Origin of the sequence: Laribacter hongkongensis DSM 14985 (genome assembly GCF_000423285.1) — a bacterium.
Lineage (GTDB): Bacteria > Pseudomonadota > Gammaproteobacteria > Burkholderiales > Aquaspirillaceae > Laribacter > Laribacter hongkongensis.
In genome coordinates, this window is sequence record NZ_AUHR01000004.1 from 111,165 (window position 1) to 168,085 (window position 56,921).

The window sequence follows — 56,921 nt, forward strand, 5'->3', positions numbered from 1 at the left end:
ACCAGCCAGTCTGCGGCCAGCGGCTGGCGCACTTCCGGCAGATGCTGGGCCAGCAATTGCAGGCACAGGCCGGACACCAGCTCGAACGTGGTCAGGCGGTCACCGAAACGCCGTTGCAGGCGACGCAGCCAGCCGGTGGCTTCGGCCGGCGAGGCGACGGCCATCATGGCCGTGGCCCGGGCCTCGGGCAGCGGATAGAGCTTGAGGGTGGCGGCGGTGATCAGTCCCAGCGTGCCTTCGGTGCCGATCAGCAGCTGTTTGGCATCCAGCCCGACGTTGTTCTTGCGCAGGCCCTTGAGCTGGTGCAGCACCCGGCCGTCAGGCAGCACGGCTTCGATGCCTAGCGTCAGCTCGCGCATGGTGCCGTAGCGCAGGACGGCCAGCCCGCCGGCGTTGGCGGCCAGGTTGCCGCCGATCTGGCAGCTGCCTTCGCTTGCCAGCGACAGCGGAAACAGCAGGCCGGCCGCCGCCGCCACCGTGTGCACGTCGGCGAGGATGCAGCCGGCTTCCACCGTGATGGTGGCGTTGTCCGGGTCAAGTTCGCGGATGTGGTTGAGGCGGCGCAAGGCGATGACCAGCTCGCGGCCGCTGTCGTCCGGCGTGGCGGCGCCAACGGTGCCGGTATTGCCGCCTTGCGGGACAACGGGGATGCCTGCATCGCGGCACAGGGCGACCAGCGCGGCCACTTCACCGGTGGAACCGGGCAGGGCCACGGCCAGCGGCCGGCCGTGATAGCGCCCGCGCCAGTCGGTGGCAAAGGCCGCCATGTCGGCAGGATCGGTCAGCAGGTGTGCCGGGCCGACAAGGGCGGCGGCGCGGTGCAGGAAATCGTTCATGGCGTCAGCGCTGCCAGAAGGTTTTGACGTTAACGAACTCATATAGTCCGAATTCCGACAGCTCGCGGCCGTAGCCGGAGTCCTTGACGCCGCCGAACGGCAGGCGCAGGTCCGAGCTGGTGTGGCGGTTGATGAACACGCTGCCGACTTCCAGCCGGGCCGCCAGCCGGGCCGCCCGGTCATCGTCGGCGCTGTAGATGGTGGCGCCCAGCCCGTACGGGGTGTCATTGGCCACGCGGACGGCATCGGCTTCATTGTCGACACGGTACAGGCTGGCGACCGGGCCGAAGGCTTCTTCGCGATACAGGCGGGCCGCGGGCGGAACGTTTTCCAGCACGGTGGCCGGGTAGTAGAAACCGGCGCCGGCGGGTAGCCGGCCCCCGCACAGCAGGCGGGCGCCGTGTGCCACGGCATCCTCCACCTGCTCGTGCAGGGTCTGGCGCAGGTCGGCACGGTGCATCGGGGCCAACTGGGTGGCCGGGTCGCACGGGTCGCCGGTGCGCCGGCGGGCCACTTCGTGCATGAAGGCTTCGATGAAGGCGTCGGCAATCTCGGGCACCAGGATCATGCGCTTGGCGGCATTGCACGACTGGCCGGCATCACGGAAACGGCTGGTGGCGGCTTCGCGGGCCGCCAGCTCCACGTCGGCGTCCTTGAGCACGATGACCGGATTGCTGCCACCCAGTTCCAGCACGCTTTTCTTGAGGTGGCGGCCGGCGAGGGCGGCCAGATGGCGGCCGGTGGCGGTCGAACCGGTAAAGGCGAGGCCGTTGCTGGCAGCGATGGCGGCCTCGGCGTCCGGGTTGTCGATCCAGGCGAGGTCGAATACGTCAAGCCCGGCATCCCGAGCCAGCTCCAGCAGCAGGTGGCTGGACTGCGGCACGGTGGGCGCCGGCTTGACCAGACAGGCATTGCCGGCGGCGAGGGCCGGTACGGCAAAGCGCATGGCCTGCCATACCGGGTAGTTCCACGGCATGACGGCAAACACCAGCCCCAGCGGTTCAAAGCTGACGCCTGAGCGGCTGGCCGCGGTGGGAATGGACTGCGGTCGCAGCAGCGGTGGAGCCAGGTCGGCGTAGTAATGGCACAGGCGGGCGGTTTTCTCGATTTCGGCGTCGGCTTCGGCTAGGAGCTTGCCAACCTCCAGCGTGATCAGCGGCGCCAGCGTGGTGCGGGCTGCCAGCAGACCGTCGCCCAGGCGGCGCAGTCGTTCGCAGCGGGCCTCCACGGGCAGGGCATGCCAGCGTGACTGGGCCTGGCGCAGGGCATCAAGACAGCCGGCCAGCCGGTCGGCAGACCAGCTGGCGCGGGTATGGACGACCTCGCCGGTCGCCGGATTGCAGCTGTGGTAGTTCATGGACGCGGAATCATTGCGGGCGGAACGGCATCACGTCCGGCTGCCGGGTGCAGTCGGGCGTGCGGAGAAGAAGGCACCGGTGCGGCACCGGTCAGGCGGCCGGCGGGCAGGTGTCGGCAAAGCTCGGACGGGTCATCAGGCGCTCGTAGTGTCCGGTCAGCGCCGGATACTGGCGCCAGTCCAGCCATGGCAGGCGCAGGTCCAGCCATCCCAGGGTGCAGCCGACGGCAATGTCGGCCAGGGTGAAGCCGTTGCCGTGACACCAGGTGCGGTCGGTCAGGTCGGCCGCCATGAGGGCCAGCCCGGCAGTGAGCTTGTCATGCTGGCGCCTGAGCCAGCCGGCATCCTGGCGTTCGGCCGGACGCCGGCGTTCGAGCATGATGGCGACGCCGGCATCAAGCAGGCCGTCGGCGAGAGCCTCCCAGCGCTTGATCAGCGCGGTGCCGCGGGCGCCGTCGGCCAGCAGCTTGCTGACCGGCGAGATGCTGTCGAGGTAATCGACGATCACGCGCGAGTCGTACAGGGCCGTACCGTCGTCGAGCATGAGCACCGGCACCTTGCCCAGCGGGTTGACCGCCGGCAGCGGACTGTCGGTGTCCCACGGGTTGACCGGCTCCAGCTGGCATTCGATGCGTTTTTCGTGCAGGACCACCCGCACTTTGCGGGCGTAGGGACTGGTCAGCGAGGCGTACAGCTTCATGGCAGGATCGTGGTCGGGCCCGACAGGGACAGTGGTTGGAATGAGTCAGGCATTATGTACCAAGCGGGCGGGCTTGCGTGACTGCCGGGCCTTAACGGGACGGCAGCAGTTCGATCCTGCCGCTGGCCTGTAAGGAGAGTTCGCTTTCGCCTTCTGCGATGGGCATGCTGTCGGCCATGCTGGCTGCCTGGGCAAAGCGCAGGTTCTGGACCGGCATTGGCATGCCGCCGCCGTTGAGCGAGATTTCCACGATGCGCCATTTCGAATAACCCAGTGCCTGGGCACTCAGCCGGGCACGCTCTTCAAACGCGGTCATGGCTGCCGGGATCAGGGCGTTTTCGGCTTTCTGGCGGGTGGCACCGGAAGGCTGGAAGCCGAGGCTGGCCAGCCGCAGGCCGGGTTGCAGGGCGGCCACCAGCCTGGCCAGTGCCTGGCTGTCGAGGCTTTCCAGCCGCCATTCGGCGCGTCCGCGCCAGCCGGTGGGCTGGTTGCGGTGTTCCTTGTCATTGGGGTCATAAACCGGCCAGGTGCTGCGGTTGCCGCTGGCGATGCGGACCTGCCTGTAGCCTTTGGCGATGGCAAGGGCACGCTGTCCCTGCCGGTTGAGTTCATCCACGACCTGCTGGGGATTGGCGCTGCTGGCTTCGGCGTACAGCACGGCCAGTGCCTGGTCGTTGGCAACGGTCTGGCGGGCCTGGGCCGACAGGCTGATTTGCGGGCCGGCAACCGGCTCGGCAGCCAGTACGCAGGCGGAATAGGACAGCAGGCCGATCAGTGCGAAAGAGAGCGGGCGACGCATGAGGAGGACTCCATGAAACGGCATCGGTGCAGTGCATGCTAGCGCATATGCGGCGGGTTTGATCGAGCAAGTCAAATGCCCATGACAAACTGTTTTCCCTGTCTGGCGGAATTCAAGCACAATGCCCTGCGATCCCATGGCAAAAAAATTTGCATATGTTTTATTCCTCCCTGCCTGAATGTGAAAACGGAGTGTGGTGGCTGGCAGCCAGCGGTGAAGTCCTGCATGCCAACGATGCAGCGGCTCGCCTGACCCGTGGCTGCTACGACCATCCGGCATTCGGTCAGCTGGCAAATATGCATTTGTCAAGCGGTAGCGAGCGGCTGGCCTGGATGCTGCCGCAGGCCGGGGGCGGGGAGCAGACCGTATGGGTGCAGGTTGACCGGTTGCCGGATGGCAGCCTCATGGTGCACCAGCTGGGAACCACATCCCTGGACCCGGTCTATTGCATCAACGAAGACCGGTTCCGTTACTGCTTCGAGCACTTGCCGTTCGGTCTTCTGGTGTTTGACCAGACCGGGCGGGTCATGGTCTGCAACCGTCATTTCGACACCATGATGGGCCTGTCCGAAGAGGCCGTTCATGGCTTGGACCTGACTGCCATGCCGGTCCCGGGGTTTTCCCGGGCCGTGCGCCAGGCGCTGGCGGGCGATGTAGGCCATTTTTTCGGCGAGATTCCGGTTGCGGGCGGGACGCGGCAACTGGGGGTGCGGGCCGTGTTCGCTCCTTTGCGTACCCCGTCGGGCCAGGTGCCGCGCGGTGTGGCGATCCTTGAGGATGCGCTGGACAATCCGCGCTGGCAGGACGAATTGCTGGCCGGCCGCCGCCGCCGGCAGCTGTTTCTGGACCAGTCGGTGCTGGCAGCCATCGAATGGGATGACGGTTTCTGCGTCCAGGAGTGGAACCGGGCGGCCGAGCGCATGTTCGGCTTCTCGCGCGAAGAGGCCATCGGCCAGCATGCGTTTTTCATCCTGCCGTCCGAGGTGCGCGCCACGCTGGATCGCGAAGTGCTGCAAAGCCTGATGCGGCAGGAAGGGGGCTGGCACTCCGTCAACGTGAACCAGACCCGGGATGGTGCCCTTATCCAGTGTGAATGGTTCAACACCACGCTGGTGGACAGCAACGGCAAGTCGCTCGGGGTGACGTCGCTGGTTCTCGACATTACCGAGAAGCAGGCCCGCGAGGACGAGTTGCGCGTTGCCGCCCAGGTTTATGAACAAAGCCGTGAAGGCATCCTGATTACCGATGCACAGCACCGCATCGTGATGCTGAACAGCCGGTGCTGCGAGCTGACCGGCTATACCCAGGGCGAAGTGGTCGGTACCACGCCGGAATGGATGTTTTCGGAGTCGCAGGTCAGCACGCCGGGGTTTGTCGAGCTGTGCAGCCATCTTGACGAGCAGGGTGGCTGGGCCGGAGAGCTGCTGCTGCGCCAGCGTAACGGCCAGCTCTTTCTGGCCTGGCTGACATTGCGGACCGTGCGGCTGGGTACGTCCACCTACCACGTCTGCATGTTCGGCGACCTGAGCGACCGGCAGGCTGCCGAGCGGCGCATCCAGTATCTGGCGTACTTCGACACCCTCACCGGACTGCCCAACCGGGCCCTGCTGACCGACCGGGCCAACATGGCGCTCCGCGGTGTCGAGGGCGATGCCGCACCGGCGCTGGCCTTGCTGCTGCTGGACATTGACCACTTCAAGCACATCAATGACACGCTGGGACACTCTACGGGTGACCAGCTGCTGCAAAGCGTGGCCAAGCGCCTCCAGGCTACGGTGCGCGAAGGGGATACCGTATCGCGCCAGGGCGGCGACGAATTCGTGGTATTGCTGCCGGACGCCAATGCCAGCCGGGCCGCTTCGGTGGCACAGGAAATCCTGCGCCGGCTCGGTTTTGTCTGCCGTATCGGCGAGCACGACATCAGCGTGTCGGTATCGATCGGGATTGCCATGGCTCCCGATGACGGCACGGATTTTGCCACCCTGTCCAAATGTGCCGAAATCGCCATGTACCGGGCCAAGCAGGAAGGCCGTAACACCTTGCGCTTCTTCTTTCCGGAAATGCAGGAACGTACCTTGCGGCACGTCCAGCTCACCGGGGCACTGCGCGGCGCCGTGGAGCGCGGCGAAATGCAGCTGCACTACCAGCCGCAGGTTGACCTGCAGACCGGCGAGCTTTCCGGCGTCGAAGCATTGCTGCGCTGGACGCATCCCCTGTTCGGGGCGGTGTCTCCGGGAGAATTCATTCCGCTGGCCGAAGAGAGCGGCCTGATCGTCCCGATCGGCGACTGGGTGCTGCGTACGGCCGCGCGGCAACTGGCAGACTGGCTGCGTGACGGCCTGCCGCCGATGGTGATGGCCGTCAACCTGTCGGTCCTGCAATTCAATTTACCGGGGCTGGCGCAACAGATCGCCAGCATCCTGTCCGAGGCCGGCGTGCCGCCGGCCCTCTTCGAGGTCGAGCTGACCGAATCAATGGCCATGACCGAGCCGGAGGCCGCCATTGCCACCATTGACGAACTGCATTCGGTTGGTGTGCAGGTGTCGCTGGACGATTTCGGCACCGGTTATTCTTCGCTGGCCTATCTCAAGCGTTTCCGGCTGGACCGGCTGAAGATCGACGGCTCGTTCGTGCGCGATGCCGACAGCGATCCGGAAGACCGGGCCATCGTTGACGCCATTGTCGGCATGGCCGAATCGCTGGGCCTGGCCACCGTGGCCGAGGGCGTGGAAACCTCGGGACAGCTGGAGGTGATCCGGGCGCTGGGCGGGGATGCCGTGCAGGGATACTGGATTTCGCGGCCACTGCCGGCCGCCGGGCTGGTGGCGTGGCTGGAGGGCTGGCAGCAGCGCAAAAGTGCCTCGCCCTGCTGCGCGGGACAGGTATAATCCGCAGCCGCCGAGGGGCGCTGCAAGGTGAAGGTTTACCCCAGGCTCGGCTTGAATTTGCAACGGCGCTCACCCACAACCCCGTAAGACTCGGGGGGAGCGGTGAGCCGCACCCGCCCGGTCGCACCGTCAAGGACTCCTTCATGAACGCTGTGACTGACACTTTTTCCGATTATCTGGTAGCCGACATCAAGCTCGCCGACTGGGGCCGCAAGGAACTGGCCATCGCCGAAACCGAAATGCCCGGATTGATGGCGCTGCGCGAAGAATACAAGCACACCCAGCCGCTGCGCGGTGCCCGCATTGCCGGCAGCCTGCACATGACCATCCAGACCGGCGTACTGATCGAGACGCTGGTGGCACTGGGTGCCGAAGTGCGCTGGGCCTCGTGCAACATTTTCTCGACCCAAGACCACGCTGCCGCCGCCATCGCTGCGGCCGGCATTCCGGTGTTCGCCTTCAAGGGTGAAAGCCTCGACGAATACTGGGAATTCAGCCACCGCATCTTCGAATGGCCCGAAGGCCAGCCGGCCAACATGATCCTGGACGATGGCGGTGATGCCACCCTGCTGCTGATGCTCGGCAGCAAGGCCGAAACCGATCCGAGCGCCATCAGCCGTCCGGGCAACGAGGAAGAAGAATCCCTGTTTGCCGCGATCAAGCGCCACCTGGTTATTGATCCGCACTGGTACTCCAGACGTCTGGCCCACATCAAGGGCGTGACCGAAGAAACCACGACCGGCGTGCATCGCCTGTACCAGATGCAAAAGGACGGTGTGCTGCCGTTCCCGGCCTTCAACGTGAACGATTCGGTCACCAAGTCGAAGTTCGACAACCTGTACGGTTGCCGCGAATCGCTGGTGGACGGCATCAAGCGCGCCACCGATGTGATGGTGGCCGGCAAGGTGGCCGTGGTGCTGGGCTATGGCGATGTGGGCAAGGGCTGCGCCCAGTCGCTGCGCGGCCTTGGTGCGACCGTTTGGGTGACCGAGATCGACCCGATCTGCGCCCTGCAGGCCGCCATGGAAGGCTACCGCGTGGTACGTATGGACGAAGTGGCCGGCGAGGCCGACATTTTCGTCACCTGCACCGGCAACGTCGGCGTGATCACCCATGACCACATGAAGGCCATGCGCAACAACGCCATCGTGTGCAACATCGGCCACTTCGACAGCGAAATCGAGGTCGCCAGCCTGCGCCAGTACCGCTGGGACAACATCAAGCCGCAGGTCGACCACATCATCTTCCCGGACGGCAAGCGCATCATCCTGCTGGCCGAAGGGCGTCTGGTGAACCTGGGCTGCGCCACCGGCCACCCGAGCTTCGTGATGTCCAACAGCTTTACCAACCAGGTGCTGGCCCAGATCGAGATCTTCATCAACGGCAGCCAGTACGGCAAGGAAGTCTATGTGCTGCCCAAGCATCTGGACGAAAAGGTGGCCCGTCTGCACCTTGAGCGCATCGGTGCCCGCCTGACCTCGCTGTCCGACCAGCAGGCCAACTACATCGGTGTGCCGAAGGACGGCCCGTACAAGCCGGCCCACTACCGCTACTGACCGGTCTGGCCGGATTGCCGGCAACAAAAACCCCATGTTTCAGGCATGGGGTTTTTTGTTGCCGTCAGCAGCAGATTCCTGGTGCAAGCTGGCTGCTGTTTTCATGTCCTGTACGTTTTTCTTAATGAAACATGAAAATGTGTCGAATTAAACAAAGGAAATTTAATTTGTATAAAAAAATGACAATAGGGTAATTTTTGTGACGTGAATTAAGGCAGCAAAACCCTGTGCAACAATTCCAGATGACATTCGGTCCCAACAGGAGGAAACGCTCCTGCCACCGGTTGTTTTTGCGCCTCTGGCGCCTGTCTGCAAAGGGAGCTGTTACACATGAAGTCCGTGAAGGAACTGTTGCTGTGGGGGGGCGTCGGCATTCTCGGCGCGTTTTCCCTTGCCACGGTGGCGCTCAACCGGGGAGAGTCGATCAACGCCGTCTGGCTGGTGGTGGCGGCTGTCTCGTGCTATTTCATCGCCTATCGTTTTTACAGCCGCTTCATTGCTGCCACGGTAACCGGGCTGGATGCCCGCCGCCGTACGCCGGCTGAAATCCACAACGATGGCATGGATTACGTGCCGACCCCGAAATGGGTGCTGTTTGGTCACCATTTTGCCGCCATTGCCGGCGCAGGCCCGCTGGTCGGCCCGGTGCTGGCCGCGCAGATGGGTTATCTGCCGGGTACGCTGTGGATCGTGTTCGGGGTGATTTTCGCCGGTGCGGTGCAGGATTTCATTATCCTGTTCCTGTCGGTGCGCCGCGACGGCAAGTCGCTGGGCGAGATCATCCGCATGGAGCTGGGCGACACCGCCGGGACCGTGGCCTCGATCGGCATCCTGATGATCATGGTCATCCTGCTGGCGGTGCTGGCGCTGGTGGTGGTCAAGGCGCTGGCGGGCAGCCCGTGGGGCACGTTCACCATCGCCATGACCATCCCGATCGCCTTCTTCATGGGCATCTACATGCGCTACATCCGGCCGGGCAAGATCGCGGAAATCTCGGTCATCGGCTTCGTGCTGCTGATGCTGTCGATCGTCTACGGCGAAAACGTGGCCCGCAGCGAACTGCTGGCTCCGTGGTTTACCCTCGACGGCAAGGCGCTGGCCTGGGCCCTGATGATCTACGGCTTCATCGCCGCCGTGCTGCCGGTATGGCTGCTGCTGGCTCCGCGTGACTACCTGTCGACCTTCCTCAAGATCGGCACCATCGTCGGTCTGGCGCTGGGCATCGTTATCGTGGCTCCGCACCTGCAGATGCCGGCCGTGACCCAGTTCATCGACGGCACCGGTCCGGTGTTTGCCGGCAACCTGTTCCCGTTCCTGTTCATCACCATTGCCTGCGGGGCCATTTCCGGCTTCCACAGCCTGGTCAGTTCGGGCACGACGCCCAAGATGCTCGACAACGAGCAGAACGCCCGCCTGATCGGCTACGGTGCCATGCTGATGGAATCGTTTGTGGCCATGATGGCGCTGATCGCGGCCAGCGTGCTGGACCCGGGCGTGTATTTCGCCATGAACGCACCGGCTGCCGTGATCGGCAAGACCGCTGCCGAGGCGGCCCAGGTGATTTCGAGCTGGGGCTTCGTGGTGACGCCCGAGGCGCTTGAAGCCATGGCTGCCGACGTGGGCGAGGGCAGCATCCTGTCGCGTGCCGGCGGTGCGCCGACGCTGGCCGTGGGCATGGCCTACATCCTGCACCAGGTGATCGGTGGCCAGGCCATGATGGCGTTCTGGTACCACTTTGCCATTCTGTTCGAGGCGCTGTTCATCCTGACCACGGTGGATGCCGGGACGCGCGTGTGCCGCTTCATGATCCAGGACCTGCTGGGCAGCTTCATCAAGCCGCTGGGCAATACCGACTCGTGGCCGGCCAACCTGTTTGCCACTTTCCTCGCTGTCGGTGGCTGGGGCTACTTCCTGTACCAGGGGGTGGTGGATCCGCTGGGCGGCATCAATACCCTGTGGCCGCTCTTCGGCATCGCCAACCAGATGCTGGCCGGCATGGCGCTGATCCTGGCGACCGTGGTGCTGGTCAAGCTCAAGAAGGCCCGCTACGCTTGGGTTACCGCCGTGCCGTGCGCCTGGGTGCTGCTGACGACGCTGTACGCCGGCTGGCTCAAGCTCTTCTCGCCGGACCCGAAGATCAGCTTCGTGACCCACGCGCAGAAATTCAGCACTGCGCTGGCCCAGGGTGAAATCCTGGCGCCGGCCAAGAGCGTGGCCGACATGCGCCAGATCATCTTCAACGACTGGGTGGATGCGGCGCTGTGCGGCGGCTTCATGCTGGTGGTGCTGATGATGCTGGTGCTGGGCCTGCGTGCTGCATTCCGGGCCATGGCTTCCGACCGTCCGACCGCCTGCGAAATGCAACCGCAATTCCGCGAGGAGACTGCCCGTGCTTAACCTGCGTCTGGTCGGCAAGCGCATGGCACAGACCGCACGCCTGATGGTCGGGGTGCCGGACTATGCCAACTATCTGGCGCACATGCGCGATCATCATCCTGACCATCCGGTCCTGTCCGAAGCCGCGTTTCACCGCGCGGCCATCGAGGCACGTTATCCCGGGCGTTCGGGCAAGATCAGCAAATGCCCGTGCTGAGTCCGGCCTGACCCGGCAAGACCACAGCCCCGCCTTGTGCGGGGCTGTTTGCTGACATTGGCATGGGACTCGACGCCGCTGGCGTGCGTCCGTAGTATTGGGCGTTTTCCGCCCCGCCGCCCGTCAAGAGGCTTGCCGCAATGAATCCCCTGCTTGCGCGTCTGCAACCGTATCCGTTCCAGCGTCTGCGTGAATGTTTTGCCGACCTGACGCCTCACCCCGAATTTACCCCGGTCAACCTGTCGATCGGCGAGCCCAAGCACCCGACGCCGGCCCTGCTGAAAGACGCGCTGGCCGGAGCACTGGAAGGGTTGGGCGAATATCCGGCCACGCTGGGCGGCCTGCCGCTGCGCGAGGCCTGTGCCGGCTGGGTGGCCAGCCGCTACCAGGTGGACAAGCCGGATCCGGCGCGGCAGATCCTGCCGGTGCTGGGCAGCCGGGAAGCGCTGTTTTCACTGGCACAGGCCGTGGTGGATGCCAGCCACGGAACACCGGTGGTGGTGTCGCCCAACCCGTTCTACCAGATCTACGAAGGGGCGGCGCTGCTGGCCGGTGCCGAGCCGTATTACGTCAATTGCACGGCGGAAAACGGTTTCAAGCCCGACTGGTCGTCCGTACCTGCTGAAGTGTGGGCCCGCACGCAGCTGGTGTATGCATGCAGCCCCGGTAACCCGACCGGCGCGGTGATGACGCTGGAGGACTGGCGGCTGTTGTTCGAGCTGTCGGACCGCTACGGCTTCGTCATTGCCTCGGACGAGTGCTATTCGGAAATCTGGTTCGATGCGCCGCCCCTGGGCGGGCTGGAGGCTGCGGTCCGGCTGGGGCGCAGCGACTATCGCAACCTGGTGATGTTCACCAGTCTCTCCAAGCGTTCCAATGCTCCCGGACTGCGTTCCGGTTTTGTCTGCGGTGATGCGGAGGTGCTGGCAAAATTCCTGCTCTACCGCACCTATCACGGCAGTGCCATGTCGGCCGTCGTGCAGGCTGCCAGCCGTGCAGCGTGGCAGGACGAGGCGCATGTGGCCGACAATCGCCAGCGCTACGCCGACAAGTTTGCCGCCGTGCTGCCGATCGTCGGCAAGGCGCTGGATGTCGCCCTGCCGCAGGCCGGCTTCTACCTGTGGGCGCGGGTGCCCGGTGGGGACGACATTGCCTTTGCCCGCGACCTGTTCGCCCGCTATCACGTGACTGTGCTGCCGGGCAGTTTTCTGGCGCGCACGGCGCATGGCGTCAATCCGGGAGCCGGCTATGTGCGCATCGCACTGGTCGCGCCGCTCGAAGCCTGTGTTGAAGCCGCGTGGCGCGTGGTTGACTGTGTGCGTACCCGCAACTGAATTTTTCTGTTTTCATTCGTTTTTAAAGGTAGATTCATGACTCCGATCCAAGCCCTGATCGAAGACGCTTTCGAGCGCCGTGCCGACATCACTCCGGCAACCGTGACGCCGGAAACCAAGGCCGCCATTGATGCCGTGATTGCCGACATCGACGCCGGCCGTCTGCGCGTGGCCGAGAAGATTGCCGGTGAATGGGTGACGCACCAGTGGCTGAAAAAGGCCGTGCTGCTGTCGTTCCGCATTCGTGACAATGCCGTGCTGGACGATGGCGTTAGCCGTTATTTCGACAAGGTGGACACCAAGTTCGCCGACTGGGACGCCGCCCGCTTCCAGGCCGCCGGTTTCCGCACCGTACCCGGTGCAGTGGTGCGCAAGGGCTCTTACATTGCCAAAAACACCGTGCTGATGCCGAGCTTCGTCAATATCGGTGCTTTCGTGGACGAAGGCACCATGGTGGACACCTGGGCGACCGTGGGCAGCTGCGCCCAGATCGGCAAGAACGTGCACCTTTCCGGTGGCGTGGGCATTGGTGGCGTGCTGGAGCCGTTGCAGGCCAACCCGACCATCATCGAGGACAACTGCTTTATCGGTGCCCGCTCGGAAATCGTCGAAGGCGTGATCGTGGAAGAAGGCTCGGTGATCTCGATGGGCGTTTACATCGGCCAGAGCACCAGGATTTTCGATCGCGAAACCGGCGAGGTCAGCTACGGCCGTGTACCGGCCGGTTCGGTGGTAGTCAGCGGCAACCTGCCGTCGAAGGATGGCAGCTACAGTCTGTACTGCGCCGTGATCGTCAAGAAGGTGGATGCCAAGACCCGCGGCAAGGTCGGCATCAACGAGCTGCTGCGTGGCATCTGAATCCCGCTGGCTGGCATGAAATGATGGACGGCAGGCAATCAGGCCTGCCGTTTTTCATTGGTGGTCAGTGGCCGTAGCCGCTTGTGTTAGAGTGCCGTTTTTGCACCGCCACATGGATTTTGCATGTCGCAGCATGTCTTTTCTCCGGGCCAGAATGCCAGCCTGTCGCCACAGGCGTGGTACGACCAGCTTGCTGGCGCTGACGGTTTTTTTCATGACCCGGCGCAGGCGCAGGCCATCGCCCATCTGGAAACCCTCTACCAGCAGCTGCTGCTGTTCAAGCGCAAGCGCGGCCGTTTTCTGGGCAAAAGCCTGCGCAGTCCCGATGTGCCGCGTGGCCTGTATTTCTGGGGCGGCGTCGGGCGTGGCAAAAGCTTCCTGATGGATGCGTTTTTTGCCTGTGTGCCGTACCGGCGCAAGCGGCGCATCCACTTTCATCACTTCATGATGGAAGTCCACAACGAACTCAAGACCCTGACCAGCGCGACCGATCCGCTGGTGACCGTGGCCGAGCGGATCGCCGCCCGTACCCGGCTGTTGTGCTTCGACGAGTTCCACGTGTCGGACATCGCCGACGCCATGATCCTGGGGCGCTTGCTCAAGGAACTGTTCGAGCGTGGCGTGGTGTTCGTCATGACCTCGAATTACCCGCCGGACGGGCTGTACCCCAACGGTTTGCAGCGGCTGAACTTCCTGCCGACGATCGCGCTGATGCAGCACTGGCTGACCGTGGTCAATGTCGACGGCGGCCAGGATTACCGCCTGCGCGAGCTGACACGAGAGCCGCTCTACATCACGCCGCTGGCAGGTGCCGACGACAAGATGGAGGCCATCTGGCAGCGGCTGGCGCATGGCGCCAGCCAGCCGCGCACCATCGAGATACTGGGGCGGCCGCTCCGGTGCCGCCGTCACGTACCCGGCGCGATCTGGTTCGATTTCCGGGAGCTGTGCGGCGGGCCGCGGGCGCAGACCGATTACGTTGAACTTGCCCGTGAATATCACACGGTGTTCCTGTCGGACATTCCGCGTCTGGGCAGCCGTCAGGCCAGCGAGGCGCGCCGGCTGACCTGGCTGGTGGACGTGTTCTACGACAGCCGGGTCAAGCTGGTGATCTCTGCCGAGGTCGAGGCAGACCTGCTCTACACCGAAGGCGTACAGGCCAGCGAGTTTTTCCGCACGGCAAGCCGGCTGACCGAAATGCAGTCCAGCGCCTATCTGGCGCTGGCGCACCGGCTGGCCGAGGAAAGCGAGCCGGCAGCCTGAGCCGGGCCCGAGAGACCGGGGTATCTTGCATGTAATACAGGGTGCGATATACGCGCCCTGTATTGTTGGTGCGGAAGCAGCGGAAGGTGACTGCAAGGCGCCGGACAGACCCGGCTTTGCGGCCGGCGCTCATGCGACCATGAGCGCTAGGGCGGGTCGTCGGCCGTCAGCCGCCGTTGGCGGCCAGCATCGGTGACAGTCCCATGTCCTTGAGTTTCTGCATGGCTTCTTCGGCTTCGGCACGCGTCTGGAACGGGCCGACCGATACCCGGGTTTCACTACGGACCGGAATGTCGGCGGCTTTGAGGCGCTGGATCAGTGCCGTGGCGTTGCCAAGGTTGCTGAACAGGCCCAGCTGTACGCGATAGCCCTTGGACGTGCCCGCAGGCTGGGCCTCGGCCGGAGCGGCAGCAACCGGCGGCGGGGCTTCCTGTTTCATGACCACCGAGCGTGCCGGGGCAGCCGGAGCGGGCTCAGGCCGTGCAGCTGTTGCCTTGGTCGCCGGAGCCGGATTTGCCGCCGGTTCTTTGGCGGTCCTGGCCGGCGCCGGAGCGGCCGCAGGCTTGGAGGCCGGTGCCGGGCCATGAGGCAACCTGGAAGCTGGTTCTGTGGTGGCGGCCGGACTGGGGGCAGGTTCCGGTTCGGCCGTGGTGGCAGGCGTCTGGCCGGCTGGCGGGGCGTCGGCAGCCGGAGCCGGGGCCTCGGCAATCTTGCCGCTGACGCTGGGAGCAATGGTCGGCACGCTGCGTGCCGGCTCGGGCTCGTTGCCGGACTGGTAGATAGCCCAGCCCAGGAGGGCAACCACGACGGCGGCGGCGGCCATCAGGAGGGGGCGGCGCGAACGCGGGGATGATTCTTCGGGGCTCTGCGGCTCGTTGGATGAGGTCATGGACTGGCCGTAACGTAATGGGTCGGTAAGGACGGCGAAGCAACAAGGCTGTTAGAATGCCCGGTTTACCGCTGGATGCTTTGTCCGGCGGTAGAGGTTTTGCATCCCAACTCTCTGGAGGTTTTTATGGCAATCGAACGCACCCTGTCAATCGTCAAGCCGGACGCCGTGGCCAAGAACGTGATCGGCAAGATCTATGATCGCTTCGAATCCAACGGTCTGAAAATCGTTGCTGCCAAGATGAAGCACCTGTCGCGCCGTGAAGCCGAAGGCTTCTACGCCGTGCACAAAGAGCGTCCGTTCTTCAACGATCTGGTCGAGTTCATGATCTCCGGCCCGGTGATGGTGCAGGTGCTGGAAGGCGAAAACGCCGTGCTGAAGAACCGCGAACTGATGGGCGCCACCGATCCGAAGAAAGCTGACGCCGGCACCATCCGCGCCGACTTCGCCGAGTCGATCGACGCCAACGCCGTGCATGGTTCGGACAGCCTCGAGAACGCCGCGATCGAAATCGCCTACTTCTTCTCCGCTACCGAAGTCTGCCCGCGCTGATTTCACTCAGGCCTGTCCTGAACCGCGCCGGTCCCGCGACCGGCGCGCTTTGATTCCGAAGTGTGTGTATGAAGACCAACCTGCTCGACTTTACCCTGCCGGCCCTGACCGAACATTTTGCTGCCATGGGCGAAAAGCCTTTCCGCGCCAAACAGGTCATGCGCTGGATGCACCAGATGGGGCAAAACGATTTTGATGCCATGACCGATCTGGCCAAATCGCTGCGTGCCAAGCTGCACGACACTGCCACTGTCACCGTGCCCAGCCTGATGCTGGAACAGGCGTCGAGCGATGGCACCCGCAAGTGGCTGCTGGATGTCGGCACCGGCAACGGGGTGGAAACCGTGTTCATTCCCGAAGACGACCGCGGCACGCTGTGCGTGTCGAGCCAGGTCGGCTGCGCACTGGAATGCACCTTCTGCTCGACCGGCCGCCAGGGCTTTAACCGCAACCTCAGCACCGCCGAGATCATCGGCCAGCTGTGGTGGGCGAACAAATCGATGGGGGTGACGCCGAAGAACGAACGCGTCATCTCCAATGTGGTGATGATGGGCATGGGCGAACCGCTGGCCAACTACGACAACGTGGTGGCGGCCATGCGCATCATGCTCGACGACCACGGCTACGGCCTGTCGCGCCGCCGGGTCACGCTGTCGACCTCCGGGCTGGTGCCGGCGATGGACCGCCTGCGCGAGGATTGTCCGGTGGCGCTGGCCGTGAGCCTGCATGCGCCGAACGACCGCATCCGCGACGAGATCGTGCCGATCAACAAAAAGTATCCGCTGCGCGAACTGCTGGCGGCATGCGAGCGATATCTGGAAAAAGCCCCGCGCGACTTTGTCACGTTCGAATACGTGATGCTCGACCAGATCAACGACCGTCCCGAACACGCCCGCGAACTGGTGGCGCTGGTGCGCGACGTGCCGTGCAAGTTCAACCTGATCCCGTTCAACCCGTTCCCGAATTCCGGCTACGGTCGTGCCAGCAACAATGCCGTGCGCGCCTTCCGCGATATTCTGGCCGAGGCCGGTTACATCACCACCGTACGCAAGACCCGGGGTGAGGACATCGACGCGGCCTGCGGGCAACTGGCCGGACAGGTGCAGGACAAGACCCAGCGCAAGGTGCGCTGGCTCGACAAGGGCGGCAGCACAGAGGCCGGCGTCTAGCACCAACTTCCCGCGAGGGGGCTGCGTGCCGGCGCGATCGCGGTTATCCTTCAGCATTTCATGATGTTTGGCTCGCCCTTGTGCGAGTGAAGCGCAGGGCGGCCGGATGCCGCCGCCCCTCACCCTCATACCCAGCAGGCGACAGATTCGAATGAGCAGCGAAGTCAATCCGCAACCCAGTTCTCCGCTTCAGTCAGCGGGGGTGGTGCTGTCCAACGAGCGTATCAAGCGCGGCATTTCCATCCAGGAAGTCGCAGACCAGATCAAGCTCTCGCGCAAGCAGATCGAGGCCATCGAGGCTGATGCCTACGACCGTTTGCCCGGCCCGACCTTTGCCCGGGGATTCGTGCGCAACTACGCCAGGTTTCTCGGCCTGGACCCGGTGCCGCTGCTGGCCTGGATGGACCAGAACCTGCCCAGTACCGCCGTGGCAGCCCATCCGGAACCTGTGGCTCCGGTCGAGCCTCAACCGGAAATGCCGCAGCGCCCGGCGCCCGGCAGCAGCAAGCGCGGTAGTGGCCGGCTGATCGGCGGACTGGTGCTGCTGGCAGCCATCGGTGCGGCCGGCTGGGCGCTGTTCGGAGCCATCCGCCAGCCGTCCATGCCGCAGGCTGCCCTGGTTCCGTCCGAGGCCACGGCCGAAGCCGAGCCGGCGCCGCCGACCGAAGAAGCCGCTGATCCGCAGGTCGAGGCCGCCGTGACCGAACCGGCAGCCCCGGCACCAGCAGAACCGGCCGCAGCGCCGGCTGAACCGGCTCCGGCACCTGCTGCCAGTACACCGGCCAGCGTGGATACTGCCAGGCCCACCACGACCGACAGCGCAGCTGCCGGCATTCGTGTGCAAGCCAGGCAGAATGCCTGGGTGTCGATTACCGATGCCAATGACGACAAGCTGGTCTACGGCGAAGTGACCGCCGGCAGCGAACGCAGCGTCAGCGGCAAGCCGCCGTACCGGATCGTGATCGGCAATGCCCAGCATGCACAACTGTTCTTCAACGGCCAGCCGGTGGATCTTGCCAGCAAGACCAAAGGCAGCACGGCCAAACTGACGCTTGAGTAATCACATGAGTTCCACGGGTCCGGGCCGCCGTGTCTGCCGTCAGGCACGCATTGGCCATGTGCTGATGGGCGGGACGGCTCCGGTCGTCGTGCAGTCGATGACCAATACCGATACGGCCGATGCCGCAGCGACTGCCTTGCAGGTATTCGACCTGTGGCAGGCCGGCAGCGAGGTGGTGCGCATCACGGTGAATTCGCCGGAGGCCGCCGCGCGCGTGGCGGAAATCCGCCAGCGGCTGGACGACATGGGCTGCACGGCCCCGCTGGTGGGCGATTTCCACTTCAACGGCGACCGCCTGCTGCGCGATTACCCGGATTGCGCCCGGGCACTGGCCAAGTACCGCATCAATCCCGGCAATGTCGGCAAGGGTGCCAAGGGTGACGACAAGTTCGCCTTCATGATCCGGCAGGCCATCGAATACGACAAGGCCGTGCGCATCGGCGTCAACTGGGGCAGCCTTGACCAGACCTTGGCCAACCGGCTGATGGATGAAAATGCCCGGCGTCCTCATCCGTTGCCGGCCGAAGCCATCATGCGTGAAGCGCTGATCATCTCGGCGCTCGACAATGCCGAAAAGGCTGTCGGGCTGGGCCTGAGTCCGGACCAGGTCATCCTGTCGTGCAAGGTCAGCCATGTGCAGGACCTGATTGCCGTTTACCGCGAACTGGCCCGCCGTTGCGATTACGCCCTGCACCTGGGGCTGACCGAAGCCGGCATGGGCTCCAAGGGGATCGTGGCTTCGACGGCTGCGCTGTCCGTACTGTTGCAGGAAGGCATTGGCGACACCATCCGCGTATCCCTGACACCGGAGCCGGGAGAATCCCGCACCAAGGAAGTGGTGGTGGCGCAGGAAATCCTCCAGACCATGGGGATCCGCTCTTTTACTCCTCTGGTGACGGCCTGTCCGGGTTGCGGCCGGACGACGTCCACGTTTTTCCAGGAGCTGGCGCAACGCATCCAGGGTTATCTGCGCGAGCAGATGCCGCTGTGGCGGGCCGAGTATCCCGGCGTGGAAATGCTCAACGTGGCAGTAATGGGATGTGTGGTCAACGGGCCGGGAGAAAGCAAGCTGGCTGATGTCGGCATCAGCCTGCCTGGCACGGGCGAGGTGCCCGTGGCTCCGGTGTATGTAGACGGTGAAAAGACCGTCACCCTCAAAGGGGAACGCATCGCGGAGGAGTTCCAGGCCATCGTTGATGCCTATGTCCGCAAAAACTACGGTGAAGGGGGCGCAAAACGCCGCCGCGTGATTGCGGTCAGGCCGGCCTGACACTGGCCTGAAAGCATGCCCGCAGCGCCGGAAGGGGCGGGCATGGTACCCTTGTGCCAAAAACCGGCACCGTTTGCTGCCAGGCTGGCAGCCATGACGGTGCCTGCATGACAGAGTGAAGCGAATCCATGGCAGAAAAAATACAGGCGATCCGCGGGATGAACGACATCCTGCCGGCCGAATCGCACCAGTGGGAATACTTTGAAGGCGTGCTGCGCGGGCTGCTGGCCGACTATGGCTACCAGAACATCCGTACGCCGATCGTTGAATCAACACCGCTGTTCATCCGCTCGATCGGTGAAGTGACCGACATCGTCGAGAAGGAAATGTACACCTTTACCGACAGCCTGAACGGCGACAGCCTGACGCTGCGTCCGGAAGGTACGGCCGGTACCCTGCGCGCGGTAGTCGAGCACAACCTGCTTTACAACACCACCCAGAAGCTCTGGTATACGGGGCCGATGTTCCGGCACGAGCGTCCGCAAAAAGGTCGCTACCGCCAGTTCCACCAGATCGGCATCGAAGCACTTGGCTTCGCCGGGCCGGACATCGATGCCGAAATCATCCTGATGACCGCCGACCTGTGGAAGCGTCTGGGCATCAGCGATTTCGTACAGCTGGAAATCAATACGCTGGGTAACAAGGAAGAACGTGCGGCCCATCGTGAGGCGCTGATCAAATATCTGGAAGGCCATGTCGACATCCTCGACGAGGACGGCAAGCGGCGCCTGTATACCAACCCGTTACGGGTGCTGGATACCAAGAATCCGGCCATGCAGGACATGGCCAACCAGGCACCGCGCCTGATCGACTACCTGGGAGCCGAGTCGCGGGCCCACTACGACGGCTGGAAAGCCATGATCGAGGCCGTGGGCATCCGCTATGTGGAAAACCCCCGTCTGGTGCGCGGGCTCGACTACTACAACCAATCGGTGTTCGAGTGGGTGACCACCGAGCTGGGCGCCCAGGGCACGGTTTGTGCCGGCGGGCGTTACGACGGCCTGACCGAGCAGATCGGCGGCAAGCCCGCCCCGGGTATCGGCTTTGGCATGGGAATGGAGCGCGTGCTGTTGCTGCTGGCTGACAAGGACTTGCTGCCCGCCCGCAAGGCGGCAGATGTCTACATTGTCCAGCAGGGCGAGGGAGCACCGGTCTACGCCATGCAACTGGCGCAGGACCTGCGGGCTGCCGGCCTGTCGGTCATCCAGCATCTGGGTGAGGCCAGCTTCAAGTCGCAGATGAAAAAGGCCGACCAGAGCGGTGCCCGCTGGGCGCTGGTGGTGGGTGAAAACGAAATTCGCCAGCAGCAGGTAGCGGTCAAGCCGCTGCGCGACGGTACCGAGCAGCAGACCGTTGTCCGTACCGACATTGTCAGCCATCTGGCTGGCCGCATGGCCTAAGGGGAGAGCATGGCTTTCGACTTGCAGGAACAGGAACAGATCGACGCCGCCAAGGCGTTCTGGCAGCAATGGGGCAAATGGATCAGCCTGGCGGTCATCGTGGTGGCGCTGGGCTATCTCGGTTATCAGGGCTGGAAGTATTACCGCAGCCATCAGGCCGAACAGGCCGCACTGCTGTATGCCCCGGTGGAAACGGCCGTGACCGAAGGCGATGCAGGCAAGCTGGTAGCCAGTGCCAAGGCACTGCAGGATGCTTATCCGAAGTCCGGCTATGCCGCACGGGCCAGCCTGCTGGCAGCCCGGGTTGCCTTTGACAAGGGAGACACCAAGACGGCCGAGCAGGAATTGCGCTGGGTTGCCGGCAATGCAGCCGAGCCGGCAGTCAAGGCCGTGGCGCAGCTGCGGCTGGCCGGGCTGCAACTGGATGCAGGGCAGACCGATGCTGCGCTGGCCGAGCTGGCCAGGCCGATCGATGCCACATTCCTGCCGCAGCAACTGGAATTGAAGGGTGATGCCTTGCTGGTCAAGGGGGACCGCCAGGGGGCGCGTGTCGCTTATCAGGAGGCCATCGCCAAACTGGCGCCGGATGCTCCGCAACAGGCGCTCCTGAACGTCAAGCTGGATGCTCTCGGAGGAGAACAATAAATGATGACCCGCCTGCGTCTGACCTCGCTGTCCCTTGCTGCCGGTCTGGCCCTTGGCCTGACCGGGTGTGCCTCGTGGTTCAGCGGTAGCAGCAGCAAACCGGAGCCGACGCCGCTGGCCCCGATGCAGCAGTCCCTGGTACCGCTCAAGACGCAATGGACCGCGTCGGTCGGCGATGCCGAGGGGTATGCCTTCCGGCCCGCGTATGATGGCACGCGGATTTTTGCTGCAGATGCCAGCGGGCGGGTCAGCATCGTGGATGCCACGACCGGGCGGGATGCCGGGCGGGTGGATTTCAAGGCACCGCTGACAGCCGGTGTCACTGTCCAGGATGGTCGCCTGCTGGCCACGACCCGGCAGGGTGAACTGGTGTCGATCACCACGTCGGGTGAGCCGCGCTGGAAAGTCCGGCTGTCCAGCCAGGCGCTGGAAACGCCGCAGACCGATGGCAAGACCGTCATCGTGCGGACGGTTGACGGCCATGTCACCGCATTTGATTTTGCCAGCGGCCAGCAGCTGTGGGTTTACCTGCGACCGCAGCCGGCCCTGACCGTACGTTCCAGTGGCAATACTGCGCTGGTGGGCTCGGAAGTGGTGCTGGTCGGTGAATCGGGCGGCAAGCTGTCGGTGCTCAACCTCGCCAGCGGTGACCTGCTGTGGGATGCCAATGTGGCACTGGCACGCGGAGCCACCGAAATCGACCGGGTGGTCGATGTAGCCAGCCCGCCAGTGTTTGACCGCGGCCAGATTTGTGCAGTGGCCTATCAAGGGCGGCTAACCTGCTTTGACGCCCGGTCTGCCGCACCGATGTGGTCGCGCGAGGTATCGTCCAGCCGCCCGGTGGCACTGGATGCCGCCAATGTCTACGTGACGGCCGAAGACGGTACGGTCTGGGCATTCAGCCGGACTGACGGCAAGACCGTATGGCAACAACCAGGACTCAAGTGGCGGACCGTCAGCGGTCCGGCCATGCTGGGCCGCTTTGTCGTCGTGACCGATGGCGAAGGCTGGGCCCATCTGCTCTCGAATGAATCGGGCGACCTGCTTGCCCGCACCCGTACCGGTGTGACCGGAGAGCCGGTCGCTGCCGGCAATGCCTTGGTGGTGCAGGGTGACGGGCGACTTGCCCAACTGGGACTTTGATTATTGTGAAACCAACCGTAGTTCTGGTCGGCCGGCCCAATGTCGGCAAATCGACCCTCTTCAACCGGCTGACCCGCTCGCGCGATGCGCTGGTCGCGGACCAGCCGGGCCTGACCCGCGACCGCCATTACGGCCATGGCCGGGTCGGCGGCAAACCGTATCTGGTTGTGGATACCGGCGGCTTCGAGCCGGTGGTTGACAGCGGGATCATGCACGAGATGGCACGGCAGACCCTGCAGGCCGTGGACGAGGCTGACGCAGTCATTTTCCTCGTGGACGCCCGGGCCGGCCTGACGCCTCAGGACAAGATCATCGCCAACCAGTTGCGCCAGATCGGCCGGCCGGTATTCCTGGTGGTGAACAAGGCCGAAGGCATGAGCCGCGCCATGGTGGTGGCCGAGTTCTACGAACTGGGGCTGGACGAGCCGTGGAGCATCTCCGGTGCACATGGCGAAGGTGTGCGCGAGCTGATGGACGAAGTGCTGGCACCGTTTCCGGACGAATCGGAAGAAGAAACCAGCCGCCATCCCAAGTTCGCCATCATCGGTCGCCCCAATGTAGGCAAGTCGACGCTGGTGAATGCCATCCTGGGTGAGGAACGCGTCATCGCTTTTGACCATCCTGGTACGACGCGCGACTCGATCTATATCGATTTTGAGCGCGAAGGCAAGACCTACACCATTATCGATACAGCCGGTGTCCGTCGGCGGGCCAAGATCGACGAATCGATCGAGAAGTTTTCCGTCGTCAAGACGTTGCAGGCCATCGAGGACGCCAATGTGTGCGTGCTGGTGCTGGATGCGGCGCTGGACGTGTCCGACCAGGATGCAACGCTGGCCGGATTTGCGCTGGAAGCCGGGCGGGCGCTGGTAGTGGCAGTCAACAAATGGGATGACTGCGACGAAGAGCAGCGCATCAACATCAAGCGCAGCATTGCCCGCAAACTGCATTTCCTTGAGTTTGCCAAGTATCACTACATCTCGGCCCTGAAGGGGCAGGGTGTGGCCGATCTGTTCAAGTCGATCGATCAGGCATACCACGCTGCGATGATCAAGATGCCGACACCGAAGTTGACCCGCGCCTTGCAGGTGGCCATCGAACGCCAGGCGCCACCGATGATGGGGCTGATTCGTCCGAAGATGCGCTACGCCCACCAGGGCGGGATGAATCCACCGGTTGTGGTCGTGCACGGCAATGCGCTCGATAAGCTTCCCGACAGCTATACCCGATATCTTGAGCACAGCTTCCGTCGCATGTTCAAGCTGGAAGGAACACCGCTGCGCGTACAGTACAAATCGACGGACAACCCTTATGCCGAGCGGCCTGCTCCGGTGAAGTCGCGTACCAAGCCCAAGGCCGTGCGCTACGGACGACAAAAATAAGTGGCGACCCGGCGATTTTCCGCGTAGAAAAAACTAGACGCTATCCCGAGCGAATTACAACATTTCATAACTGAATTCGGAGATTAAAAAATGAGCGCAAAAGGGCAAATGCTTCAGGATCCCTTCCTCAACATTCTGCGCAAGGAACACGTTCCGGTTTCGATCTATCTGGTCAACGGCATCAAGCTGCAAGGCCAGATCGAGTCGTTCGACCAGTATGTTGTGCTGCTGAAGAATACCGTGACGCAAATGGTGTACAAGCACGCCATTTCCACCGTGGTTCCGGCCCGCCCGGTCCAGGTGCCGCATGAGCACCCGGCGCCGGCTGCCGGTACTGCCGAGATTTGATGTCCGAACCTGAAAACGTGGCGGTGAGCGCATGCGCCATCGCCACTTTCCCTGTCTGCGGGGTTGATCCCATACGTGTTTGATCGTCCTGATTTTGGTGACCAAGCGGTCGTTGTATGCCTGAATTTCGGTGAGCCTGATTTTGCCGAAAGCGTTGAAGAATGCGTCGAACTCGTCAAGGGCGCGGGCGTTGCTGTGCTGGACGTCGTGCTGGCCAAGCGGCAAAGGCCAGATGCGGCACTGTTTGCCGGCAAGGGCAAGGTTGAAGAAATCGCCATGGCGTGCAAGACGCACGACGCCAATGTGGTGATTTTCAATCATGCTCTTTCCCCGGCCCAGCAGCGCAACCTTGAGCGTGCGCTGGAATGTCGTGTCGTAGACCGCACCAGTCTGATCCTTGACATATTTGCCCAGCGTGCACGCAGCCATGAGGGCAAGTTGCAGGTCGAACTGGCCCAGCTTGAATACCTGTCCACGCGTCTGGTGCGAGGATGGACCCACCTCGAGCGGCAAAAAGGTGGTATCGGCCTGCGTGGCCCTGGCGAAACCCAGCTGGAAACCGACCGCCGGCTGCTGGGCAACCGGGTACGCCTGCTGAAGGAACGTCTGGCAAAACTCGAGCGTCAGCGTCATGTACAGCGACGCAGTCGCGAGCGTGGCGGCGTATTCAGCGTATCGATCGTGGGCTATACCAATGCCGGCAAATCGACTCTCTTCAATGCGCTCACCAAGGCGCGTGCCTATGCTGCCGACCAGCTATTTGCCACGCTGGATACGACCAGTCGTCGCCTGTACCTTAACGAGCAGCTAAGTGTGGTGCTGTCTGATACGGTCGGTTTCATCCGGGATTTGCCGCACTCTCTGGTGGAGGCCTTCAAGGCCACCCTTGAGGAAACCGTGCGGGCCGACCTCCTTTTGCATGTGGTCGACTGCGCCAGCGACACCCGTGAAACCCAGCTGGCCGAGGTCAACAAGGTTCTCAAGGAAATCGAGGCTGATGGCATCGACCAGCTGATCATCTGGAACAAGTGCGACCTGAAGGGGCTGTCTCCCGCGATCGAGCGGGACGAAACCGGACGAATCGTGGCTGTACGTCTTTCTGCGCTGAAGGGCGAAGGTCTGGACCTTCTCCGTCAGGCGCTTGTCGAACGCGCTGACATACCCACATACTGACAGCGTATCAAACCAAGAACCGGGACACTGATCCATGGCACAAAACGACCCGCAATGGGGCGGAGGTCGACGCGGAGACGGACCGCCCGATCTCGACGAACTCTTTCGCCGGCTGAACCAGAAACTGTCCCGCCTGCTGGGCGGCGGCAAAGGCAATGGCCCGTCTGGCGGTCCTGCGGTACCTTCCCCTTCGCCGCGCGGCATCAAGGGCGGAGCCATCGCTCTGGTGGGCGTGCTGGCAGCCTTGTGGCTCGGCAGCGGCTTCTTTGTGGTCGATGCACGGGAAGAGGCCGTGGTCCTGCGTCTGGGCAGCTACGACCGGACAGCAACTGCCGGCCTGCAATGGCACATTCCCTATCCGTTCGAGAAAGTCGAGATCGTCAACATGACCGAAGTGCGTTCGGTCGAAGTTGGCTATCGCGGCAATGCCAAGAACCGGATGCCCGACGAATCGCTGATGCTGACCGAAGACCTCAACATCGTCGATGTCCAGCTGTCGGTGCAGTATGACGTGCAGGATGCCCGCGCATTCCTGTTCAACAACGTCTACACCGAGCCGGGTGGCCAGGGCATCGTCAAGTCGGTGACCGAGTCGGCCATCAGCCAGGTGGTCGGCCAGAACAAGATCGATTTTGTCCTGAATGAAGGCCGTACCAAAATCGCCAGCGATACCCAGACGCTGATCCAGAAAATCCTGGACCTGTATGGCATGGGGCTGCGTGTGATCAAGGTCAACATCAACAACGTCCAGCCGCCCGACCAGGTGCAGGCTGCATTCGAAGATGCCGTCAAGGCCGGACAGGACAAGGAAAAATCCCGCAACGAGGCACAGGCCTACGCCAACGATGTCGTTCCGCGTGCAACCGGTATGGCTGCCCGCCTGATCGAAGAAGCCCAGGGTTACAGCCAGCGGGTGGTGGCCAGCGCCGAAGGCGAGGCCTCGCGCTTCAAGGCCGTGCTGGGTGAATACCAGAAGGCTCCGGTCGTAATGCGTGACCGCCTGTATATCGACACCATGCAGCAGATCCTGCAAAACACGACCAAGGTGCTGGTGGATGGCAAGAATGGTCAAAACCTGCTCTATCTGCCGTTTGACAAACTGATGGACATCAACAAAAAGCCTTCGTCCGGTACTGTATCGGCACCTGCCGCACAGGCTGACACGCCGCCGCTTGCATCCGAACCTCCGGTCCGGGTGGTGACGCCGTCTGCCAACGGCCGGCCTACCGAACGCGCTGAACGTGGCGGTCGCAACCTGCAGGGAGGCCAGTAATGGAACGCCTGATTCCGAAACTCGTCGCCCTGGGGGCCGTGCTGATCCTGGTCAGCATGTCGTTTTACATTGTGGGGCCGCGCCAGAGTGCGCTGGTGTTCCAGTTTGGCGAGGTCGTGCGCATTGCCAACAACCCGGGTGTCCATTTCAAGGTCCCGTTCCTGCAGAACGTGCGCTTCTTTGACCGTCGCATCCAGACCATTGACCCGGATAATCCCGAGCTGTTCAACACCCGCGAAAAGATGAACCTGCTGGTCAACAGCTTCGTCAAATGGCGGATTACCGACGTCGAGCAGTTCTACAAGGCTGTCGGTGGCAACGAAGCCGCTGCCGTGACCCGTCTGCGCCAGCAGGTCAACGACGGCCTGCGGGCCGAGTTCGGCCAGAAGACGGTCGAGGACGTGATTGCCATCCAGCGGGCGGCCATTCTGGACGTGGTTCGCCAGCGTGCCGACCAGGATGCGCGCAAAATAGGCGTACAAATTGTCGATGTCCGCTTAAAGCGCGTGGATTTTCCGGATAAAATCTCCCAGTCGATCTATGACCGCATGCGGTCCGAGCGTCTGACGGTTGCCAACCAGCTGCGCAGCGAGGGGGCGGCTGATGCCGAGCGGATCCGTGCCGAAGCCGACAAGGAGCGCGAAGTGGTCCTGGCCAATGCCTACAAGCAGGCCCAGGAAATCAAGGGGGCGGGGGACGCCAAGGCCGGTGCGATCTATGCCGAAGCCTTTGGCAAGAGTCCGGAGTTTTACGCCTTCTACCGCAGCATGGACGCTTACAAGAAGTCGTTTGATTCCAAGAACGATCTGTTGGTACTTGACCCAAGCTCGGCTTTCTTCAAGTACCTGCAAGATCCCAAGGCACGTGGCCCGGTGGCACCGAAGCAGTAATTCGGGTGGGCTGCAAACCTGACAAGGCGGGGTAACCCCCCGCCTTTATTACGTTTTACGAAAATACATGCACAACTGGCTGCTTCCCGAACACATAGCCGACATATTGCCCGCCACGGCGCGGCAGCTGGAGTCGGCCAAAGCCGCGATGCTCGAACGGTTCCGCCGTTATGGTTACGAACTCGTAAGTCCACCGCTGATCGAATATACCGACTCGCTGTTGACCAATGCCGACCCGGCGCTGGACATGCAGACCTTCAAGCTGGACGACCAGCTTTCCGGTCGCCAGCTGGGTTTGCGTGCAGACATGACGCCGCAGGTGGCACGGATTGACGCACACCTGCTGGCTCACCGGCAGGGCGTGACACGCCTGTGCTATGCCGGCAGTGTGGTACATACCCGGGCCAGCGGACTGATGCGCTCGCGCGAACCGTTGCAGGTCGGTGCCGAGCTGTATGGCTGTTATGACCTGGCGGCCGACATCGAAATCATTGAACTGATGCTGTCGACCCTGGCCGGCGTGGGTATTGATGCCGTCACGCTCGACCTGGGGCACTTGGGGGTATACCGCGCGCTGGTGCGCGAAGCCCAGTTGGATGGTGAAACCGAGCAGGCACTGTTTGCTGCCTTGCAGGCCAAGGATCGCGCTTCGGTCGAAGCGCTGACCGCCGACGTGCGCGAGCCGTTCTGCTCGGCCTTTCGCCATCTGGTTGACCTGTATGGCCCCGAGGCCATCGGCAAGGCGCGAGCCCGTCTGCCGGGTCTGCCAGGCATCCGGGCGGCCCTGGACGATCTCGAGCGGCTGGCACAGATCTTTGCTTCCCGCGCCCGCATCAGCTTTGACCTGACTGAACTGCGCGGTACGCACTACCACACCGGGCTGATGTTTGCCGCTTATGCCGAGGGCTGGGCGGAAGAGCTGGCCCGCGGCGGGCGGTACGACAACGTCGGGCGCCGCTTCGGCCGTGCCCGGCCGGCTACGGGCTTCAGCCTTGACCTGCGCGACATGATCCGCGTGCTGCCGCAGACGCATCCGTCCAAAGGCATTCGCGTACGGGCTGCCGATCTCTCCCGGCTGGCTGACGAAGTGGCACGCCTGCGGGCTGCCGGTGAGGTGGTGGTTGTCGATTATCTGGGAGAAACGGCCGCTGATCTGCATTGCGACCGTGAACTCGTCTGCCGTGAAGAAGGCCAGAGCCTCGAAGCGGCACCGGCCCATCCGTAAATTCTGAAATCTGTTTGAAAGGTAACAACATGGCCAAGAATGTTGTCGTGGTCGGGACCCAGTGGGGTGACGAAGGCAAAGGCAAAATCGTTGACTGGCTGGCGGATCACGCCAAGGCCGTGGTGCGTTTCCAGGGTGGCCACAATGCCGGTCACACGCTGGTGATCGGCGGCAAGAAGACCATCCTGCGCCTGATTCCGTCCGGTATCCTGCATCCGACCATGACTTGCTACATCGGCAACGGTGTCGTGCTGTCGCCCGAAGCGCTGCTGAAGGAAATCGACGAGCTGGAAGCCGCCGGTATCGATGTATGCAGCCGCCTGAAGATCTCCGAAAGCTGCCCGCTGATCCTGCCGTACCACATCGCGCTGGACCATGCCCGCGAAGCCGCCAAGGGTGCCAACAAGATCGGCACGACCGGTCGCGGCATCGGCCCGGCCTATGAAGACAAGGTGGCCCGTCGTGCCATCCGCGTGCAGGATCTCTTCAATGCCGGAAAACTGGCCGAGAAGCTGAAGGAAAACCTCGCCTATTACAATTTCCAGCTGACCGAATACTTCAAGCAGACACCGGTCGACTTCGAGAAGACGCTGGCCGATACCCTTGCGTACGCCGAGCGCATCAAGCCGATGGTGTGCGACGTTTCCCGCACCCTGTACGACCTCAACAAGGCCGGTGAGTCGATCCTGTTTGAAGGCGCCCAGGGAACCCTGCTGGACATCGACCACGGTACCTACCCGTTTGTCACCTCGTCCAACTGCGTGGCCGGTGCGGCCGCGCCGGGGGCCGGCGTGGCACCGCAGATGCTCGAATACGTGCTGGGCATCGTCAAGGCCTACACCACCCGCGTCGGTTCCGGTCCGTTCCCGACCGAGCTGGAAGACGACATCGGCATGGGCCTTGCCCAGCGCGGCAACGAGTTCGGTTCAGTGACCGGTCGTCCGCGTCGCTGCGGCTGGTTTGACGCGGCACTGCTGAAGCGCTCGATCCAGATCAACGGTGTGTCCGGCCTGTGCGTGACCAAGCTCGATGTTATGGACGGCATGGAAGAAATCAAGCTGTGTGTCGGTTACCGCATTGACGGTGTCGAATACGACATCTTCCCGGTCGGTGCCGACAAGGTTGCAGCCTGCGAGCCGGTTTACGAAAGCTGGCCGGGCTGGAATGAAACCACTTTCGGTGTCAAGAAGTTCGAAGAACTGCCGGTCAATGCCCAGAACTACCTCAAGCGCATCGAGGAATTCTGCGGTGCACCGATCGCCATCATCTCGACCGGTCCGGACCGCGAGGAAACCATCGTGCTCAAGCACCCGTTCAAGGGCTGAGCCGGTTCCCTGCCCGGGACAAGAAAAACGCCAGTCTGACCGACTGGCGTTTTTTTTCATGGATGGTCGCGTGCGAGCGCATGACGACCAAGGGCAGGCATCAGCGCAATTGCTGTTCCAGCTTGGGCAGGATGGCGTTGACCAGCTTGCCGTCAAGCGCTTCGCCCTTGTCGCCCTGGACGGTGACACGGCTTTCCTTGTCGCTGACCTGCTGCACCACGATCCGGTAACCCGGTTGCTCGGCAGCCGTCTTGCCTTCCTTGTCGCGCCAGAATGCGAGGCTCGACCAGAAGCCGCCTTCGTCCACTTTCTCGGTTTCGCTCTTGGCCGGACGTACGAAGTAGGTACCGGAAGCGCGGTTGCGGTCCACTACCACCAGACCGGTACGGTCCAGCGCCAGACCGGTACGGCGCCATGCACGGTCGAAGGCATCGTCGACGACGACTGCTCCGTTTTCGATGCGGGCGCGCCGTTGGGCCACCGGTACCGGCTGGGCTGCATCTTCCTTGGCCTGCTTGGCCTTGGTTTCATCAACCCCGAGGGCCAGCATCAGGCGGCCGAGAAACTCGGCTTCGAGTTCCGGATCGTCGGCACGCGGCTGCCATTTGGTGTCGTTCTTGCCTTCGGTAAAGCTTTCCACCATGCCGCGGTGGCTGATGTAGATCTCGACATTACCGTTGGGGCTGCGCTCGAAACGGGTTCGGAACTTGTCACGCTCGGGCGTGGCGTAGAGTCCGTCCAGACCGACCGTGGCCAGGAGCTTGCGCACGCCGTCCTGCGGAATCTTGGCGCGGTTTTCCGCCCAGTCGGTTTCCATGATGCCCAGCTGCGGTTCGTCGCGCTTCAGCACGAAACCGTTGTCCTGCCAGAATTCGCGGACCAGCGGCCACAGCTGTTCGGCGCTCTTGCCGCTGACGCTCAGCCAGCGCTGGCCACCGGCGCGTTCCAGGCGGACGGTGTCGGAGGCTGCGGTAGCCACCTGGGCCGTGCCGGCGCGAATGGCCGCCTGCTGGCCGGCCTGGTCTGCCTGCTGTTGTGCCATCAGCTTGGCGCTGACGCCGCCGGCAGGCATGGCATAGGAGTTGGTCAGTTCGGGGGCTGTCAGGTCGGGCGGCACTTCCAGCGTACGCTTGGGCGCTTCGGCCGACTTGTAGGCGATCTTGCTGTCGTCAGACGTCGAGGCGCATGCCGCCAGACCGGCAACGGCCACGACGGGGAGCAGATGGCGAAGGGATTTCATCCAGACTCCGTTGGGTAAGAAATCAGATCAGGTTGGCAGCCTTGAGTGCAGCTTCGACCTTGGATTGGCCGGCGTCACTCAGACGGGTCAGGGGCAGGCGGATGCCGGCCGGGATGCGGCCCATGCGTTCGAGCGCCCACTTGACCGGAATCGGGTTGGCCTCGCAGAACAGGTCCTTGTGCAGGCCCTGCAGCGGGTCGTTGATGCGGCGGGCGGCCTGCACGTCACCGGCGATGGCCGCACGGCAGAGTTCGGCCATCTGGCGCGGTGCGACGTTGGCCGTCACCGAAATCACGCCGTGGCCGCCGCACAGCATGAAGGCCATGGCAGTAGCGTCGTCGCCGGTATAAAGGGCGAAATCCTTCGGGGCGCGCTTGACGAGATCGCAGCAGCGGGCGAGGTCGGCAGTGGCATCCTTGAGACCGATGATGTTGGGGATTTCGGCCAGACGCAATACGGTGTCGTTACACATGTCGGCCACGGTGCGGCCCGGCACGTTGTAAAGGATGACCGGAATGTCGGTCGATTCGGCAATGGCGCGGAAGTGCCGGTACATGCCTTCCTGCGTCGGCTTGTTGTAATACGGCACGACCGACAGGACCTGGTCGGCCCCGAGGCGGCGGGATTCGCGCGTCAGGTCGATGGCTTCGTGGGTCGAGTTGGCGCCGGCGCCGGCGATGACCTTGATGCGGCCGGCCGCGCGCTTGACCACTGCAGCCACGACCTGCAGGTGCTCTTCGACCGCGAGTGCGGCCGATTCGCCCGTCGTGCCAACAGCAACGATGCCGCTGGTGCCCGACTCGATATGAAAATCGACCAGACGGTCCAGTGCTTCAAAATCAACACTGCCGTCTTCCAACATGGGGGTCACAATCGCGACCAGACTTCCGGTGAGCATGTGCGTGCCTGTGAACGAAACAAGAAAATGGAAATTTAGCGGGAGATTGTAGCCCAATTCCTCAAATGCAGCGTGAATGCGCTGGGGGCCGGGTTTGCCGGTCATGCTGCCGCAGGCTGTCATGCCGGTCATGCCGGCGGCCTGCCAGCTTCGCGGGGCAGTGAGGGCCGGCTTTGGAGGGCGTGACTGTCCCGCTCGCCGCCTGCCTGCTGCGGCTGTGCTAGAATCCGCCATTTTCCGTTTACCGGACAATCTGTTAGCCAAGGATTTCCCGCGTGATCACTACCGCGAATATCACCATGCAGTTCGGCGTCAAGCCGCTGTTTGAAAATGTTTCCGTCAAGTTTGGCGAAGGCAACCGCTACGGCCTGATCGGTGCCAATGGTTCGGGCAAATCCACCTTCATGAAGATTCTGGGGGGGGACCTGGAGCCGACTTCCGGCAATGTGTCGGTCGAGCCGGGCATGCGTCTGGGCAAGCTGCGCCAGGACCAGTTTGCCTACGAAGACCAGCGCGTACTCGACGTGGTGCTGCAGGGACACGCCGAAATGTGGGCCGCCATGAGCGAGCGTGACGCGATTTACGCCAACCTCGAGGCCACCGAGGACGACTACATGCATGCGGCCGAGCTGGAGGCCAAGTTCGCCGAGTACGACGGTTATACCGCCGAGGCGCGCGCCGGCGAGCTGTTGCTTGGCGTGGGCATCCCGCTGGAACAGCACAACGGTCCGATGAGCGAAGTCGCACCGGGCTGGAAGCTGCGCGTGCTGCTGGCCCAGGCCCTGTTCTCCAATCCGGACATCCTGTTGCTGGACGAGCCGACCAACAACCTCGACATCAACACCATCCGCTGGCTGGAGGACGTGCTCAACCAGCGCAACTCGACCATGATCATCATCTCGCACGACCGCCACTTCCTGAATGCGGTGTGCACCCACATGGCCGATCTCGACTACAACACCATCACCGTATACCCGGGCAATTACGACGACTACATGCTCGCCGCTGCCCAGGCCCGCGAGCGCCAGCTGTCGTCCAATGCCAAGGCCAAGGAACGCATCCAGGAACTGCAGGAATTCGTGGCCCGCTTCTCGGCCAACAAATCCAAGGCCCGTCAGGCCACCAGCCGCCTGAAGCAGGTCGACAAGCTCAAGGGGGACATGGTCGACGTCAAGCCTTCGACCCGCCAGAACCCGTTCATCCGCTTCGAGATGGACGACAAGATGAAGCTGCACCGGCAAGCCGTGGAAGCGCAGGGCATCTCCAAGGCCTACGAAGACAAGGTGCTGTTCCGGAACCTGTCGTTCATCCTGGAGGCCGGCCAGCGCATCGCCATCATCGGCCCCAACGGCGCCGGCAAATCCACCCTGGTTAAGCTTCTCGCTGGTGCCTTCAATCCGGCCTTCTCGGCCGGCGTGACCCCGGATGCCGGGCAGATCAAGTGGGCGGAAAAGGCCCAGGTCGGCTACTTCGCGCAGGATCACGAAGCCGCATTCGACAGCGACATGGACCTGGCCGAATGGATGCGCCAGTGGACGCAGGAGGGCGACGACGAGCAGGTAGTGCGTGCCACGCTCGGTCGCCTGCTGTTCGGCAGCGACGACGTGACCAAGTGCGTGCGCGTGCTCTCGGGCGGGGAAAAGGGGCGCATGCTCTATGGCCAGCTGATCCTTGAGCGTCCCAACGTCATGATCATGGACGAACCGACCAACCACATGGACATGGAGTCGATCGAGTCGCTCAACATGGCGCTGGAAAAGTACAAGGGCACGCTGATTTTCGTGTCGCACGACCGCCAGTTCGTCAGCTCGCTGGCCACCCAGATCATCGAACTGGACGGCGAGGGCGGGTTCGAGCATTACATGGGCAACTACGAAGACTACCTCGCTAGCCGCGGCCTGCTGTAATCCTGCAATTCCGCGTGGCTCCGGCCCGAACAACCCGCCTGGATGGCGGGTTGTTCTTTTGGCGGGATTCCATGTCGCAATCCCGATAGTTGATTACCCAAGGTTTTTTGACCTGTTTAGGCGTATGGGATATAGTCCGCAGCGCTTGGGTGCGTTGCAACATTCTGTCGGCTCACCTGGCCAAAGAGCCTGTAAATGACATAAATAGAACAAGGCTATCTACGGATTTTGCATTGCAGCAATCCGTGATGCTCGTCGCTGCCGGCCATTCCGGATCTCCTGTGCAGCGGAGTCGGTACAAACCCAAAGGAAATCAGCATGCGTTTGCAAGGGAAAGTCTCCATCATCACCGGTGCCGCCAGCGGCATTGGCCGTGCCACCGCCCTCAAGTTTGCCCGCGAAGGCGCCATTGTTGCCGTCTGCGACCTGAACCAGGGCGCGATTGACGAAGTGGTCGCCGAAATCAAGGCCGCCGGTGGCCAGGCTGTCGGCTACATCGTCAACGTGACCGACAAGGCACAGATCGCCGACATGGTCGGCGGCCTCAAGGGCCAGTTCGGCCGCATCGACGTGCTGGTGAACAACGCCGGCATCGTGCAGGATGCCCAACTGATCAAGATGACCGAAGACCAGTTCGACAAGGTGATCGACATCAACCTCAAGGGTGTCTACAACTGCACCCGCGCCGTGGTCGACACCATGGTCGAGCAGGGCAGTGGTGTCATCCTCAACGCCAGCTCGGTGGTGGGCGTGTACGGCAACTTCGGCCAGACCAACTATGCCGCCACCAAGTTCGGCGTCATCGGTTTCGTCAAGACCTGGGCCAAGGAACTGGGCAAGAAGGGCATCCGTGCCAATGCCGTGTGCCCGGGTTTCGTGGCCACTCCGATCCTCAAGGCCATGCCGGAAAAAGTGATCCAGGCCATGGAAGACAAGGTGCCGATGAAGCGCATGGCTGCTCCGGAAGAAATCGCCAACGTGTACGCCTTCCTCGCCAGCGACGAAGCCAGCTACATCAACGGTGCTGCCATCGAAGTCACCGGTGGCCTGACCCTGTAAGTCCTGCCGTACACCGGCCGCGAGCGGCCGGCATGCGCATCCACACCCCTGCCCGTGCAGGGGTGTGCTGTTTCAGCCGACCCGGAACTGCCCGACCAGTGCTTGCAGGCGGCCGGATGCCTGCAGGGTCAGGGCAGAACTCTGACCGGTTTCCTCGACCGTGGCCCGGATGCTGTGGGCGGCATCACCGACCCGGCGGGCAGTGTCGTCGTATTGCCGGCTGACCGTGGCAATGCCCTCGATGGCGGCAAGCAGCTGCTCGATCACCGCGTGGTCGGCCTGGTCACTGGCGGCTTCTTCGGCCAGCCGCAGGCCTTCGTCCAGCTCCTGCATGCCGCCGCCCATGCGGCTGGCGGCAACGTGGGCCTGTTCCTGCACCTGGCTGATCATGTCGCGGATTTCCACCGTGGCCTGCGCCGTGCGTTCGGCCAGTTTGCGGACTTCGTCGGCCACGACGGCAAAGCCGCGCCCCTGTTCGCCGGCGCGGGCCGCTTCGATGGCGGCATTCAGGGCCAGCAGGTTGGTCTGGTCGGCAATGTCGCGGATCACGCTGACCACCTGGCCGATGTTGCGCGTGCTGGCCGACAGGGTTTCCAGCGTGCCGGCGGCCTCTCCCACTGAATGCCGGATGCCCTGCGAGCGCTGGCGCAGGTTGGCAAGCTGCCCTTGCGAGGCCTGCATGACTGTTTCCATGCGGGTTTTCATGTCGGCGGCACTGCCGGCGGCGCTGTCGATTTCCTGCCGCTGGCGGTCCAGCGCCTGCATCATGTCGCCGATCAATCCCTGGACGCTGTGGGCTGTGGCGCAGGTATCGTGATGGCTGGCCTCTACCTGCCGGTTGGTGGCAGAGATTTCGTGCGAGCTGTGGATCACCCGGCGCACGATGCTTTCCAGATTGTCGATGAAGCTGTTGAACCACTGCGCCATGGTGGTGATTTCATCCGGATGACGGCTGTCGCGGTCGATGCGCTGGGTCAGGTCGCCGCCACCTTCGGCAATGGTGCGCACCATGCGGATCATCTGGCGCATGCGTGCTGCCAGCTTGCGGCTGCCAAGGCTCAGGAACACCAGTGCGCCGGCCAGGTGGCAGCCCAGCCCGGCCAGTGCGCTGGCGGTCTGGCCCAGGCCAAAAGCAGCCGTCAGCAGGTGCGAGCCGGCCCAGCCTGCCAGCATGGTGGCGAGATAGAGCTTCATCAGCCGGTAGCTCAGGCTGCGGTTGCGGTAAACCTCCTCCAGATCGGCTTCGCACATCATGCCCCAGAGGTCGGGCGAGCCCGGCAGCCGGAAAGTGACTCCGCAGCCTATGACGGGGATGTGGCGGTAATCGGCGTAGCCCGGATAGGTGACGAACAGGTTGCTGCCGCAGCGGATGGTTTCGCGCACGCCAGGATGCAGGCGGCCGGTGGCCGGATCGTTGAAGACCAGTTCGAATTCGGTGTGCCTGTGCACCCGGACGGTGCCGAACGCCGTGCGTACGCCATCCTTGAGATTGTCACCGCCGGTAAAGGTGCGGTCTTCGAAGCGCGAGCGCGACAGGGCCGTGCCAGGGGTGACTGACGGATCGAAGTGCGACTGCGCCATGAACAGGTAGTTGTCGCCCGATTCGTGGAAGATGTGTCCGGCCTCGCGCTGGATCAGGTCGCCCAGCACGTCGTTGGGCACCCGGCCGCAGAGTATGCCGCGCGGTGTGCCGTCGGCGGCGGTGAGCGGACGGTAGAACATCAGGGTGACGCCGTCGTGAAAGCGCGAGCTTGACGGGCCGAGCTGCTCGGTCTGCGGATCGGAATAGGGGCCGTGCAGGAAACGCTCTTTCAGGCCGCGGGCCACGGCAGCGGCCGGCAGGCCGCTGGCACCGCTGCGCCCGGCGCTGCTGGCCAGCAATTGTCCGGCTGTGTCGATCACGAACAGCTCGGAAAAATCCGCTGCCAGCAACCGCCGCTGGCTCAGTGTGGTCCGTTCGATGTCCGGCCACTGCATGGCCAGACGCTCGGCCAGGGCATCAAGGTGCGCCCACTGTTCGTGGGTCCACTGGGTCAGCAAGGCCACGCGGGTCTGGGCAATGCCGGCAAACACCTGTTCCAGTGCATGGGTCCGGTGCCGGTTCAGCAGGCAGGCCCAGCGCAGGGACAGCTTGCCGTTGCGGCCCAGCCAGGGCAGCCAGTGCCGTTCCTGGTCGGTCAAGGACATGGTTGCACTTCGGGTCATGGTCTCGCTCCTTGTCATCGTGTTGCCGGGGCTGTGGTCTGATACGGGCGTGAATCAACAAAGCAATTGTAATGCCAATGACATTGATATTGCCCGGTTTGCATCGTGTGGGCAGAGGCCGGCTGTCTGAAAGACGGCCTGGTGTGAAAAGGAGCTGGTGTTGCAAGGTGTACTGGTACTGTCGCCGGCAGATGCCTGCGGGCATTGCACGGTTTGCCTGACGGTAAAGAACGACCGGGCCGGATGACCGGCAGAGGATGGCGCGGGAGGTGATCCGTGTGCACAAATGCGCGGGACGGGTAGGCAATCAATGACAATTATTTGTATATTTTGTCCCTGCCATTCATTTCCGGTCGCAGCCAACCGGACATGTCCACGGGCCGCCTGGTCCCGGGCGTGGGTGGAGCCCGGCATCCGAGCAGAAACCATGACCGGATTCCGCGGGGTTTTATTTTCAAGTAATTGATTTATTTGAATAAATTGACCAATATTCCAGCCGCGTGCAATAATCGGCTCAATCTCCCTTAACGGACCAACAACACATGGCCGCACAGACCCTCTACGACAAGCTCTGGGAGAGCCACGTGGTGCGTACCGACCCGGACGGCACCTCGCTCCTGTACATCGACCGCCATCTCGTCCACGAAGTCACCAGCCCGCAGGCCTTTGAAGGGCTCAAGCTCGCCGGCCGCAAGCCGTGGCGCGTGCATTCGATCGTGGCTACCGCCGACCACAACACACCGACCGACAACTGGGATCTGGGCATTGCCGGGATCAAGGATCCGGTCTCGCGCCTGCAAGTGGAAACGCTGGATGCCAACGTGCGTGAAACCGGCGCACTGGCGTATTTCCCGTTCATGGATCGCAACCAGGGCATCGTGCACGTGGTCGGCCCGGAACAGGGCGCCACGCTGCCCGGCATGACCGTGGTATGTGGCGACAGCCATACTTCCACTCACGGCGCGTTTGCCGCGCTGGCGCACGGTATCGGTACCAGCGAGGTCGAGCACGTCATGGCGACCCAGTGCCTGACCGCCAAGAAGTCCAAAGCCATGCTGGTGCGGGTCGAGGGTGAATTGCAGGCCGGTGTCACGGCCAAGGACATTGCGCTGGCAGTGATCGGCAGGATCGGCACCGCCGGTGGCACCGGCTATGCCATCGAGTTTGCCGGCAGCGCCATCCGTGGCCTGTCGATGGAAGGTCGCATGACCCTCTGCAACATGGCCATCGAAGCAGGCGCCCGCTCCGGTCTGGTGGCGGTGGACCAGGTTACGCTGGATTACGTCAAGGGTCGTCCGTTCGCACCGACTGCAGAGCAGTGGGAGGCCGCAGTGGCCTGCTGGCGCGAGCTCAAGAGCGACGAAGGCGCCGTGTTCGATGCCGTGGTGGAACTGGATGCCACAACCATCGCGCCGCAGGTGACCTGGGGCACCAGTCCGGAAATGGTGGTGGCGATTACCGACCGCGTGCCGGACCCGGCTGCCGAAGCCGACCCGGTCAAGCGCGAAGGCATGCAGCGCGCGCTGGCCTACATGGGGCTGACCGCCGGGACGCCAATGGCGGAAATCGCCGTCGACAAGGTGTTTGTCGGTTCCTGTACCAACTCGCGCATCGAAGACCTGCGTGAAGCGGCCGCAGTGGTGCGCGGCCGGCGCAAGGCTGATTCTGTCAGGCTGGCGATGGTGGTACCGGGGTCCGGCAACGTCAAGGCCGAGGCCGAGGCTGAAGGGCTCGACAAGATCTTTGTCGCGGCCGGATTCGAATGGCGCGAGCCGGGTTGTTCGATGTGTCTGGCGATGAACGCCGACCGTCTGGAGCCGGGCGAGCGCTGTGCCTCCACCTCGAACCGCAACTTTGAAGGACGGCAGGGACAGGGCGGGCGCACCCACCTCGTCAGTCCGGCCATGGCGGCTGCGGCAGCGATTGCCGGCCATTTCGTCGATATCCGCAAAGGTTATTAATCCCGCTGTTTCCGCCCTGGTTGACTATCTTGAAGCGTGCCACTGTCGGCATGCTTCAAGGAGTCATCACCATGAAAACCCTGATCGGCATCCTGCTTGCCAGCTGTTTGTTGACTGCCTGCAATACCATGGCAGGCATGGGACAGGATGTGTCGTCGGCCGGTCATGCCGTGACCAACGCAGCCGACGACGTCAAGTCCAAGATGTAGTCTGGCGTCGAGCGGGGGAGGGGCGGTGCGGTAAGCGTTTGAACGCGCAGCAGCATTGCTGCGCACACCCAGCATGAAAACACTGACACTGACCCTTCTGCTCGCCGTTGCGACCCTGACCGGTTGCCATACTGTGCAAGGCATTGGCCGGGACATCCGGGCAGGCGGGGCTGCCATTGAGAGGGCCGCACAATGAAAGCCTTTACCCGACTGACCGGACTCGTCTGTCCGCTCGACCGTGCCAATGTCGACACCGACGCCATCATTCCCAAGCAGTTCCTCAAGTCGATCCAGCGTTCCGGTTTCGGCCCCAACCTGTTTGACGAATGGCGCTACCTGGACCACGGCGAACCCGGCATGGACAACAGCATCCGGCCGCAAAACCCGGATTTTGTCCTCAATTTCCCGCGCTACCAGGGCGCGCAGATCCTGCTGGCCCGCGAAAACTTCGGCTGCGGCTCCAGTCGCGAACACGCACCGTGGGCACTGGATGACTACGGCTTCCGTGTGGTGATCGCTCCGTCGTTTGCCGACATCTTTTTCAACAACTGCTACAAGAACGGCCTGCTGCCGATCGTATTGCCAGCCGAAGTGATGGACCGCCTGTTTGCCGGATGCGAAGCCTCCGAAGGCTACCGGCTGACCGTGGATCTGGCCGCGCAGACCGTGACCACACCGCAGGGGGATTCGTTCGGTTTCGACATTACCGAGCACCGCAAGCACTGCCTGCTGAACGGGCTGGACGAAATCGGCCTGACCCTGCGCCATGCCGGTGAAATCAAGGCTTTTGAAGACAATCGCCGACAAACCCAGCCGTGGTTGTTCCGCTAAGCGATACGGAAAAGGCAGCCGCTCCTGTGGACAAATCCCGCAGGGGCGGTTTTTTATGTAAAAATGGTTGCCGTTATATGCGGTTGGCACACGCAGGCCTGCCAACCTTGTTCGTCTGACTGTCAGGTGATGCTGTACCTGACTGCCCACACGGATCGACATGACCGCAGCGAAAAGTTCCTTGCCTCTGGCTGATGCCAAAAACATGCCTGCCCTGGCGCAGGAAGTGATGCAGTTGCGGCAGGAAACTGCCTTGTTGCAGCAGTTGTTGCAACTGGCTGAGCAGGTGGCGGCCGGTTTACAGCTCAACGAGGTGCTGGACAGGGTGTATGACGGATTTCGCCACCTGATTCCCTATGATCGCATCGGTTGTGCGCTGCTTGAAGAAGATGGCTGTACATTGACAGCGGTATGGTCCCGCTCGGAAGCGCATGTGCCGCACATCGGTGAGGGATTCCGGCGTGGCTATCTTGGCTCCGGACTGGCGTGTCTGCTGCATTCGGGCCGGCCGCGCATCCTCAACAACCTGCAACTGTACCTTGCCGATCATCCCGGTTCAGAAGCCACCCGCCTCATCGTGGCCGAAGGCATGCACTCCAGCCTGACCTGTCCCTTGCTGGCGCAGGGGCGGCCCGTCGGTTTCCTGTTTTTTTCCAGCATGCGTCCGCATACCTACCGGGAAGAACATGAGCAGGCCTTCATGGGCATTGCCCGCCAGCTGGCCCTGCTGATCGAACGCGGCCAGATGTGCGAGCGCTTGCAGCTCCTCAACCACGAACTGTTGCAGGCCAAGAACCAGCTGGAAGTGCGGGCCACGTATGATCCGCTGACCCAGCTGCTGAACCGGGGAGCCATTCTCGAAGGACTCAGCCAGAGCTGCTGCGATCCCTCGCAGCCACTGGCCGTCATTCTGGCCGATATTGACCACTTCAAGAACGTCAACGATGTCCACGGCCACCAGGCCGGCGACATGGCGCTGGAAGCCGTGGCCCGGCGGCTGGGCCGGGTGCTGCGCGGAGGCGATGCCGTGGGACGTTACGGCGGCGAGGAATTCCTGATCGTGCTGCCTGGCGCCACGCCTGACGTGGCCATGATCGTGGCCGAGCGGCTGCGGCAGGCAGTGGCCGGCGAGCCGGTGGACCTGGGCGGCGGGCGCAGCCAGTCACTGACCCTGAGCCTCGGCGTGTGTTGCCAGCCCGGCGGGCAGGCGCACGATGTAGCCTGCCTGATCGCCGAAGCCGACCAGGCGCTGTATGCCGCCAAGGCCGGCGGGCGCAACCAGGTCATGCTGGCCGCCTGAGCCGCCGGTGGGCTGTTGTGCTCAGAGCGTGGCCGCATCACGCATCCACACGGCGCTTTGCCGCCGGACCAGGTCATTGAGCGAGCCGCTGCGTTCGTAGAGCGTGCGCAACTGCCGGCTGGGGTTGTCGCGCGCCAGTGCCCGGGCCAGCAGTTGCTGGCGCTCGGCCTCGCAGCCCAGCGCCGCGGCCTGGGGCTCCAGCCGCGTCAGCGTCGTGACCAGATCCTGCTGCAATGACACCTGTCCGTTGTCCGCCGGGTTGAGGATCAGCCCTTCAAACCCGAAGCGACACGCCTGGAAACGGTTGTAGCTGTAGGCCAGATAGTTGTCACCGTGGATGGCCTGCCAGCCGGATTCCATGCATTCGCGTGCCAGCATCTGCGCGTAGGCCGCCAGCAGCACCGGGGTCAGCAGGTCCAGCGGCGTGTCGCACACCCGGATTTCCACCGTGCCGTATTCCGGCTTCGGGCGCACGTCCCAGTAAAAGTCCTTCATGCTCGCCACGATGCCCAGCTGCTGCATGCGGACAAAATAATCGTTGAAACCGGCCCAGTCGGTGACGCAGGGCAGCGTGCCCGACAGCGGAAAGGCATTGACGCTGGTCTGGCGCGAACTCTGGAACAGCGTGTCCACGCCCTGGTAGTAGGGAGAAGCGGCCGACAGGGCAATGAAGTGCGGAATGTAGCGGGCAAGGAAATGCGCCAGCCGGATGGCCTGGTCGCCGTCCGGGCAGCCGATGTGGATGTGCTGGCCGTAGACCGTGAACTGCTGCGCCAGATAGCCGTACAGCTCCGACACCAGCAGATAGCGCTCCTTGGGGTAGATGCGCTGCTCGCTCCAGTGCTGGAACGGATGCGCGCCGCCGCCCGCCAGTCCGAGGTTGAGCGTATCGGCCGCGCGCACCAGCACCGCGCGGATGGCATCCAGCTCCTCGAGCATGGCGCGCGTGCGGGTATGGATGGCCGTACCGATCTCGATCATGCCCTGGGTGATTTCCGGCTTGATGTCAAAGCCGTGGTCTTCGCGCCCGATCAGGCGCAGCAGGTCGTCAGAACCCCGGGTCAGGTTGTAGTCGTGCCGGTTGACGATCATGAGTTCCAGCTCCACCCCCAGTGTCAGGGGCTGGCTGGCGCAAAAATCCAGCATGGGTGCGTCCTCCTTTGCGTCAGTCCGAAGCCTCGCCCGCCTGGCGCAGGGCCAGTTGCGTCAGCGACGGCCCGGCCAGTTCGGTCAGCGTCAGCACCGTGATGGCCAGCGCCATGCTGCCGGCCGGCAGCAGCAGGCTGCCCAGCCACGGCAACAGCAGCAGGCCGGGAGCGCCGCTGCTCATCGGGGTCTGTGCCAGTGCCAGCCACAGGGTCCGGCGTCCACGGAGCCCGCTGCGGCGGGCCAGCAGCACCAGCGGCAACCACTGGCACAGCAGGCGCAGGGCGATGTAGCCGGCAGCCACCAGCCCTGCCTGTGGCAGCAGGCGCCAGTCAAACTGCGAGCCGGTGAAGATGAACAGGGCGATCAGCAGGATCGGCGTCCAGTTCAGCGGCGCAGGTTCGGTGACTGCGTAATGGCGGTCGAGATTGCGCACGGTCAGACCGTAGACCAGCGCCGCCAGTGCCGGCAGCAGCGCCAGCTCACCACCCAGCCCGGTCAACAGTGTCAGGCCACCGAGCAGCAGTGCCTGCCGGGCCACGTATTGCCGGTAGCCCAGCCATTTCGACAGGTGCAGGGTCAGCACGCCCAGCACCAGCCCGGCCAGCACGGCTGCCAGCAGCGGCAGGGCCGCGTGGCTGAACACGGTGGCGGGCGAAGCACCCTGACTGGCCTGGAGCCAGCCCAGTGCCAGGGCAAAGCAGGCAAAGCCGACCAGGTTGCCCAGCCCGGTCAGGGCCAGCAACCGTTCGGTCAGCAGGCCCTCGGCACGGGTATCACGCAGGATCGACAGCAGGACGGCCGGCGCACTGCCCATGCCGAGCGACGCCAGCAGCAGCGCCTGCGCTGCCGGCCAGCCCAGTCCGGTCAGGTACAGGCCCAGTACGCCGCCCAGCAGGGCCGAACTGGCCAGTGAGGCTGCCAGGATGTGCCGTTCGCGCCAGAGCCACGCCAGGTCGATCCGGCGGCCGACCTCGAACAGCGCCAGCCCCAGTGCCAGTTGCATGACGGGCTGGGTGGACTGGATCAACGGGGCACCCAGCAGGTCAAGGGCATGGGGGCCGATCAGGAAACCGCCGAGCAGGTAGCCGGTGACGCCGGGCAGGCGGGCGGTGCGGAAAATCAGTTGTCCGGCCACGACTCCCAGCAGCAGGAGCAGGCCGAAGGCCGTGAGGGGCGACAGGTGGGGCAGCAGCGTACTCAATCATGTCTCCTTGGCGCGGCACCGTCCTGCGAGCAGCAAGCGTTCGGGTGCGAGTGGCCGGCAAGGAGAGCCGGCGGCAGCAGGCTGCCGGCTCCACGATGGGGTGCGGACCCGCAAGGCGGGTGGCGAAGGAGGCGGAAGGAGGGTGTCCTTCCGGAAAGAAGCGGCGGAACCGCCGGAAAGGGATGAAAGGAGAAACGGCTTAGCGGGCCCGGACGGCGGCAAGCACGGCTTCGGCGTGGCCCGGCACCTTGACGCCGCGCCATTCGGCTTCGATCCGGCCGTCTTCGCCGATCAGGAAGGTGCTGCGCTCGATGCCGCGCACCTGCTTGCCGTACATGTTTTTCAGCTTCATCACGCCGAACAGGTTGCAGACGGTTTCATCCGGGTCGGACAGCAGGGGAAAGGGCAGGTCGAACTTGGCCCGGAAGTTTTCGTGCGACTTGAGGCTGTCGCGCGAAATACCGGCCACTTCGCAGCCGGCTGCCTCGAAATCGGCGTGTAGCGCGGCAAAGGCCTGCGCTTCGTTGCTGCAACCGGGCGTGTTGTCCTTGGGATAGAAATACAGCACCAGCGGCTTGCGGGCCGCTGCCAGCGTGAACGTGGTGCCGCCCGTGGCGGGCAGGCTGAAATCTGGGCAGGGAGTTCCTTGCATCCGGGTCTCCTGGAAGTGGACAGTCGGCAGGGCCGGCGGGTTTCGACGGCCGGGGCATTCATGGAACAATGCGTCCCTTTGGCCGGTTTTCAAGTTTGTCATGCTCTCATGGGATATTTTCTGCACGGTCATCGACAACTACGGTGACATCGGCGTGACCTGGCGGCTGGCGCGCCAGCTGGCGCACGAACGCCAGGAACCGGTGCGGTTGTGGGTGGATGATCTGGCCAGTTTTGCCCGGCTGGCGCCGGCGCTGGATCCGCTGGGCGGGTCGCAGTGCATCGACGGCGTGCAGGTCGAGCCGTGGGGGGCCACCCTGCCAGCCGGTGTGCAGCCGATGCAGGTGGTGGTCGAGGCGTTCGGCTGCCAGTTGCCCGACGGTTTCCGGCAGGCCATGGCCGGGCACCGGCCCGCGCCGGTGTGGATCAACCTCGAATACCTGACGGCGGAAGACTGGGCCGAGGCGTGTCATGGCCTGGCTTCGCCGCAGCCCCCGCTGGACAAATACTTCTTTTTCCCCGGATTTTCCGGCCGTACCGGCGGCCTGCTGCGCGAGGCTGCGCTGCTGGCGGAGCGTGATGCCTTTGTGGCCGACCCGGTGGCACAACAGGCGTTTCTGGCCCGGCTGGGCCTGTCTGCCTTGCCGCCGGGGCAGCCGAGGATTTCGCTGTTCGCCTATGACAATCCGGCCGTACCGGTCTGGCTCGACACCGTGGCCGCAGGCGACGAGGCGCTGACCGTGCTGGTGCCGGACGGCCGGGTGCTGGATTCGGTGGCGGACTGGCTGGGGCGACGGCCGGCGGTGGGCGAGGTGGTCAGCCGCGGGGCGCTGACGCTGGCCGTGCTGCCGTTTGTCGCACAGCCCGATTACGACCGGCTGCTGTGGTGTTGCGAGGAGAACTTCGTGCGCGGCGAGGATTCGTTCGTGCGGGCACAGTGGGCCGGCCAGCCATTGACCTGGCACATCTACCGGCAGGAGGAAGACGCCCATCTCGTCAAGCTGGAAGCCTGGCTGCAACGCTGGTGCGAGGGGCTGGATGCCCCGGTGGCCGAGGCTGCCCGGGCATGGCAGCTGGCGTGGAATGCCGGGCCGGAAAACGTGCCGCAGGCATGGTGGCAATGGCGGGCTGTGCGCCCGGCATTGGCCACACAGGCCCGGCGCTGGGTGAAGATGCGTACAGGCGACGGCGACCTGGCGTCCAATCTGGCGCGTTTTTGCGAAAGTCTTTTATAATCACGCGTTTTCCGAAACGCCGGCCCTTGGTGGCCGCTAATCAGACAGTTACAGGAATCAGATGAAGATCGCTCAGGAACTCCGCTCCGGCAACGTGTTCATGCTCGACGGCCAACCGATGGTGGTGCAGAAGACCGAATACAACAAGTCCGGTCGCAACGCCGCAGTCGTCAAGATGAAGATGAAGAACCTGCTTACTGGCAGCGCCAGCGAAGCGGTGTACAAGGCTGACGAAAAGTTCGACATCGTCGTGCTCGACAAGAAGGAATGCACCTATTCCTACTTCGCCGATCCGATGTACGTGTTCATGGACGGCGAGTTCAACCAGTACGAAGTCGAAGCCGAAAACATGGAAGACGTGCTGCCCTTCCTGGAAGACGGCATGACCGATCCGTGCGAAGTGGTGTTCTACGAAGGCCGCGCCATTTCGGTCGAACTGCCGACCACCGTGGTGCGTGAAGTGGAATACACCGAACCGGCCGTGCGCGGCGACACTTCGGGCAAGGTCCTGAAGCCGGCCCGCCTGCATAACGGCACCGTGATCCAGGTGGCTGCATTCGTCGAAATCGGTGACAAGATCGAAATCGATACCCGCACCAGCGAATTCAAGAAGCGCGCCTGATACGTTCCGGCCCTGCTTCGATGTCATGCCCCGGCCTTGCCGGGGCATGTTTTTTTTCAGCTGTGCGAAATCACCGTCTGTTCGGACAGCTTGTAGCGGGTGATATCGATGCAGTTGATCAGGGCCACATGCTCGTGTCCGCACCACGACAGCAGCGAAGTCTGAACGTCCGACCAGATGCCCAGCGAGGGGTTGTAGACCTCGCGGCGGGCATGACGGCTGCTGGCAGACAGCTGGGGCAGCGGGCAGTGCTCGCAGGGTGTGACGCAGCCGTCAAAAAAGGCCTCGTGGCACACGTCGTCAACCCTGGCTGTCGGAACCAGCTCGTGGGTCTTGCGGTTGAGGTAGAGCAGCCGGTGGGTGTCACAGTCCACCACGTAGGTGGCGTTGTCGACGCTGTCGAGAATGGCCTGCAGGTTGTTGTGTGCCGATTGCAGTCCGGCGGCCAGCCGGGCCTTGAGCAGGAAGGTGCCGATCAGCTTTGACAGCGTGCTGAGCGCGCCGATTTCCTCGTCACTCCACTGGCGGGAGCCCTGGCAGTCGTCAAAACCGTCAAAGCCGCGTAGCTCGCCGGCATCGATGATTGCAACCAGCAGGATGGCGGTAATCCCCTGAGATCGCAGGAAGCTGCGCAGGTCCGGCTCCAGCTCGCTGATGTTGCTGCAGTTGAATACGCCGTCCGGGCCGAAGCGCGACAGGAAGGCGGAAAAATTGCTGTACGGGAAATTCTGCAGCTTCGGCTTCATCGCTTCCGTCTGCGGAGCGCACCATTCGTAGGTGTTGTCGACCAGCGGTTCATGCGCGTGCTTTTCAAACACATAGCAACGGCTGACTTTGTAACGGTTGCCCAGCAGGTCGAGGATCAGCTCAAGTACCGTGTCCATGTCGCGGGCCTGGTAGAGCAGCTCCAGTACTGTGGCGAACAGCGAATCGTCGTGCTGGATGGTGGCGGACGGTTCTTGCGCCGCCCGCTGGCTGTGGTATTCGGCCGGTACGTCGTGCAGCTTGGGCGAATAGAGGGCGTAATGGTTCTTGCCCATGGCCTTGACGTGATAGAGCGCCTGGTCCGCACGGGTAAACAGCTCGGTGTAGTGCGCACCGTGCTCGGGCGTGCAGGCAATGCCGATGCTGGCGCTGATCTGGCAGGTCCGGCTGGTCTGCCGGAACGTCTTGCGCAGTGCCTGGCAGAGCTCGCGTGCCTTGCCGACCAGCTGGACGGGAGAGCCGACATGGCGCATGAACACCAGGAATTCGTCACCGCCGATCCGTCCCAGCAGGTCACCGCTGCGGAAATGCTGTTGCAGCTGCATGGCCAGATTGGCCAGCACGGCGTCGCCGAACAGGTGGCCGAAGGTGTCGTTGATGTCCTTGAAATTGTCGATGTCGATGATCAGCAGCGCGTGATGGCCCGGGTCCTGTTGCAGGCAGTCCTCGATGCGGGTCTCGATGGCAAACTTGTTCAGGAGCGGGGTCAGGTGGTCGGTCTGCGCTTCGTGGTGGATGCGTTCCTGCTGGCGTTTTTGCTCGTCGATGCTGGAGACACAGAAAATCAGCCGGTCGGGGACGCCGCCGTCATCCAGTACCGGAATCGTGATGCAGCGCCGCCATTCATGGCCGCCCTGTTTCAGGGACTTGCGGTATTCGCTGATGTGGATGCCGGTATTTTTCTGCAATCGTTCATGTATGCACTCGGGGAAATAGGTCTGGCGGACGATTTCCTGGTCTTCCGGGAAGGGTGGCCCGCAGGATGCGACCGGCATTCGTGCGGAATGAACTGGTCATTTCAATGTCGATATGGCTGCGTACATCCGTAATCGGCATGAATGAATCGCGTTCGAGCTCCACTTCAAATACAAGCTGGTACATGGCTCCCAGTGCCTGGCGGTAGCTGTCGGCATTGCGCTGCTGGACCTGCATCTGCTGGCGATGGGCGCCGATGTCGACCAGAACGGCATGAATCTGGCCGTCCGGCAGCCTGCGGCCTTTTTCCAGCAGCCAGCAGCTTGATCCGTCTGGCCGGCGTACCTGGTATTCAAGCTCGATGTCCTGATTGGCCTGCAACAGCAGCTGGCGGTTTGCCAGAGCATGGCCGGCTTCGTTTTCCAGCATGAGTTCCCGCAGTCCGGAGGGCGTACTGTCCCGTCCGATGAGGCTCAGGAATCCGGCACTGCAAAAAGTCAGGGTCAGGGCATCGTCCAGGTGGTACAGGCATACGGCACCGGGCATGTTGTCGAGTACGGCATTCAGCTCGAGGTTGCGCTGGTTGAGTTCACGCGTGCGCTTGTCCAGCAGTGCCCGCAGCCGCTGGTTCTGTTCCGCCGTGCGCTGGCTGGGCACATATTCCTGTTCGGCCTGATCGGTGTTCGGGGTCGAGGTATGCAGCTGCTCGATGCGCATGGAATCCCCCGCCTCGCAACACACGCAACTGATGCGCAGGAGGAGTTCCATCGGCAGCAGGTCGCTGCTGTCATTCTGGCGCAGATGCAGTTCTGCCTAGATGCAGCAGCAGTCCGGCGTGATGGCCGTGCTGCGGTAGTGCTGCTGGATGATGTCGAAATGGCCCTGCCACGACAGGCGCTCGGCTTCGAGAAGCAGTGCCACCTTGGCCCGGGAATGTGCAACTTCGTGGCTGCCTGTGCCGAACCATGCCACCCGGGGGGACAGGTGGGACAGGAGCGGCGAGTAATCACGATCGACAAAATACGTGCGAAAGATCTCTTTGAGGCTGGAGAGTGCGCGGGATTCAAAGGCCATGGTGCTGCCGATCGTTCAAGGTTGGATTATCCGGACCCGGATATCAGTAGGAGATGAAATATGATTCATGACGAACAGGCAGCTGTTGATTTTTGCCAAAGCATTTGTAATCAGTGAGCGGATGAGTGCTTGTCCTGCAAGAAAAAAGTCATTCAATTTGACATTTGTGAGGCGCGCATTTTCCACTGCCGGTCCTGGCGTTTTCTGCCGGTCATCCGTACCGTTCGGCAGCCTGTTTGCGGCCGGACAGCCGGCACTGGCAGCAGGAGGCCGTCCAGCTGCCTACTGTCAGAGCCTCGGGACAGATTCAGGGGACGGCGATGCGGTTGCGGACAATTCGGACAGGAGGAGCGCTGGCGTTGCTGCTGGCCATGACGATGGTGCAGGCGGCTGAATCCGGTGCGCCAGACTGGAGCCAGCGCGTGGCCGGCCTGCAAATGCCCATGGGCAGCATGATGGAGCCGGCTGCCGCAGGGCGGCACTGGCAGGCCATGCAGGGCTATCTGCGCGACATGGACCAGTCGGGTGCCTGCGGCATGATGGGCTGTGGTGAATGGGGGCCGGGCATGATGGCCGGCTCCGGCTGGTCCATGCCGTCGGGCATGTCACCAGCCGCGTATGCTCAAGCCATGCAGCCGCAGGTCAGCCGCATGCAGTCCGACATGAACCGGCTGGCCGCCATGCCCGACGGCCCGGAGCGGCAGGCTGCCCTGCGCCGGCACTGGCAGGACAGCTACCGGCAGATGCAGACCCTGCGCGGCAATGGCTGGATGTGGCAGCACACGGCAGCTCCGGCCGGCAACCACGGTGCCCGGCTGGTGCAGCGCTATTGCAGCCAGTGCCATGCCGCTCCGGCACCCGACCGCTTGCCCGCCGGTCGCTGGCCAGGGGTTGTGGCACACATGGAAAGTTACATGCGGGCGGCCCACGGACGGGTGGCCGTACCGAGTGCCGCCGATGTAGCGGTGATCGACCACTATTTGCAGGGAGCACACCAATAAGGTCCGGGCTGCCGTTCGGCCAGACCGGTCCTGCGGCGTGATCCAGGGTCTGGTCATCCGGTTGCCCGTGTTGCGCGTCGTGCATCCGGTGCCGGCCATGGATGAACCTGCACCGGATGGGACAGGCTGCGTGCAGGTGATTCCCGTGCAGCAGCAGGCCTGTGTGCAGTGGTGGCTGGCATGACGCCGGTCGGGAAAGCGACACCGGCCTCCGGCTCATGCCGGCCGGTACGGGCAGTGGCTTTCCGTGCAGTGGCCGGCAGCGCTGTCCGGCCGGATTCATCCATCCCGGGGCAAGGGCCGGACAAACATGCTGCCTGCCCGGCCCTTGCCCGGTTTCAGCCGCCGGCGCGGTATTCGATCACCCGCAGCATGCCGGTCACCATGTGGTACATGTTGTGGCAGTGGAATACCCAGCGGCCGGGATTGTCGGAATAGAACGCCAGCGTGACCCGTGATTTCGGCGGCACCGAATAGGTATCCATCAGTGCCGAATGCGCTGCGTCCGTCATGCCTTCGCGCTCCACCCGGAAGAAATGCCCGTGCAGGTGCATCGGGTGGAACATCATGGTGTCGTTGACCACCTCCAGCCTGACCCGGCGGCCGGCGGTGACCAGCTGCGGGCGGGCATCCGGGTAGTACTCGCCGTTGATGCTCCAGCGGTAGGTCTGCATGTTGCCGGCCAGCACTTCCGGCACCGTTTCCACCAGCGCGGCCGGCAGTTCGGTAACGAACGGCGCACGGACATCGTCGGCATCGACCGTTTTGCCTTCCAGCCGGGTATTGGCCGGTGACGGCGCGGCCGCCTTGCCCGGCAGGGGGGCGCCGCCGACGCGCAACAGCGCCAGTGCGCCGCCGGTCTGGCCGATCGCAGCGCCGGTGATGCGGTAGATGCCGGGCTTGCCGACCCTGACCAGCGCATCGTAGCGCTCGGCCGTTGCCAGCAGGATGTTGTCGGCCGGCAGCGGGCGCGTGCGGTTGCCGTCCTTGGCCACCACTTCCAGCGGGTGCGACTGCACGTTGAACAGGAAATACGACGAGGCCGAGGCATTGAGGATGCGCAGGCGCAGCACTTCACCCGGCCGGGCGTCGATCACCGCCGGTTCGTCGGGCAGGCGGCCGTTGAGCGGAAACAGGCCGTACTGCACGTCCACGCCGAACATCTTGCCGCCCGGATAGGGAAACACCGGTTGCGAGGGCGGGGTGACGGCAGCTTGGGCGGCGGGCGGGGCCGGTTTGCCTTGCAGGGCGGCCAGCACCTGTTCCGGGTCAGCCGTCAGGCGGTCTTCCATGAACAGCACCGCTTCGCGGTCATATTTCAGCCCGTCATTGTCCGGGCTTTCGAGGATCAGCGGACCGGCCAGCCCCTGCTGTTCCTGTAGCCCCATGTGCGAGTGGTACCAGAAGGTGCCCGACTGCACCACCGGCCAGGCATAGGTGGTTTCGATGCCGGACGGCAGGGGCACCTGTGACACGTCAGGCACGCCGTCCATCAGGTTGGGCACGATGATGCCGTGCCAGTGCACCGTGGTCGGCTGCTTGAGCCGGTTGCGCACGGTGACGTAAAACATCTCGCCTTTTTTCAGGCGGATTTCCGGTCCGCTGGGCTGGCTGTTGATGCGGATCAGCTGACCGCCGCCGGCCAGCGTCGGGCCGGGTGCGATGTCCAGATGGAATTTCTTCCACGGAAAGCCCGGTGGCGTGGCACTGGTCACGTCTGCCGGCAGGTTCCTGCCGGCGGCAGCCGGTGTTGCGGCACGGGCCGGACGGAAGGCAGGGGCAAGCAGGGCCGCCGCCCCCAGCCCGAGCAGGTGGCGGCGGCTGAGGCCGTGCGGGGTATCGACGTTGTCGTCGGAGAGGGGGGCGTCGGGCGGATCGGACAGCATGGTTCTGGCTCCGGAAAACGGGGAGGAAACTCCCGGTGGTCTGAGCCTCGGAAACTTTTGCCGCTGATGCCAGCACCGTGCGAAGAACGGCACAACGCCCCGGACAGCGGGTGTGCCGGGGCGTTGTCGGGCCGGAGCAGCGATCAGGAATGATGCGGGTAGAGCGAGTCGATCAGCTTGCGGAAACGTTCGGTGATGACCTTGCGCTTGAGCTTGAGCGTCGGAGCCAGCTCGCCGGCGTCGATGCTCCACGGCCGTTCGACCAGCGCCACTTTCTTGACCTGCTCCCAGCTGCCGAACAGGCGGTTGAAGCGCTTGACCTCGTGCTCGATCAGCTCGCGCACCTTGGGGTGGCTGGCCATCTCGGCCTCGCTCTTGATCTGGAGACCCTGCTGGCTGCACCAGGCGCGTACCTGGTCAAACAGCGGCACCACCAGCGCGCTGGCGTACTTGCGGCCGTCGCCGACCACCATCACCTGGTCGATGTAGGCCGATTCCTTGAGCTTGTTCTCGATCACCTGCGGGGCGACGTACTTGCCGCAGCTGGTCTTGAACATTTCCTTCTTGCGATCGGTGATGCGCAGATTGCCGCGGGCGTTGATCTCGCCGACGTCACCGGTGTGCAGCCAGCCGTCCTTGAGCGTCTCGCGGGTCATCTCCTCGTCCTTGTAGTAGCCCATCATCACGTTGGGCCCGCGGGCGAGGATTTCACCGTCTTCGGCAATGCGGATCTCGACGTTGTCGAGCGGAATGCCGACGGTGCCGATGTCCACCTGGTCGGCGTCCAGCTGGTTGCCGGTCAGGACCGGAGCGGATTCGGTCATGCCGTAGCCTTCGGTCACCATGATGCCGGCAGCCCAGAACACGCGCGCAAGGCGTGGCTGCAAGGCGGCCGAGCCGACCACGATGACCTGGACCTCGTTGCCCATGGCGGCACGCCACTTGCTGTAGACGAGCTTGTCGTACAGCTTGTACTGCAAGGCGGCCAGTCCCTTGGGTGGGGTGTTGGGCTCGAAGGATTCGGCAAAGCGCAGCGCCGCTTCGTAGAGCTTGCGGGTCACGCCCTTGAGTTCGTGGCTCTTGGAGACGAACTTCTCGTATACCTTTTCCAGGAGGCGCGGCACGGTGGTGAACATCTGCGGATGCACGTCCTGCAGGCTGGCGGCAATGACGTCCATGCTCTTGGCGTAGTAGATGCTGACGCCGGCGCTGATGTAGAAGTAGCAGGCGGTCCGCTCGAACACGTGCGACAGCGGCAAGAAGCTCACCGTGCGCCACTGGCCCGGTACCAGCGGCTTGACGAAGCGGCAGACCGCTTCCACCTGGCTGACCACGTTGCGGTGGCTCAGCATCACGCCCTTGGGACGGCCGGTGGTGCCGGAGGTGTAGATGATGGTCAGGAGGTCGTCCGGACGCACCGAGTCGCGCAGCGCGGCCAGTACCTCGGGATTGCCGTCGCCACCGGCCATCAGGAGTTCTTCCCAGTTGGTGGCGCCTTCGACGTTTTCGAAGGTGTAGACCGGACAGTTCATGCCCTGGGTGGCATCCTTGAGCTTGCCGTACAGGGCCTTGTCGCCGGCAAAGGCCAGCCTGATTTCTGCGTGCTGCACGATGAAACGCATGTCGTCGAGCGTCAGCGTCGGGTACAGCGGCACGCTGACGGCGCCGATCTGCTGCAGGGCAAAGTCGATGAAGTGCCACTCGGGACAGTTGTTGGCAATCAGGGCAACGGTATCGCCGCGACGGATGCCGAGCTTGAGCAGCCCCTGGCTCAGGCGGTCGACGATTTCCAGGACTTCCTGCGTGTTGAAACGCTGCCAGTCTTTCCCCTTGCGTGCACTCAGGCAGTCGGCCTTGGGGTAGTTCGCAAGCTGGTGACGGAGGAAGTCAAAAACGCGTTGGTTGGACATTCGTGAATTCAGCAATGCTGGAAAGGCGTGGAAAATAGCCCTTTTGTAATGGGATGTAAAGGCAAGTACTTTGGAAATTATTGAGAAATATCAATGGTTTCCATATGGGATTTAATTTTTCCCCATCATGCCCGTGTCGCTTTGGAGTGAAAGCTCTATCTAGGTTTCGTGACTCATCCGCATGAAAACACAACACTTTTAGCGGCGGGTTAACGCCGGGATCCGGGCCGGACTGGCGTATTTGTCTCGGCTCCGGGCGGCTGTTACCCTGCCGGTCCCGATCTGCGTGCAGGAGTACCGTTATGAAGTTTGCCACTCGCGCCATCCATGCCGGCTATGAACGTGACCCGGCCACGCATGCGGTCATGCCTCCGGTGTACCAGACCTCGATTTTCAGCTACGACCGGCTGGGCGACGAGCAGCCGTACTCCTATTCACGTTCGGCCAATCCGACCCGTGCAGCGCTGGAGGCCAATGTGGCGGCGCTGGAAGGCATGCAGTACGGCCTGGCTTTCGGCAGCGGCATGGCCGCCATTGATGCCGTGCTGCGTGCCACGCTGGTCGCCGGCGACGAAGTGATCGCACTGGCCGACTGTTACGGTGGTGCCTACCGGCTGCTGACCCGGATCTATGCTCCGGCCGGCGTGACGGTGACGTTCCTGGACCTGACCACCCGCCCGGAACAGCTGGAAGACGCCATTGGCGAACGCACCCGGCTGGTCTGGCTGGAATCTCCCACCAATCCGCTGCTCAAGCTGGTGGACCTGCCGCGCGTGGCCGCCATCTGCCGCGCCCGTGGCGTGACCACCGCCATCGACAACACGTTTGCCTCGCCGTACCTGCAAAACCCGCGCGATTCCGGCATCGACATCGTCATGCACTCGGCCACCAAATACCTGGCCGGCCACTCGGACGTGATCCTCGGCGTGGTCTGTACCGACAACGAGCAGCTGGCCGCCAGGCTCAAGCTGGTGCAGAACTCGGCCGGTGCCGTGCCGGGACCGCAGGACTGCTTCCTGGCCCTGCGCGGCATCAAGACCCTGGCCTTGCGCATGCAGCGCCACTGCGACAATGCCATGGCCGTGGCCGGTTTCCTGGCCACGCATCCGGCGATCGACAAGGTGATTTATCCCGGGCTGCCGACGCACCCTCAGCATGAGCTGGCCAGCCGGCAGATGCGCGGCTTTGGCGGCGTGGTCACCATCTATTTGAAGGATGACTCGCGGGCAGCCGCCGCACAGGTGGCCGAGCGGCTGCAATGGTTTGCGCTGGGCGAGTCGCTCGGCGGGGTGGAAAGCATCGTCAACCATTCCGCCACCATGTCGCATGGCTCGATGCCGGCCGGGGTGAAACAGGCGCTCGGCATTCGTGAAGGCATGCTGCGGCTGTCGGTCGGTATCGAGGACGTGGACGACCTGCTGGCCGACCTTGCGCAGGCGCTGGCGTAAAGCGCGGGTAGAATGGCGGATTTGATCCTGATCAAGTCCGCCATGACCGAACTGCCTGTTGCTTCCCTCAAGAACTACTTCACTTCCTTGCAGGCGCGCATTGTTGACGCGCTGGAATCCCTCGACGGCGGTGGCCGTTTTCACCGCGATGGCTGGCAACGGCCAGCCGGGGGCGGCGGGCTCAGCTGTGTGCTGGAAGAGGGCGCGCTGTTCGAGCGCGGCGGCGTGAACTTTTCCCATGTGCAGGGCGGTGCGCTGCCGGCTTCTGCCACCGCGGCCCGGCCCGAGCTGGCCGGGCGGGCCTTCGAGGCGATGGGCGTGTCGCTGGTCCTGCACCCGCGCAATCCGTACGTACCGACCACGCACATGAACGTGCGCGTCTTCATGGCCACGGCCGAAGGCCAGCCGCCGGTGTGGTGGTTTGGTGGCGGCATGGACCTGACGCCTTATTATGGTGAGGCCGAAGATGCGGTGCACTTTCACCGGGTCTGCCGCGATGCGCTGGCACCGTTCGGTGCCGACCGCTACCCGGCTTACAAGGCATGGTGTGACCGCTACTTTTTCCTCAGGCACCGCAACGAACCGCGCGGCATTGGCGGTGTGTTTTTCGATGACCTGAACGACCTGGGTTTCGAGCAGAGCTTTGCCCTGACCCGCAGCGTGGGGGATGCCTTTCTGGAGGCCTATGTGCCGATCGTGCAAAAGCGGCAGCAGCAGCCGTTTGGTGCGCAGCAGCGCGAATGGCAGGCCATCCGCCGAGGACGCTATGTGGAATTCAACCTGGTGTTTGACCGCGGCACCCTGTTCGGCCTGCAATCGGGTGGACGCACTGAGTCGATCCTGATGTCGATGCCGCCGCAAGTACAGTGGCGCTATGACCATCATCCCGAAGCCGGCTCGCCGGAAGCTCTGCTGCTGTCGGATTTCCTGACCGGACGCGACTGGCTGGCCGACTGAAAAGACGCATGTCCGGCATCCCGTTGCCCTGACGGCGGGCCGCATGATTCAGGCCCGTCATGTGTAATACATGACGGGTTTTCTTCGGCTTTCTTGCTATGACAAATAAATAATATCGGTTGTTTTTGTGGTTTTGAACTGATTTTTGTGTCTATTTTATTAAACATTTGTAAGGCTGTTTTGCATGGCGGTCATGTTTTGTGAATTGTTTTTCAGTAAAAAATGCCGGAAATGAATTTATAAGCTATTGAATTTGTTGGTTATTTGCAATGCACAAAAAACCGTTGCCCGGCAGGAAATTCCATTCATACAATCAATCCATCTTTGTCATGATTTGATGTTACGCAGGCAGGTGGACATGGAACGACAACAATGGTTGCGGGGCACGCTGTACAGCCCGGCATTTGAACAGGACAGCTGTGGCTTCGGCCTGATCGCCCAACTGGACGATCAGCCGTCGCACTGGCTGGTTTCCACCGCGATCAGCTCGCTTGCGCAGCTGACCCACCGCGGGGCAGTGGCTGCCGACGGCAAGTCCGGTGACGGTTGCGGCCTGCTGTTCCGCA

At 63.3% G+C, this 56,921-nt stretch carries 51 protein-coding genes and 1 riboswitch (2 of these 52 cut by a window edge); of the genes, 35 read left to right on the top strand and 16 right to left on the bottom strand.

Translation table 11 applies throughout. The features are described from left to right. The 4 genes from G542_RS0105110 to G542_RS0105125 all read right to left on the bottom strand — a co-directional run. Nucleotides 1-836: the 5' portion of an FAD-binding oxidoreductase gene (locus G542_RS0105110; protein WP_027823563.1), read on the bottom strand. It extends 556 nt beyond the left edge of the window; only the first 836 of its 1,392 coding nucleotides appear in the window; its start codon is at nt 834-836; its stop codon lies beyond the left edge, outside the window. Nucleotides 837-840: 4 nt separating this feature from the next. Beyond that, entirely contained in the window at nt 841-2,193 is a 1,353-nt protein-coding gene (locus G542_RS0105115; RefSeq protein WP_027823564.1) for an aldehyde dehydrogenase family protein, read from the bottom strand. 91 nt (nt 2,194-2,284) lie between these two features. Then, nucleotides 2,285-2,893: a glutathione S-transferase family protein gene (locus tag G542_RS0105120; RefSeq protein WP_027823565.1), complete on the bottom strand. Its 609-nt coding sequence runs from the start codon at nt 2,891-2,893 to the stop codon at nt 2,285-2,287. A gap of 91 nt (nt 2,894-2,984) precedes the next feature. Continuing rightward, nucleotides 2,985-3,692, bottom strand: coding sequence for an SIMPL domain-containing protein (locus tag G542_RS0105125; RefSeq protein ID WP_027823566.1), 708 nt, complete (start codon nt 3,690-3,692; stop codon nt 2,985-2,987). A gap of 155 nt (nt 3,693-3,847) precedes the next feature. Between G542_RS0105125 and G542_RS17405 the strand changes: the two genes are divergently transcribed. The 7 genes from G542_RS17405 to zapE all read left to right on the top strand — a co-directional run bounded on the left by G542_RS17405 (nt 3,848) and on the right by zapE (nt 14,184). Further along, nucleotides 3,848-6,580 carry a sensor domain-containing protein gene (locus tag G542_RS17405; protein WP_051189922.1) on the top strand — a complete coding sequence of 911 codons (2,733 nt, stop codon included), beginning with the start codon at nt 3,848-3,850 and terminating at the stop codon, nt 6,578-6,580. A gap of 8 nt (nt 6,581-6,588) precedes the next feature. Continuing rightward, nucleotides 6,589-6,658: riboswitch (S-adenosyl-L-homocysteine riboswitch) on the top strand. A gap of 65 nt (nt 6,659-6,723) precedes the next feature. Continuing rightward, on the top strand, nt 6,724-8,136 hold the full coding sequence (gene ahcY / locus G542_RS0105135; RefSeq protein WP_027823567.1) for an adenosylhomocysteinase: 1,413 nt from the start codon (nt 6,724-6,726) through the stop codon (nt 8,134-8,136). 330 nt (nt 8,137-8,466) lie between these two features. After that, on the top strand, nt 8,467-10,533 hold the full coding sequence (locus G542_RS0105140; protein WP_012696161.1) for a carbon starvation CstA family protein: 2,067 nt from the start codon (nt 8,467-8,469) through the stop codon (nt 10,531-10,533). Then, nucleotides 10,526-10,729 carry a YbdD/YjiX family protein gene (locus G542_RS16000; RefSeq protein ID WP_012696162.1) on the top strand — a complete coding sequence of 68 codons (204 nt, stop codon included), beginning with the start codon at nt 10,526-10,528 and terminating at the stop codon, nt 10,727-10,729. The genes G542_RS0105140 and G542_RS16000 overlap by 8 nt, the downstream gene beginning before the upstream one ends. A gap of 140 nt (nt 10,730-10,869) precedes the next feature. Next, the gene (gene dapC, locus G542_RS0105150; protein ID WP_027823568.1) at nt 10,870-12,063 is read left to right on the top strand and encodes a succinyldiaminopimelate transaminase; all 1,194 of its coding nucleotides are present in this window, start codon (nt 10,870-10,872) and stop codon (nt 12,061-12,063) included. 36 nt (nt 12,064-12,099) lie between these two features. Continuing rightward, on the top strand, nt 12,100-12,921 hold the full coding sequence (gene dapD / locus G542_RS0105155; RefSeq protein WP_027823569.1) for a 2,3,4,5-tetrahydropyridine-2,6-dicarboxylate N-succinyltransferase: 822 nt from the start codon (nt 12,100-12,102) through the stop codon (nt 12,919-12,921). A gap of 123 nt (nt 12,922-13,044) precedes the next feature. Continuing rightward, a complete protein-coding gene (zapE, locus tag G542_RS0105160) occupies nt 13,045-14,184 on the top strand; it encodes a cell division protein ZapE (RefSeq protein WP_027823570.1) in 1,140 nt (379 codons plus the stop codon). Nucleotides 14,185-14,350: 166 nt separating this feature from the next. Here the strand turns inward: zapE and G542_RS19450 are convergent, their stop codons facing one another. Beyond that, on the bottom strand, nt 14,351-15,073 hold the full coding sequence (locus G542_RS19450; protein WP_155826612.1) for an SPOR domain-containing protein: 723 nt from the start codon (nt 15,071-15,073) through the stop codon (nt 14,351-14,353). A 126-nt stretch (nt 15,074-15,199) separates the two neighbouring features. On the opposite strand from G542_RS19450, the gene ndk reads away from it, so the two are divergent. The 14 genes from ndk to G542_RS0105235 all read left to right on the top strand — a co-directional run bounded on the left by ndk (nt 15,200) and on the right by G542_RS0105235 (nt 29,928). Further along, nucleotides 15,200-15,625 (top strand): nucleoside-diphosphate kinase, encoded by a 426-nt coding sequence (gene ndk, locus G542_RS0105170; RefSeq protein ID WP_012696167.1) that lies wholly within the window; start codon nt 15,200-15,202, stop codon nt 15,623-15,625. A gap of 68 nt (nt 15,626-15,693) precedes the next feature. Continuing rightward, nucleotides 15,694-16,794, top strand: a complete 1,101-nt coding sequence (rlmN, locus tag G542_RS0105175; RefSeq protein WP_027823572.1) for a dual-specificity RNA methyltransferase RlmN — start codon at nt 15,694-15,696, stop codon at nt 16,792-16,794. A 151-nt stretch (nt 16,795-16,945) separates the two neighbouring features. Then, nucleotides 16,946-17,854 carry a helix-turn-helix domain-containing protein gene (locus G542_RS16005; RefSeq protein WP_012696169.1) on the top strand — a complete coding sequence of 303 codons (909 nt, stop codon included), beginning with the start codon at nt 16,946-16,948 and terminating at the stop codon, nt 17,852-17,854. 4 nt (nt 17,855-17,858) lie between these two features. Then, nucleotides 17,859-19,124 (top strand): flavodoxin-dependent (E)-4-hydroxy-3-methylbut-2-enyl-diphosphate synthase, encoded by a 1,266-nt coding sequence (ispG, locus tag G542_RS0105185; RefSeq protein ID WP_027823573.1) that lies wholly within the window; start codon nt 17,859-17,861, stop codon nt 19,122-19,124. A gap of 128 nt (nt 19,125-19,252) precedes the next feature. Next, on the top strand, nt 19,253-20,524 hold the full coding sequence (gene hisS, locus G542_RS0105190) for a histidine--tRNA ligase (protein WP_027823574.1): 1,272 nt from the start codon (nt 19,253-19,255) through the stop codon (nt 20,522-20,524). Nucleotides 20,525-20,533: 9 nt separating this feature from the next. After that, nucleotides 20,534-21,169, top strand: a complete 636-nt coding sequence (locus tag G542_RS0105195) for a YfgM family protein (protein ID WP_012696172.1) — start codon at nt 20,534-20,536, stop codon at nt 21,167-21,169. Continuing rightward, nucleotides 21,170-22,312 (top strand): outer membrane protein assembly factor BamB, encoded by a 1,143-nt coding sequence (bamB, locus tag G542_RS0105200; RefSeq protein ID WP_012696173.1) that lies wholly within the window; start codon nt 21,170-21,172, stop codon nt 22,310-22,312. 5 nt (nt 22,313-22,317) lie between these two features. Continuing rightward, nucleotides 22,318-23,694, top strand: a complete 1,377-nt coding sequence (der, locus tag G542_RS0105205) for a ribosome biogenesis GTPase Der (protein ID WP_027823576.1) — start codon at nt 22,318-22,320, stop codon at nt 23,692-23,694. A 90-nt stretch (nt 23,695-23,784) separates the two neighbouring features. Beyond that, nucleotides 23,785-24,042 (top strand): RNA chaperone Hfq, encoded by a 258-nt coding sequence (gene hfq / locus G542_RS0105210; RefSeq protein WP_012696175.1) that lies wholly within the window; start codon nt 23,785-23,787, stop codon nt 24,040-24,042. A 75-nt stretch (nt 24,043-24,117) separates the two neighbouring features. Continuing rightward, nucleotides 24,118-25,215, top strand: coding sequence for a GTPase HflX (hflX, locus tag G542_RS16010; protein WP_034985090.1), 1,098 nt, complete (start codon nt 24,118-24,120; stop codon nt 25,213-25,215). Nucleotides 25,216-25,249: 34 nt separating this feature from the next. After that, on the top strand, nt 25,250-26,488 hold the full coding sequence (gene hflK, locus G542_RS16015) for an FtsH protease activity modulator HflK (RefSeq protein WP_051189923.1): 1,239 nt from the start codon (nt 25,250-25,252) through the stop codon (nt 26,486-26,488). After that, complete coding sequence (hflC, locus tag G542_RS0105225) at nt 26,488-27,378, top strand: protease modulator HflC (protein WP_012696179.1); 891 nt, start codon at nt 26,488-26,490, stop codon at nt 27,376-27,378. Before hflK ends, hflC begins: the two co-directional genes overlap by 1 nt. A 67-nt stretch (nt 27,379-27,445) precedes the next feature. After that, complete coding sequence (locus tag G542_RS0105230; RefSeq protein WP_012696180.1) at nt 27,446-28,603, top strand: ATP phosphoribosyltransferase regulatory subunit; 1,158 nt, start codon at nt 27,446-27,448, stop codon at nt 28,601-28,603. A 29-nt stretch (nt 28,604-28,632) separates the two neighbouring features. Then, on the top strand, nt 28,633-29,928 hold the full coding sequence (locus G542_RS0105235) for an adenylosuccinate synthase (RefSeq protein ID WP_027823577.1): 1,296 nt from the start codon (nt 28,633-28,635) through the stop codon (nt 29,926-29,928). Between the two features lie 100 nt (nt 29,929-30,028). On the opposite strand, the gene bamC is transcribed toward G542_RS0105235, so the two are convergent. Together bamC and dapA are read right to left on the bottom strand one after the other, a co-directional pair. Continuing rightward, nucleotides 30,029-31,168, bottom strand: coding sequence for an NlpB/DapX family lipoprotein (bamC, locus tag G542_RS0105240; RefSeq protein WP_027823578.1), 1,140 nt, complete (start codon nt 31,166-31,168; stop codon nt 30,029-30,031). A 22-nt stretch (nt 31,169-31,190) separates the two neighbouring features. After that, nucleotides 31,191-32,066, bottom strand: a complete 876-nt coding sequence (dapA, locus tag G542_RS0105245; protein WP_012696182.1) for a 4-hydroxy-tetrahydrodipicolinate synthase — start codon at nt 32,064-32,066, stop codon at nt 31,191-31,193. 275 nt (nt 32,067-32,341) lie between these two features. Here dapA and G542_RS0105250 point away from each other — a divergent pair, with 275 nt between their 5' ends. Together G542_RS0105250 and G542_RS0105255 are read left to right on the top strand one after the other, a co-directional pair. Beyond that, nucleotides 32,342-33,973 carry an ABC-F family ATPase gene (locus G542_RS0105250; RefSeq protein WP_012696183.1) on the top strand — a complete coding sequence of 544 codons (1,632 nt, stop codon included), beginning with the start codon at nt 32,342-32,344 and terminating at the stop codon, nt 33,971-33,973. A 318-nt stretch (nt 33,974-34,291) separates the two neighbouring features. Further along, nucleotides 34,292-35,032 (top strand): beta-ketoacyl-ACP reductase, encoded by a 741-nt coding sequence (locus G542_RS0105255; RefSeq protein WP_012696184.1) that lies wholly within the window; start codon nt 34,292-34,294, stop codon nt 35,030-35,032. A gap of 72 nt (nt 35,033-35,104) precedes the next feature. Here the strand turns inward: G542_RS0105255 and G542_RS0105260 are convergent, their stop codons facing one another. Next, nucleotides 35,105-37,237, bottom strand: a complete 2,133-nt coding sequence (locus G542_RS0105260; protein ID WP_027823579.1) for a methyl-accepting chemotaxis protein — start codon at nt 37,235-37,237, stop codon at nt 35,105-35,107. A 542-nt stretch (nt 37,238-37,779) separates the two neighbouring features. Between G542_RS0105260 and leuC the strand changes: the two genes are divergently transcribed. The 5 genes from leuC to G542_RS17410 all read left to right on the top strand — a co-directional run bounded on the left by leuC (nt 37,780) and on the right by G542_RS17410 (nt 41,538). After that, on the top strand, nt 37,780-39,198 hold the full coding sequence (gene leuC, locus G542_RS0105265; RefSeq protein WP_012696186.1) for a 3-isopropylmalate dehydratase large subunit: 1,419 nt from the start codon (nt 37,780-37,782) through the stop codon (nt 39,196-39,198). Nucleotides 39,199-39,269: 71 nt separating this feature from the next. Next, entirely contained in the window at nt 39,270-39,407 is a 138-nt protein-coding gene (locus tag G542_RS0105270; protein WP_012696187.1) for an entericidin A/B family lipoprotein, read from the top strand. Nucleotides 39,408-39,480: 73 nt separating this feature from the next. Next, entirely contained in the window at nt 39,481-39,603 is a 123-nt protein-coding gene (locus tag G542_RS0105275) for an entericidin A/B family lipoprotein (RefSeq protein WP_012696188.1), read from the top strand. After that, nucleotides 39,600-40,238 (top strand): 3-isopropylmalate dehydratase small subunit, encoded by a 639-nt coding sequence (gene leuD, locus G542_RS0105280; RefSeq protein WP_012696189.1) that lies wholly within the window; start codon nt 39,600-39,602, stop codon nt 40,236-40,238. Before G542_RS0105275 ends, leuD begins: the two co-directional genes overlap by 4 nt. Before the next feature lie 160 nt (nt 40,239-40,398). Further along, the gene (locus G542_RS17410) at nt 40,399-41,538 is read left to right on the top strand and encodes a GGDEF domain-containing protein (RefSeq protein ID WP_012696190.1); all 1,140 of its coding nucleotides are present in this window, start codon (nt 40,399-40,401) and stop codon (nt 41,536-41,538) included. 21 nt (nt 41,539-41,559) lie between these two features. Here G542_RS17410 and G542_RS0105290 read toward each other — a convergent pair whose 3' ends face one another. The 3 genes from G542_RS0105290 to G542_RS0105300 all read right to left on the bottom strand — a co-directional run bounded on the left by G542_RS0105290 (nt 41,560) and on the right by G542_RS0105300 (nt 44,543). Continuing rightward, on the bottom strand, nt 41,560-42,684 hold the full coding sequence (locus G542_RS0105290) for a YbdK family carboxylate-amine ligase (RefSeq protein ID WP_027823581.1): 1,125 nt from the start codon (nt 42,682-42,684) through the stop codon (nt 41,560-41,562). Nucleotides 42,685-42,703: 19 nt separating this feature from the next. Further along, a complete protein-coding gene (locus tag G542_RS0105295; RefSeq protein WP_027823582.1) occupies nt 42,704-43,888 on the bottom strand; it encodes a cation:proton antiporter domain-containing protein in 1,185 nt (394 codons plus the stop codon). A gap of 202 nt (nt 43,889-44,090) precedes the next feature. Beyond that, the gene (locus G542_RS0105300; RefSeq protein ID WP_012696193.1) at nt 44,091-44,543 is read right to left on the bottom strand and encodes a peroxiredoxin; all 453 of its coding nucleotides are present in this window, start codon (nt 44,541-44,543) and stop codon (nt 44,091-44,093) included. A gap of 100 nt (nt 44,544-44,643) precedes the next feature. Between G542_RS0105300 and earP the strand changes: the two genes are divergently transcribed. Both earP and efp read left to right on the top strand, forming a co-directional pair. Then, nucleotides 44,644-45,777, top strand: a complete 1,134-nt coding sequence (gene earP, locus G542_RS0105305; RefSeq protein WP_027823583.1) for an elongation factor P maturation arginine rhamnosyltransferase EarP — start codon at nt 44,644-44,646, stop codon at nt 45,775-45,777. A gap of 61 nt (nt 45,778-45,838) precedes the next feature. Then, nucleotides 45,839-46,399, top strand: coding sequence for an elongation factor P (gene efp, locus G542_RS0105310; protein WP_012696195.1), 561 nt, complete (start codon nt 45,839-45,841; stop codon nt 46,397-46,399). 56 nt (nt 46,400-46,455) lie between these two features. Here the strand turns inward: efp and G542_RS0105315 are convergent, their stop codons facing one another. From G542_RS0105315 to G542_RS0105325, 3 genes are read right to left on the bottom strand one after another with little or no spacing between them, the layout of a single operon-like run. Next, on the bottom strand, nt 46,456-48,072 hold the full coding sequence (locus G542_RS0105315) for a sensor domain-containing diguanylate cyclase (protein WP_027823584.1): 1,617 nt from the start codon (nt 48,070-48,072) through the stop codon (nt 46,456-46,458). 4 nt (nt 48,073-48,076) lie between these two features. Beyond that, the gene (locus tag G542_RS0105320; protein ID WP_155826613.1) at nt 48,077-48,847 is read right to left on the bottom strand and encodes a PAS domain-containing protein; all 771 of its coding nucleotides are present in this window, start codon (nt 48,845-48,847) and stop codon (nt 48,077-48,079) included. A 45-nt stretch (nt 48,848-48,892) separates the two neighbouring features. Then, the gene (locus G542_RS0105325; RefSeq protein ID WP_027823586.1) at nt 48,893-49,153 is read right to left on the bottom strand and encodes a hypothetical protein; all 261 of its coding nucleotides are present in this window, start codon (nt 49,151-49,153) and stop codon (nt 48,893-48,895) included. A 320-nt stretch (nt 49,154-49,473) separates the two neighbouring features. On the opposite strand from G542_RS0105325, the gene G542_RS0105330 reads away from it, so the two are divergent. Further along, a complete protein-coding gene (locus tag G542_RS0105330) occupies nt 49,474-50,154 on the top strand; it encodes a hypothetical protein (RefSeq protein ID WP_155826614.1) in 681 nt (226 codons plus the stop codon). A 37-nt stretch (nt 50,155-50,191) separates the two neighbouring features. Further along, complete coding sequence (locus tag G542_RS18430; protein WP_155826615.1) at nt 50,192-50,338, top strand: hypothetical protein; 147 nt, start codon at nt 50,192-50,194, stop codon at nt 50,336-50,338. Nucleotides 50,339-50,492: 154 nt separating this feature from the next. On the opposite strand, the gene G542_RS0105340 is transcribed toward G542_RS18430, so the two are convergent. Both G542_RS0105340 and G542_RS0105345 read right to left on the bottom strand, forming a co-directional pair. Then, nucleotides 50,493-52,040: a multicopper oxidase family protein gene (locus tag G542_RS0105340; RefSeq protein ID WP_027823588.1), complete on the bottom strand. Its 1,548-nt coding sequence runs from the start codon at nt 52,038-52,040 to the stop codon at nt 50,493-50,495. 143 nt (nt 52,041-52,183) lie between these two features. Further along, on the bottom strand, nt 52,184-53,950 hold the full coding sequence (locus G542_RS0105345; RefSeq protein ID WP_027823589.1) for an AMP-dependent synthetase/ligase: 1,767 nt from the start codon (nt 53,948-53,950) through the stop codon (nt 52,184-52,186). Between the two features lie 302 nt (nt 53,951-54,252). Here G542_RS0105345 and G542_RS0105350 point away from each other — a divergent pair, with 302 nt between their 5' ends. From G542_RS0105350 to gltB, 3 genes are all read left to right on the top strand, one after another. Further along, complete coding sequence (locus G542_RS0105350) at nt 54,253-55,398, top strand: trans-sulfuration enzyme family protein (RefSeq protein WP_027823590.1); 1,146 nt, start codon at nt 54,253-54,255, stop codon at nt 55,396-55,398. Between the two features lie 42 nt (nt 55,399-55,440). Then, complete coding sequence (gene hemF, locus G542_RS0105355; RefSeq protein WP_012696202.1) at nt 55,441-56,355, top strand: oxygen-dependent coproporphyrinogen oxidase; 915 nt, start codon at nt 55,441-55,443, stop codon at nt 56,353-56,355. A 358-nt stretch (nt 56,356-56,713) separates the two neighbouring features. Beyond that, a protein-coding gene (gene gltB, locus G542_RS0105360; protein WP_027823591.1) for a glutamate synthase large subunit crosses the window boundary here: on the top strand, nt 56,714-56,921 show its beginning. Its footprint extends 4,244 nt past the window's final position; the window shows 208 of its 4,452 coding nt (coding positions 1-208); its start codon is at nt 56,714-56,716; its stop codon lies off the right edge, out of view.

What these genes read in the sequence shown, in the direction of transcription:
- G542_RS0105345 (WP_027823589.1), bottom strand. Translation starts at nt 53,950, where the DNA reads ATGTCCAACCAACGCGTTTTTGACTTCCTCCGTCACCAGCTTGCGAAC.
- G542_RS16005 (WP_012696169.1), top strand. Translation starts at nt 16,946, where the DNA reads ATGAGCAGCGAAGTCAATCCGCAACCCAGTTCTCCGCTTCAGTCAGCG.
- bamC (WP_027823578.1), bottom strand. Translation starts at nt 31,168, where the DNA reads ATGAAATCCCTTCGCCATCTGCTCCCCGTCGTGGCCGTTGCCGGTCTG.
- ahcY (WP_027823567.1), top strand. Translation starts at nt 6,724, where the DNA reads ATGAACGCTGTGACTGACACTTTTTCCGATTATCTGGTAGCCGACATC.
- G542_RS17405 (WP_051189922.1), top strand. Translation starts at nt 3,848, where the DNA reads ATGTTTTATTCCTCCCTGCCTGAATGTGAAAACGGAGTGTGGTGGCTG.
- zapE (WP_027823570.1), top strand. Translation starts at nt 13,045, where the DNA reads ATGTCGCAGCATGTCTTTTCTCCGGGCCAGAATGCCAGCCTGTCGCCA.
- hemF (WP_012696202.1), top strand. Translation starts at nt 55,441, where the DNA reads ATGACCGAACTGCCTGTTGCTTCCCTCAAGAACTACTTCACTTCCTTG.
- dapA (WP_012696182.1), bottom strand. Translation starts at nt 32,066, where the DNA reads ATGCTCACCGGAAGTCTGGTCGCGATTGTGACCCCCATGTTGGAAGAC.
- hflC (WP_012696179.1), top strand. Translation starts at nt 26,488, where the DNA reads ATGGAACGCCTGATTCCGAAACTCGTCGCCCTGGGGGCCGTGCTGATC.
- G542_RS0105120 (WP_027823565.1), bottom strand. Translation starts at nt 2,893, where the DNA reads ATGAAGCTGTACGCCTCGCTGACCAGTCCCTACGCCCGCAAAGTGCGG.
- earP (WP_027823583.1), top strand. Translation starts at nt 44,644, where the DNA reads ATGCTCTCATGGGATATTTTCTGCACGGTCATCGACAACTACGGTGAC.
- G542_RS0105255 (WP_012696184.1), top strand. Translation starts at nt 34,292, where the DNA reads ATGCGTTTGCAAGGGAAAGTCTCCATCATCACCGGTGCCGCCAGCGGC.
- G542_RS0105290 (WP_027823581.1), bottom strand. Translation starts at nt 42,684, where the DNA reads ATGCTGGATTTTTGCGCCAGCCAGCCCCTGACACTGGGGGTGGAGCTG.
- ispG (WP_027823573.1), top strand. Translation starts at nt 17,859, where the DNA reads ATGAGTTCCACGGGTCCGGGCCGCCGTGTCTGCCGTCAGGCACGCATT.
- G542_RS0105195 (WP_012696172.1), top strand. Translation starts at nt 20,534, where the DNA reads ATGGCTTTCGACTTGCAGGAACAGGAACAGATCGACGCCGCCAAGGCG.
- G542_RS0105340 (WP_027823588.1), bottom strand. Translation starts at nt 52,040, where the DNA reads ATGCTGTCCGATCCGCCCGACGCCCCCCTCTCCGACGACAACGTCGAT.
- G542_RS19450 (WP_155826612.1), bottom strand. Translation starts at nt 15,073, where the DNA reads ATGACCTCATCCAACGAGCCGCAGAGCCCCGAAGAATCATCCCCGCGT.
- G542_RS0105300 (WP_012696193.1), bottom strand. Translation starts at nt 44,543, where the DNA reads ATGCAAGGAACTCCCTGCCCAGATTTCAGCCTGCCCGCCACGGGCGGC.
- G542_RS0105140 (WP_012696161.1), top strand. Translation starts at nt 8,467, where the DNA reads ATGAAGTCCGTGAAGGAACTGTTGCTGTGGGGGGGCGTCGGCATTCTC.
- G542_RS0105330 (WP_155826614.1), top strand. Translation starts at nt 49,474, where the DNA reads ATGCGGTTGCGGACAATTCGGACAGGAGGAGCGCTGGCGTTGCTGCTG.
- ndk (WP_012696167.1), top strand. Translation starts at nt 15,200, where the DNA reads ATGGCAATCGAACGCACCCTGTCAATCGTCAAGCCGGACGCCGTGGCC.
- G542_RS0105350 (WP_027823590.1), top strand. Translation starts at nt 54,253, where the DNA reads ATGAAGTTTGCCACTCGCGCCATCCATGCCGGCTATGAACGTGACCCG.
- leuD (WP_012696189.1), top strand. Translation starts at nt 39,600, where the DNA reads ATGAAAGCCTTTACCCGACTGACCGGACTCGTCTGTCCGCTCGACCGT.
- G542_RS0105270 (WP_012696187.1), top strand. Translation starts at nt 39,270, where the DNA reads ATGAAAACCCTGATCGGCATCCTGCTTGCCAGCTGTTTGTTGACTGCC.
- hisS (WP_027823574.1), top strand. Translation starts at nt 19,253, where the DNA reads ATGGCAGAAAAAATACAGGCGATCCGCGGGATGAACGACATCCTGCCG.
- G542_RS0105115 (WP_027823564.1), bottom strand. Translation starts at nt 2,193, where the DNA reads ATGAACTACCACAGCTGCAATCCGGCGACCGGCGAGGTCGTCCATACC.
- leuC (WP_012696186.1), top strand. Translation starts at nt 37,780, where the DNA reads ATGGCCGCACAGACCCTCTACGACAAGCTCTGGGAGAGCCACGTGGTG.
- rlmN (WP_027823572.1), top strand. Translation starts at nt 15,694, where the DNA reads ATGAAGACCAACCTGCTCGACTTTACCCTGCCGGCCCTGACCGAACAT.
- bamB (WP_012696173.1), top strand. Translation starts at nt 21,170, where the DNA reads ATGATGACCCGCCTGCGTCTGACCTCGCTGTCCCTTGCTGCCGGTCTG.
- hfq (WP_012696175.1), top strand. Translation starts at nt 23,785, where the DNA reads ATGAGCGCAAAAGGGCAAATGCTTCAGGATCCCTTCCTCAACATTCTG.
- dapD (WP_027823569.1), top strand. Translation starts at nt 12,100, where the DNA reads ATGACTCCGATCCAAGCCCTGATCGAAGACGCTTTCGAGCGCCGTGCC.
- G542_RS17410 (WP_012696190.1), top strand. Translation starts at nt 40,399, where the DNA reads ATGACCGCAGCGAAAAGTTCCTTGCCTCTGGCTGATGCCAAAAACATG.
- G542_RS0105235 (WP_027823577.1), top strand. Translation starts at nt 28,633, where the DNA reads ATGGCCAAGAATGTTGTCGTGGTCGGGACCCAGTGGGGTGACGAAGGC.
- G542_RS0105275 (WP_012696188.1), top strand. Translation starts at nt 39,481, where the DNA reads ATGAAAACACTGACACTGACCCTTCTGCTCGCCGTTGCGACCCTGACC.
- G542_RS0105125 (WP_027823566.1), bottom strand. Translation starts at nt 3,692, where the DNA reads ATGCGTCGCCCGCTCTCTTTCGCACTGATCGGCCTGCTGTCCTATTCC.
- hflK (WP_051189923.1), top strand. Translation starts at nt 25,250, where the DNA reads ATGGCACAAAACGACCCGCAATGGGGCGGAGGTCGACGCGGAGACGGA.
- G542_RS0105320 (WP_155826613.1), bottom strand. Translation starts at nt 48,847, where the DNA reads ATGGAACTCCTCCTGCGCATCAGTTGCGTGTGTTGCGAGGCGGGGGAT.
- G542_RS0105230 (WP_012696180.1), top strand. Translation starts at nt 27,446, where the DNA reads ATGCACAACTGGCTGCTTCCCGAACACATAGCCGACATATTGCCCGCC.
- dapC (WP_027823568.1), top strand. Translation starts at nt 10,870, where the DNA reads ATGAATCCCCTGCTTGCGCGTCTGCAACCGTATCCGTTCCAGCGTCTG.
- G542_RS0105325 (WP_027823586.1), bottom strand. Translation starts at nt 49,153, where the DNA reads ATGGCCTTTGAATCCCGCGCACTCTCCAGCCTCAAAGAGATCTTTCGC.
- G542_RS0105260 (WP_027823579.1), bottom strand. Translation starts at nt 37,237, where the DNA reads ATGACCCGAAGTGCAACCATGTCCTTGACCGACCAGGAACGGCACTGG.
- efp (WP_012696195.1), top strand. Translation starts at nt 45,839, where the DNA reads ATGAAGATCGCTCAGGAACTCCGCTCCGGCAACGTGTTCATGCTCGAC.